General features: G+C 60.1%; 50 protein-coding genes and 2 pseudogenes (1 of these 52 only partly in view). 28 read left to right on the top strand and 24 right to left on the bottom strand.

What is annotated here, in order from left to right; genetic code table 11:
- The 5 genes from KW841_RS29945 to KW841_RS29860 all read left to right on the top strand — a co-directional run.
- Window positions 1-1,469: the 3' portion of an aminotransferase class I/II-fold pyridoxal phosphate-dependent enzyme gene (locus KW841_RS29945; protein WP_218480499.1), read on the top strand. Its footprint begins 535 nt before the window's first position; 1,469 of the gene's 2,004 nt are visible here — the last part of the coding sequence; its start codon lies off the left edge, out of view; its stop codon occupies window positions 1,467-1,469.
- Window positions 1,470-1,496: 27 nt separating this feature from the next.
- A complete protein-coding gene (locus KW841_RS27620) occupies window positions 1,497-2,279 on the top strand; it encodes a transporter substrate-binding domain-containing protein (RefSeq protein WP_218480498.1) in 783 nt (260 codons plus the stop codon).
- Window positions 2,280-2,449: 170 nt separating this feature from the next.
- Window positions 2,450-3,163, top strand: coding sequence for an ABC transporter permease (locus tag KW841_RS27615; RefSeq protein ID WP_007977785.1), 714 nt, complete (start codon window positions 2,450-2,452; stop codon window positions 3,161-3,163).
- An 18-nt stretch (window positions 3,164-3,181) separates the two neighbouring features.
- Window positions 3,182-3,880: an ABC transporter permease subunit gene (locus KW841_RS27610; RefSeq protein WP_218480497.1), complete on the top strand. Its 699-nt coding sequence runs from the start codon at window positions 3,182-3,184 to the stop codon at window positions 3,878-3,880.
- On the top strand, window positions 3,880-4,884 hold the full coding sequence (locus tag KW841_RS29860; RefSeq protein WP_104447603.1) for a DMT family transporter: 1,005 nt from the start codon (window positions 3,880-3,882) through the stop codon (window positions 4,882-4,884). Before KW841_RS27610 ends, KW841_RS29860 begins: the two co-directional genes overlap by 1 nt.
- On the opposite strand, the pseudogene KW841_RS27605 reads toward KW841_RS29860, so the two are convergent.
- Window positions 4,840-5,325 (bottom strand): annotated as a pseudogene (locus KW841_RS27605) (TetR family transcriptional regulator C-terminal domain-containing protein); the annotation flags it as partial. The gene KW841_RS29860 and the pseudogene KW841_RS27605 overlap by 45 nt on opposite strands.
- A gap of 171 nt (window positions 5,326-5,496) precedes the next feature.
- Here KW841_RS27605 and KW841_RS27600 point away from each other — a divergent pair.
- Complete coding sequence (locus tag KW841_RS27600; RefSeq protein WP_218480495.1) at window positions 5,497-6,513, top strand: succinylglutamate desuccinylase/aspartoacylase family protein; 1,017 nt, start codon at window positions 5,497-5,499, stop codon at window positions 6,511-6,513.
- A 111-nt stretch (window positions 6,514-6,624) separates the two neighbouring features.
- Here KW841_RS27600 and KW841_RS27595 read toward each other — a convergent pair whose 3' ends face one another.
- Window positions 6,625-6,978, bottom strand: a complete 354-nt coding sequence (locus KW841_RS27595; protein ID WP_218480494.1) for a DUF6124 family protein — start codon at window positions 6,976-6,978, stop codon at window positions 6,625-6,627.
- A gap of 612 nt (window positions 6,979-7,590) precedes the next feature.
- On the opposite strand from KW841_RS27595, the gene KW841_RS27590 reads away from it, so the two are divergent.
- Window positions 7,591-8,052, top strand: a complete 462-nt coding sequence (locus KW841_RS27590; protein WP_218480493.1) for a hypothetical protein — start codon at window positions 7,591-7,593, stop codon at window positions 8,050-8,052.
- Between the two features lie 252 nt (window positions 8,053-8,304).
- Here KW841_RS27590 and KW841_RS27585 read toward each other — a convergent pair whose 3' ends face one another.
- From KW841_RS27585 to KW841_RS27545, 9 genes are all read right to left on the bottom strand, one after another.
- Complete coding sequence (locus KW841_RS27585) at window positions 8,305-10,785, bottom strand: fimbria/pilus outer membrane usher protein (RefSeq protein WP_218480492.1); 2,481 nt, start codon at window positions 10,783-10,785, stop codon at window positions 8,305-8,307.
- Between the two features lie 84 nt (window positions 10,786-10,869).
- The gene (locus KW841_RS27580; protein WP_218480491.1) at window positions 10,870-11,619 is read right to left on the bottom strand and encodes a molecular chaperone; all 750 of its coding nucleotides are present in this window, start codon (window positions 11,617-11,619) and stop codon (window positions 10,870-10,872) included.
- Window positions 11,620-11,691: 72 nt separating this feature from the next.
- Complete coding sequence (locus tag KW841_RS27575) at window positions 11,692-12,282, bottom strand: fimbrial protein (protein ID WP_218480490.1); 591 nt, start codon at window positions 12,280-12,282, stop codon at window positions 11,692-11,694.
- 316 nt (window positions 12,283-12,598) lie between these two features.
- Window positions 12,599-13,153, bottom strand: coding sequence for a hypothetical protein (locus KW841_RS27570; protein WP_218480489.1), 555 nt, complete (start codon window positions 13,151-13,153; stop codon window positions 12,599-12,601).
- A gap of 304 nt (window positions 13,154-13,457) precedes the next feature.
- Entirely contained in the window at window positions 13,458-14,105 is a 648-nt protein-coding gene (locus KW841_RS27565; RefSeq protein WP_218480488.1) for a response regulator, read from the bottom strand.
- A 21-nt stretch (window positions 14,106-14,126) separates the two neighbouring features.
- Window positions 14,127-17,297 (bottom strand): hybrid sensor histidine kinase/response regulator, encoded by a 3,171-nt coding sequence (locus KW841_RS27560; protein ID WP_218480487.1) that lies wholly within the window; start codon window positions 17,295-17,297, stop codon window positions 14,127-14,129.
- A gap of 86 nt (window positions 17,298-17,383) precedes the next feature.
- Window positions 17,384-18,571, bottom strand: coding sequence for an EAL domain-containing response regulator (locus tag KW841_RS27555; protein WP_218480486.1), 1,188 nt, complete (start codon window positions 18,569-18,571; stop codon window positions 17,384-17,386).
- Window positions 18,558-21,371, bottom strand: coding sequence for a response regulator (locus KW841_RS27550; RefSeq protein ID WP_218480485.1), 2,814 nt, complete (start codon window positions 21,369-21,371; stop codon window positions 18,558-18,560). The genes KW841_RS27555 and KW841_RS27550 overlap by 14 nt, the downstream gene beginning before the upstream one ends.
- A 54-nt stretch (window positions 21,372-21,425) precedes the next feature.
- Window positions 21,426-22,397 (bottom strand): fimbrial protein, encoded by a 972-nt coding sequence (locus KW841_RS27545; protein ID WP_218480484.1) that lies wholly within the window; start codon window positions 22,395-22,397, stop codon window positions 21,426-21,428.
- A gap of 625 nt (window positions 22,398-23,022) precedes the next feature.
- Between KW841_RS27545 and KW841_RS27540 the strand changes: the two genes are divergently transcribed.
- The 4 genes from KW841_RS27540 (at window position 23,023) to KW841_RS27525 (ending at window position 26,273) form a co-directional block, all read left to right on the top strand.
- Complete coding sequence (locus KW841_RS27540) at window positions 23,023-23,484, top strand: hypothetical protein (RefSeq protein WP_218480483.1); 462 nt, start codon at window positions 23,023-23,025, stop codon at window positions 23,482-23,484.
- Between the two features lie 497 nt (window positions 23,485-23,981).
- Window positions 23,982-24,284, top strand: a complete 303-nt coding sequence (locus tag KW841_RS27535; RefSeq protein ID WP_256357977.1) for a hypothetical protein — start codon at window positions 23,982-23,984, stop codon at window positions 24,282-24,284.
- Between the two features lie 1,274 nt (window positions 24,285-25,558).
- Complete coding sequence (locus tag KW841_RS27530) at window positions 25,559-25,918, top strand: hypothetical protein (RefSeq protein WP_218480481.1); 360 nt, start codon at window positions 25,559-25,561, stop codon at window positions 25,916-25,918.
- Between the two features lie 115 nt (window positions 25,919-26,033).
- A complete protein-coding gene (locus KW841_RS27525) occupies window positions 26,034-26,273 on the top strand; it encodes a hypothetical protein (RefSeq protein WP_218480480.1) in 240 nt (79 codons plus the stop codon).
- A 319-nt stretch (window positions 26,274-26,592) separates the two neighbouring features.
- Here the strand turns inward: KW841_RS27525 and KW841_RS27520 are convergent, their stop codons facing one another.
- From KW841_RS27520 to KW841_RS27485, 8 genes are all read right to left on the bottom strand, one after another.
- A complete protein-coding gene (locus tag KW841_RS27520) occupies window positions 26,593-27,234 on the bottom strand; it encodes an ATP-binding protein (RefSeq protein ID WP_218480479.1) in 642 nt (213 codons plus the stop codon).
- Entirely contained in the window at window positions 27,216-28,403 is a 1,188-nt protein-coding gene (locus KW841_RS27515) for a DUF262 domain-containing protein (protein WP_218480478.1), read from the bottom strand. Before KW841_RS27515 ends, KW841_RS27520 begins: the two co-directional genes overlap by 19 nt.
- A gap of 301 nt (window positions 28,404-28,704) precedes the next feature.
- Entirely contained in the window at window positions 28,705-29,472 is a 768-nt protein-coding gene (phnE, locus tag KW841_RS27510) for a phosphonate ABC transporter, permease protein PhnE (protein ID WP_015095637.1), read from the bottom strand.
- Window positions 29,469-30,296 (bottom strand): ABC transporter permease, encoded by an 828-nt coding sequence (locus KW841_RS27505; protein ID WP_218480477.1) that lies wholly within the window; start codon window positions 30,294-30,296, stop codon window positions 29,469-29,471. The genes phnE and KW841_RS27505 overlap by 4 nt, the downstream gene beginning before the upstream one ends.
- Entirely contained in the window at window positions 30,290-31,087 is a 798-nt protein-coding gene (locus tag KW841_RS27500) for a phosphonate ABC transporter ATP-binding protein (protein WP_218480476.1), read from the bottom strand. The genes KW841_RS27505 and KW841_RS27500 overlap by 7 nt, the downstream gene beginning before the upstream one ends.
- The gene (locus KW841_RS27495) at window positions 31,084-31,935 is read right to left on the bottom strand and encodes a putative selenate ABC transporter substrate-binding protein (protein WP_218480475.1); all 852 of its coding nucleotides are present in this window, start codon (window positions 31,933-31,935) and stop codon (window positions 31,084-31,086) included. The genes KW841_RS27500 and KW841_RS27495 overlap by 4 nt, the downstream gene beginning before the upstream one ends.
- Before the next feature lie 281 nt (window positions 31,936-32,216).
- A complete protein-coding gene (locus tag KW841_RS27490) occupies window positions 32,217-33,395 on the bottom strand; it encodes a PLP-dependent aspartate aminotransferase family protein (RefSeq protein ID WP_218480474.1) in 1,179 nt (392 codons plus the stop codon).
- Window positions 33,392-34,768: a pyridoxal-phosphate dependent enzyme gene (locus KW841_RS27485; RefSeq protein WP_218480473.1), complete on the bottom strand. Its 1,377-nt coding sequence runs from the start codon at window positions 34,766-34,768 to the stop codon at window positions 33,392-33,394. Before KW841_RS27485 ends, KW841_RS27490 begins: the two co-directional genes overlap by 4 nt.
- Before the next feature lie 274 nt (window positions 34,769-35,042).
- On the opposite strand from KW841_RS27485, the gene KW841_RS27480 reads away from it, so the two are divergent.
- From KW841_RS27480 to argE, 4 genes are read left to right on the top strand one after another with little or no spacing between them, the layout of a single operon-like run.
- Window positions 35,043-36,404 carry an NAD(P)/FAD-dependent oxidoreductase gene (locus tag KW841_RS27480; RefSeq protein WP_218480472.1) on the top strand — a complete coding sequence of 454 codons (1,362 nt, stop codon included), beginning with the start codon at window positions 35,043-35,045 and terminating at the stop codon, window positions 36,402-36,404.
- A complete protein-coding gene (locus KW841_RS27475; protein WP_003201555.1) occupies window positions 36,404-36,814 on the top strand; it encodes a RidA family protein in 411 nt (136 codons plus the stop codon). The genes KW841_RS27480 and KW841_RS27475 overlap by 1 nt, the downstream gene beginning before the upstream one ends.
- 10 nt (window positions 36,815-36,824) lie before the next feature.
- On the top strand, window positions 36,825-37,499 hold the full coding sequence (locus KW841_RS27470; RefSeq protein WP_007976091.1) for a DUF1028 domain-containing protein: 675 nt from the start codon (window positions 36,825-36,827) through the stop codon (window positions 37,497-37,499).
- Window positions 37,492-38,652, top strand: a complete 1,161-nt coding sequence (argE, locus tag KW841_RS27465; RefSeq protein ID WP_218480471.1) for an acetylornithine deacetylase — start codon at window positions 37,492-37,494, stop codon at window positions 38,650-38,652. The genes KW841_RS27470 and argE overlap by 8 nt, the downstream gene beginning before the upstream one ends.
- Before the next feature lie 29 nt (window positions 38,653-38,681).
- Here argE and KW841_RS27460 read toward each other — a convergent pair whose 3' ends face one another.
- Entirely contained in the window at window positions 38,682-38,837 is a 156-nt protein-coding gene (locus KW841_RS27460; RefSeq protein ID WP_157222277.1) for a hypothetical protein, read from the bottom strand.
- Here KW841_RS27460 and KW841_RS27455 point away from each other — a divergent pair.
- Together KW841_RS27455 and KW841_RS27450 are read left to right on the top strand one after the other, a co-directional pair.
- Window positions 38,836-39,876 (top strand): ABC transporter substrate-binding protein, encoded by a 1,041-nt coding sequence (locus tag KW841_RS27455; RefSeq protein WP_218480470.1) that lies wholly within the window; start codon window positions 38,836-38,838, stop codon window positions 39,874-39,876. The two genes, KW841_RS27460 and KW841_RS27455, sit on opposite strands and share 2 nt — an antisense overlap.
- 578 nt (window positions 39,877-40,454) lie before the next feature.
- Window positions 40,455-41,522 carry a GGDEF domain-containing protein gene (locus KW841_RS27450; RefSeq protein WP_256357976.1) on the top strand — a complete coding sequence of 356 codons (1,068 nt, stop codon included), beginning with the start codon at window positions 40,455-40,457 and terminating at the stop codon, window positions 41,520-41,522.
- Here KW841_RS27450 and KW841_RS27445 read toward each other — a convergent pair.
- The 4 genes from KW841_RS27445 to KW841_RS27430 form a co-directional block, all read right to left on the bottom strand.
- Window positions 41,519-41,878, bottom strand: coding sequence for a cupin domain-containing protein (locus KW841_RS27445; RefSeq protein WP_126052890.1), 360 nt, complete (start codon window positions 41,876-41,878; stop codon window positions 41,519-41,521). The genes KW841_RS27450 and KW841_RS27445 overlap by 4 nt on opposite strands.
- A gap of 13 nt (window positions 41,879-41,891) precedes the next feature.
- On the bottom strand, window positions 41,892-43,289 hold the full coding sequence (locus tag KW841_RS27440; protein WP_218480468.1) for an FAD-binding oxidoreductase: 1,398 nt from the start codon (window positions 43,287-43,289) through the stop codon (window positions 41,892-41,894).
- 70 nt (window positions 43,290-43,359) lie between these two features.
- A complete protein-coding gene (locus KW841_RS27435; protein WP_218480467.1) occupies window positions 43,360-44,643 on the bottom strand; it encodes a glycosyltransferase in 1,284 nt (427 codons plus the stop codon).
- A gap of 99 nt (window positions 44,644-44,742) precedes the next feature.
- The gene (locus KW841_RS27430) at window positions 44,743-45,675 is read right to left on the bottom strand and encodes a GntR family transcriptional regulator (protein WP_218480466.1); all 933 of its coding nucleotides are present in this window, start codon (window positions 45,673-45,675) and stop codon (window positions 44,743-44,745) included.
- A gap of 309 nt (window positions 45,676-45,984) precedes the next feature.
- On the opposite strand from KW841_RS27430, the gene KW841_RS27425 reads away from it, so the two are divergent.
- The 11 genes and pseudogenes from KW841_RS27425 to KW841_RS27380 all read left to right on the top strand — a co-directional run bounded on the left by KW841_RS27425 (window position 45,985) and on the right by KW841_RS27380 (window position 56,860).
- The gene (locus KW841_RS27425; protein WP_007976110.1) at window positions 45,985-47,040 is read left to right on the top strand and encodes a spermidine/putrescine ABC transporter substrate-binding protein; all 1,056 of its coding nucleotides are present in this window, start codon (window positions 45,985-45,987) and stop codon (window positions 47,038-47,040) included.
- An 82-nt stretch (window positions 47,041-47,122) separates the two neighbouring features.
- The gene (locus tag KW841_RS27420; protein ID WP_015095622.1) at window positions 47,123-47,983 is read left to right on the top strand and encodes an ABC transporter permease; all 861 of its coding nucleotides are present in this window, start codon (window positions 47,123-47,125) and stop codon (window positions 47,981-47,983) included.
- A complete protein-coding gene (locus tag KW841_RS27415; protein ID WP_218480465.1) occupies window positions 47,980-48,786 on the top strand; it encodes an ABC transporter permease in 807 nt (268 codons plus the stop codon). The genes KW841_RS27420 and KW841_RS27415 overlap by 4 nt, the downstream gene beginning before the upstream one ends.
- A complete protein-coding gene (locus KW841_RS27410; RefSeq protein ID WP_218480464.1) occupies window positions 48,779-49,858 on the top strand; it encodes an ABC transporter ATP-binding protein in 1,080 nt (359 codons plus the stop codon). Before KW841_RS27415 ends, KW841_RS27410 begins: the two co-directional genes overlap by 8 nt.
- A 32-nt stretch (window positions 49,859-49,890) precedes the next feature.
- On the top strand, window positions 49,891-51,174 hold the full coding sequence (locus KW841_RS27405; RefSeq protein WP_218480463.1) for a glycosyltransferase: 1,284 nt from the start codon (window positions 49,891-49,893) through the stop codon (window positions 51,172-51,174).
- The gene (locus tag KW841_RS27400) at window positions 51,167-51,535 is read left to right on the top strand and encodes a cupin domain-containing protein (RefSeq protein WP_053161121.1); all 369 of its coding nucleotides are present in this window, start codon (window positions 51,167-51,169) and stop codon (window positions 51,533-51,535) included. The genes KW841_RS27405 and KW841_RS27400 overlap by 8 nt, the downstream gene beginning before the upstream one ends.
- 132 nt (window positions 51,536-51,667) lie before the next feature.
- On the top strand, window positions 51,668-52,012 hold the full coding sequence (locus KW841_RS27395) for a cupin domain-containing protein (RefSeq protein ID WP_218480462.1): 345 nt from the start codon (window positions 51,668-51,670) through the stop codon (window positions 52,010-52,012).
- A 5-nt stretch (window positions 52,013-52,017) separates the two neighbouring features.
- On the top strand, window positions 52,018-53,085 hold the full coding sequence (locus KW841_RS27390; protein WP_218480461.1) for an aminoglycoside phosphotransferase family protein: 1,068 nt from the start codon (window positions 52,018-52,020) through the stop codon (window positions 53,083-53,085).
- Window positions 53,072-54,580 (top strand): aldehyde dehydrogenase, encoded by a 1,509-nt coding sequence (locus KW841_RS27385; protein WP_218480460.1) that lies wholly within the window; start codon window positions 53,072-53,074, stop codon window positions 54,578-54,580. The genes KW841_RS27390 and KW841_RS27385 overlap by 14 nt, the downstream gene beginning before the upstream one ends.
- A gap of 27 nt (window positions 54,581-54,607) precedes the next feature.
- A pseudogene (locus KW841_RS29855) lies at window positions 54,608-55,087 on the top strand (NTP transferase domain-containing protein); the annotation flags it as partial.
- 294 nt (window positions 55,088-55,381) lie between these two features.
- A complete protein-coding gene (locus KW841_RS27380) occupies window positions 55,382-56,860 on the top strand; it encodes an aldehyde dehydrogenase family protein (RefSeq protein WP_256357979.1) in 1,479 nt (492 codons plus the stop codon).
- The last annotated feature ends 137 nt before the right edge of the window (window positions 56,861-56,997 follow it).

Here is a 56,997-nt window from a genome sequence, read left to right as displayed (position 1 = left end):
GCGTGGTGCTGGGTCGCGAAGAGCTGCAAGCCATCGCCGATCTCGCCATCGCCCATGACCTGTGGGTGGTGGTGGACGAGGTCTATGAGAGCCTCGCCTACGAGCGCGAACACCTGAGCCTGGCGGCGTTGCCGGGCATGGCCGAGCGCTGCGTGGTGATCGGCAGCCTGTCGAAATCCCATGCCATGACCGGTTGGCGCATCGGCTGGGTCGTGGCCAACGAAGCCCTGGTCAACCATGTCGAAACCCTGGTGCTGAGCATGCTGTACGGCTTGCCCGGTTTCGTCATGGAAGCGGCGCTCAAGGCCGTGCAGTCCCATGAAGAAGTCACCCACGGCATGCGCGAGATCTATCGTCGGCGCCGCGATCTGGTGGTGTCCGGCCTGGCCGATTGCCCGGGCATCAGCGTGCTCAACCCGGATGCCGGCATGTTCGTGCTGGTGGACGTGCGCGGCACCGGCCTGACCTCACTGGAATTCGCCTGGCGCCTGCTGCGTGAAGCCGGTGTCTCGGTACTGGATGCGGCGGCATTCGGTGAGCCGGCCCAGGGTTTTGTCCGGCTTTCGTTCACCCTCAGCGAAGAGCGACTGGCCCAGGCCTGTCAGCGCATTCGCGGCTTTGTCCAGGTACTCAACGGTGAAGCGCCGAGGCCGGTGATCGGCACAGTGACCAGCACTGCCACCGTCGAACCGGCCGCGGCCAGGACCATGATCGAGGTCGATCGCCTGCACAAACGCTTCGGCAATATCGAAGTGCTCAAGGGCGTCTCCCTGACCGCCCGCGAAGGCGAGGTGATCTCCCTGATCGGTGCCAGCGGCTCGGGCAAAAGTACCTTGCTGCGCTGCATCAACATGCTCGAAGTGCCGGATCAGGGGCGCATCCTGGTCGATGGCGAAAGCATTCACCTCAACCAGAATCGCCCCGGCGCACCGCTGGTGTCGGACGCCAAACAGCTGGTGCGCATCAGGTCGAGCCTGGGCATGGTGTTCCAGAACTTCAACCTCTGGCCCCATCGCACGGTGCTGGAAAACCTCATCGAAGCGCCGACCCAGGTCCTGCGTGAAAGCCGTGCGGAGGCCACCGAACGGGCCGAAGCCCTGCTTGAACGCGTCGGGCTTGCGGCCAAGCGCAACGAGTACCCGGCGTTTCTCTCCGGGGGACAGCAACAACGGGTGGCCATCGCCCGGGCCCTGGCCATGCGGCCCAAGGTCATGCTGTTCGATGAACCCACCTCGGCACTCGACCCGGAACTGGTCGGGGAAGTGCTGCGGGTGATCCGCTCCCTCGCCGAAGAAGGCCGGACCATGATCCTGGTGACTCATGAAATGGCTTTTGCACGCGATGTCTCTTCCAAAGTCGCCTTTTTGCATCAAGGGCTGATCGAGGAAACCGGTTCGCCGGACGAAGTGTTCGTACACCCACGCAGCGAGCGTTGCCGGCAATTCGTCAACGCTCATCAGACTCGCTAACTCATCATAAAAAGACGGGAAAACAACATGGGAAATCGACGTTTTGCAAACTGGTTGACCGGTGCAGCCTGCGTAATGCTGGCCGGCATGAGCGCGGCCCAGGCACAGCCCATCCGTTTCGCGGTGGCCGCCGAACCCTATCCGCCGTACACCGAAAAGCAGGCCAACGGTGAGTGGAAGGGCTTTGAAGTCGACCTGATCCACAAGCTGTGCAGCGAAATGAAAGCCGATTGCGAGATCAAGGAAGTGGCGTGGGACGGCATCATTCCGTCGCTGCTGGCGAAGAAGATCGACGTGATCTTTTCTTCGATGTCGGTGACCGAAGAGCGGGAAAAACAGATCGCCTTCAGCAAGGCCTACTACGATTCGGCGATTGCCGTCGTCGGCCCGAAAGAGACCTCGGTGAAGAAGTACCCGGATGACCTCAAGGGCAAGATCATCGGCGTGCAGAACTCGACCGTGAGCGCCAGCTACCTGAAGACCTACTACGAAAAAATCGCCGACGTTAAGTACTACGACACCCAGGACTCGGCCAACGCCGACCTGATTGCCGGCCGCATTGACCTGATGATGGCCGACGGCACCGCCATGGCTTCGTTCGTCAAGACCCCGGATGCCAAGGACCTGGCCTACCTCGGCACCGTGCCCTATGACCCGATCTTCGGCAAAGGCGTAGGCGCCGGCCTGCGCAAGGACGACACCGAACTCAAGGCCAAACTCGACAAGGCCATCCAGGAATTGCTGGCTAGCAAGGACTACGACGAGCTGTCCCAGAGCTACTTCGGCACCAGCGTGAAGCCGGCGTTCTGACGACGGGCTAAACGCAAGTCCTGAGGAAAAGCAGATCCCTGTGGGAGCGAGCTTGCTCGCGATAGCGGTGGTTCAGTCAGCATTGATATTGACTGGCATGGCCTCATCGCGAGCAAGCTCGCTCCCACAGAATCCGGCGGTGTGTTCATGACCGCATACTGGAGACTGATATGCCGGCAATGTTCGATCTGATCAATTTCACCGAACAGGGATGGGGCAGTGCGCTGTTGAAGGGGCTCTGGATGACCCTGCAGATTTCCGCCGGGGCCTTTGTGCTCGGGCTGGCCATCGGACTGGTGGTGGCGTGCCTCAAGCTCGGCGCGCCGAAGCCGATTGCAGCGTTGATGCGCGGCTACACCACCTTGTTCCGCGCGGTGCCGGAGTTGCTGCTGATTCTGTTGCTGTACTACGTCGGCTCCATGCTCCTCAACTCGCTGATGACCAAACTCGGCTACGGCGTGGTGAACGTCAGCGGCCCGCTGGCGGCCATCGTCGTGCTGGGACTGGTGCAGGGCGCCTACGCCTCGGAGATTTTCCGCGCGGCGATCCAGGCGATTCCCTTCGGCCAGATCGAAGCGGCCAAGGCGTTCGGCCTCAACGGTTTCGGTCTGTTCCGCCGGGTCACGCTGCCGATCATGGCGCCATACGCCATGGCCGGGATGGCCAACCTGTGGATCAACCTGATCAAGGACAGCGCGCTGATCAGCGTGGTCGGCACCAACGAGCTGTTGTACACCGCCAAGCAAGGCGCGGGTTCGACGCGCCACTATCTGTTGTTCTACCTCACGGCTGCCGCGCTGTACTACGCGGTGACCTTGGCGTCGAACTATCTTTCGGGACGGTTGGAGCGACGCATTCGTCGCTGGATGCCTCTTGTTGACTGAACCGGCAGAGAGAATGAAATGATTCCAGCGTGGATAGTTGAATACGGGGCGCTGTTGGGCCGGGGGCTGCAAACCACCCTCATCATTCTGTTGGTCTCCAGCGTGTTCGGTTACCTGCTGGCGGTGCTGGTGGCGCTGGCGCGGATCTCGAAAAACAAGGTGATCGCCAAGGTCAGCCTGTTCTACACCAGCGTCACGCGCGGCACGCCGTTGCTGATCCAGATCTACATCTACTACTACGGGCTGGGCAGCCTGTTTGCCCAGTTCCCGCTGATTCGCGGCAGCTTCCTCTGGCCGTACCTGCGCGATGGCTACTGGTACATCGTGTTCGCCCTGGTGGTGTCGGTGGGGGCCTATGTCGGCGAAGTGATTCGCGGTGGCCTGCTGGCGGTGCCCAAGGGTGAGATGGAAGCCGCGTCGGCCTTTGGCATGACCGCGCGCCAGTCGTTGCTGCGGGTGCGCTTGCCCCGGGCCCTGCGCCTGCTGTTGCCGACCCTGGCGGGGGAGACCGTGATGCTGCTCAAGTCCACGGCACTGGCCTCGACCATTGCCGTGATCGACCTGCTCGGCGCCGCCAACGTGGTCCGCGCGCAAACCCTGCAAGTGTACGAACCCCTGTTGCTGGTGGCCGGTGTCTACGTCTGCCTGACTTTCCTCATCGAGGCGCTGTTTGCCTTCGCCGAGCGGCGCGGAACGCCCGTGCGCAGGTCCGCCTGATGAGCTCGTCGAACGTCGACCGCTCGCTGCAGGGCATTGGCCTGTGCACCCTGGGCTATGCGTTCCTGTCGTTGCAGGATGCGGTCATCAAGTGGCTGGTGGCCGATTATTCGGTGGTCACCATTCTGTTCTGGCGCGCCGCCGTGGTGGTCGTGGCCGTGCTGCTGGCGGGGCGTTCGCGCGTTATCCAGCGCGCCTGGCATTCGCCGAGCCGGCGCCTGCTGGTGGTGCGCGGCTTGCTGTCGATAGTGGCCTGGGTGCTGTACTACACGGCGGCCCGGGACCTGACCCTGGCCGAGATGACCACCCTGTATTTTTCCGCGCCGATCATGGTCACGGTGCTGGCGGCGGTGATCCTCAAGGAGCGCGCCAGCGGCTGGCAGTGGTTCAGCCTGATCGTCGGTTTTGTCGGAGTAGTCATTGCCTGTCGCCCCGACCACATGACCGAGCCGTTGCCCATCGTCCTGACCCTGCTGGCGGCGATGTGCTGGGCGTTCACTTACATCCAGCTGCGTCAGGTGGATGACCAGACCTCCGTGCTGGAACAGATGCTGATCACCAACGTGGTGTTTGTGATTTGCATGGCGGTGGCCCTGCCGTGGACTTACACACCCTCGCCGACACCGGCCTGGCTGGGCATGCTCGGCGCCGGCCTGGTGGGCGGCATCGGCCAGTTCCTGTTGTTCGCCAGTTTCCGCCGCGCCACCGCGACCTTGCTCGCACCGTTCGAATACACCGGCTTGATCTGGGCGTTTGCCCTGTCGAGCCTGGTCTGGGGCACGTTGATGGACACCTCACTGATGATCGGCGCCGGGTTGATTGCCGTCAGCGGCACCCTGGCGATGATCTTCGGCCGGCACCCGTCACAGGACGTCGTCGGTGCTGAATGCTCCGTGACGCAGCCCCTTTATCCAGCAACGGCAGATATGCAGTCCGTTGGCGGCGCTGAAGGTCTCGGGGTTCAGGCACCACTCGAGCCAGAGACCGTCGAGCATCGCCGATAGGCCGATGGCGGCCAGGCGCGTGTCGTGAATCACGAAACTTTCGCTGGCCGCCAGGCCGTCGAGCAACTGGCTGAGCAGATCGATGTAGGCGCGGTAGGTTTTTTCATGGGACTGGCTGACGTGTTCGGAGTGACGGATCAGGCTCCAGAACACCACCCACACCCCGAGCAGTTTCGGGTCCATGACCCGGGGGGAAAACGAGCCGACGAGGAACGCATCCATCTTCTGTGCGGGGGTGCCGGCCTGTTCGATTTCCTGGAGCAGGGCCGTGGTTAGTTCGCTCGCGAGCCGCTGGTAGGTGTCGGCGATCAGTGCCTCGATGCTGCCGAAGTGATGATTGAGCAAACCCACGGACACCCCGGCTTCGGTGGCGATGCGCCGCACGGATATCCCGGCGTGACCGTCGCGGCCCAGGCAGCGCAGGGTAGCGGCCACCAGCATTTCGCGACGGTCTTCGGGTTCGGCGCGACGGTTTTTCGGGGCATCGGTTGTCACAAGGCTGTCCCTGGATGAGCTTTCACGCTGTCGAACTTAGTTGAACACCTGTTCAATCACCAGCCTCGACCGCCGCGATACAGCGTTTTTCAACGGTCATGACAGGAGGGAAAACCAATGCCGCAGGATATTTCGTTCAGTGTCAGCAACAACAACGGCGATGCCGTGCGTGTCGGTGCCTGGCGCTATACCGGCGACGGCAGCGGGCCGAACGTGCACCTGCAGGCCGGGGTGCATGCCGATGAAATCGCCGGGATGCTGGTCCTGCATGTGCTGATGCAACGGCTACAGATCGCCGAAACCCAGGGCCGGCTCAAGGGCCAGGTGACCGTGGTGCCACAGGCCAATCCCCTGGGCATCGGCCAGTTTCGCCAGGGCCGGATTCTCGGGCGTTACCACGACGCGACCGGGCACAACTTCAATCGCGCGTTCGACCAGTCGGCGGCCATGGCGCGACCTTCGACCTGCGTCCAGCAATGGCAAAAAAAACTGGTGCAACTGGCCGCCCCGGCCGACGTGATGCTCGACCTGCACACCGACGACGAAGCCCTGCCGTACCTCTACGTACACCGCAGTTTCTGGCCCCGCGGTCGCGAACTGGCGGCGGCGATGAAGATGGACGTGGCGATCATCTGGGATGACGGCGGCGACGGTTCCTTCGAAGAAACCATCATCGCCCCGTGGATACGCGACGGCGTCACAGCAGGGCGCATGGCCGCGACCCTGGAGCTGCGCGGGCAGGGCGACGTCAACGACCGATTCGCCGAGTCGGATGCCGAAGGGCTGTACCACTGGCTGTGCGCGTTCGGCGTCATCGATGAGTCCGTGGCGCCTGCAGACTGGCCCGTCGAAGCCGTGGAAATGGGCCACATGGAAACCATCATCGCCCCGCAACCCGGCGTGCTGATCTTCGAAAAAGAGCTGGGAGATTTTGTCGAAGAAGGGCAGCGCTTTGCCCGGATCCTCAGAACCCCGGGCGATCCGACTTCCGAAGTGGTGCTGCACGCCGAACAAGCGGGGCGCCTGGTCACGCGCTATCGCGACCGACTGATCGCCCAGGGCATGGGCGTAGCAAAATTCACCGGCAGCCGGGTGTCGCGTCACTGGAGCGGCGGGTTGCTCGACCCGAACTAGCCATCCCCCAACATCAAACACACAACCCCTGTGGGAGCCGGCTTGCCGGCGATGCGATGGTGAACGTGCCGCCGCCATCGCTGGCAAGCCAGCTCCCACAATTGAACGGGTCTATTCACGCGGATCAATCTGATCCAACACCCGATTCGCCGTAATCTCCGCCAGCATCACACTATTGGAAATCCCCAACAGGGCATTGCGCGACCCACCCTCCAGATGATCCACCAACTGATGCACCATCACATCGACCGAGGCCAGCGTCTCGACCAGATACACCATCAGCGTTTCGGTATCGGCCTCGGGGTCGACGGTAAACAGAGTGCCCGGCGTGCGCGGTGCGGCCTTGATGTCGGCGGTGGAGGGGACGTGGAAGGCGGATTCGGCGGCCTCGTTGGGCCTGCTTGAATCGGGTTCGCAGGGGGATGTCGGATCGGTGTCCGGCGGGTTGGGGGTGACCTTGAACATATGCTTGCTTCTCTGATTGGGTGCCAACCCTCTTGCTGCTAAACGAGAAGGAGGCAGCTGTGCGCAGGTTAGCAGACCGGGGAAGCTAGCAAAGCCGGCGCGCCCGAAGGCGCCCTGCGCACAGCCACCATCAAATGCAGGCATAGGAATACCTGACTGACAGGAGCATGTGCACCTTGCTTACAACCCCGGGCTGCTAAACCCGACCACTGATGGGCAGTGGCGCAGAAACGATAGAGACCAGGGGCAAGGCGCACAAGCCGGCGGATTCTGGCGTACCCGTAGGCAACGACGCAAGGTCTTGTAGCCCGCCGGAAATACCCTACAACCTTTTTAAACAAGCGCTCGTGGGCAATCTCGAGCGATCCCCACGCGAGCAAAAAACATCCCCAGCCAACTGAAGACCGGCTTTCGTGTATCGCTCTGTATCAGCGCACGAAATCCGACTACAACCCTACAAAACCCACTCATCACGGATACAGCCCGGATACACCACTGGGGCCAAATAGACCTGCCAAAGCGAGAAGCACAACGCAGCTCGCAACCAGGTTCATCAACCCTTGTGGTACGACCAAAAGTGGTCCCGCCACGTCATTGATCCGGAGTATCAACATGTCTCGTATCCAGTCGAACAAAACCCGTATTGGCCTGATCGCTGTAGCACTGGTCGGCGGTATCAACTTCGCATCCTCGGCGTTTTCCGCCGAAGCCTTGCCCCAGGGCTATCAACTGGCCTCCGCCGAAAAGACCAGCGAAGGCAAGTGTGGCGAAGGCAAATGCGGCGCCGGCGAAGCCAGCGCGCAAAAGACCCAAACTGAAGGCAAGTGCGGTGAAGGCAAGTGCGGTGATGCTTCGTTCGCCCGCACCGACGCCGACCATGACGGCCGCGTGTCGCTCAAGGAACTGCTGGCCGTGGCCCCCAAGGGCACAGAGGAATTCAAGGCGATGGACGCCAACGGCGACGGCTTCCTGTCCGAGGGTGAGGTGTACAAGTTTCGCACCAACCAATACACCTCCAACGGCAAGAAAGTGCCGACCGAGTTGTTCACCAAGTTGAGCCAGGCTAAAGAGTGATCAGCCGTTAACAAAAAACCCTTCCTGCGTTGACGCGCAGGAAGGTTTTTTTGTGTGGGCAGTAGTGGTTTGGTCGTCAGGTGCGGAATTGCATTGCACCTGTCCACAGAAAGACACCCAACGTATCCTGCTGAAAGACAACATTGAAAAGGGTGTTCGAATGAAAACTGATGGCAACAAATTCGAGAAGTGATGAACACGGTCATCGATAACTGTGAGCCGATCGAAACGGCAGGTTTCATTTCAAAAAGACTACGGGCGACACACCAGAGAGGCGCGTTCGTAGTTCAATGCATTGTCCCGCTCTGGTAATGCATAGGGCGCTGTGCATCTCTGACCTTGCCAACTGATTATGAGTGTTCCGGCGTCCTCTTCGACCAAGGCCAGCGCCTTGCCGCTCGGATCGGAGATCGCCAGTTGCTTGCCTGCGGCATCTTCAAGCGCAGCGCCAAACGGTATGGGCTTGTGTTGCGCATCGAACAAGGCGAACTGCACTCGGCGCCCGGTTTTGCTGTTATAGCGTGCGAGCACCACAGCCCCGCGGCGTGGAACCACTTGCTGGGTAGCGTTATCAATTTCGATTTCGCCGCCCAGGTCACGGGTGTCCAGATTGATCCAGTTCACGCGGTAAGGCTGGGCGTTGGGCACCACCGCGAAACCGTTACTGGCGGTTTTGGTCCCGGAGAAACTGCCGATTTTCACGCCTTCCACTCCTTCGACCTGCGCCAGTGCAAACGTCTCGCCCACGGTTTGTCCCAGGTTGACGCCACCGGCGTGGCCCACGATCGATCCAGCGAGGTTGAGGTTCTGCGAGTTGTACCCGCTTCCTTGGCTGTAGCCGGCGCTGATGTCCATCACCGAGGTGCGCGTACTGATATTCGCCGAACCGTTGCTCCCACCCGTGCTGCTGTTGCCGCCTTGCACCGAGTAATAGGTGTTGCTGTCTTGCGATAAATATCCATTGATGCCCACTTGGGTGCTGTCGCTGCTCTTCTGTGTGCTGGCGGAAACAAAGGCTCGCGGCGCGCGCGGATTCGAACCCAGCGGAAATGACAGCGACAGGTTGATCAGGGTGTCATTGTTCGCCGTTCCGTAGTTACCGACATCCTTGGTGTAGGTGGCGCCAAGGTTGTAGCTCACGTCACCCCAATAATTGCTGTAACCCGCCGACACGCTTTGCGAACCGCCGCGCCCCCAATAACGCTGGTCGCTGGCGTTGAGGTACAGGCTGCCGAATTGCTGGTTGCGGCCCAGGCTCTGGTTGATCGTCAGGTCGGTGCGGGTTTTCGAATTGCCCGTGCGTGTCTCGCCTTCGCTGCTCAGTTCCTCGACGTGTTCGCTGAGGGTGCGATAGCCCTCGGTCGAATAGCGGTAGGCGGCGAGGGTGAAGTTGGTGTCGGTGCCGGTGAAGGTTTTCGCATAAAGCGCGCGCACGCTGCTGCCTTTGACAGTCTGGCCGAAGGTGCGGCTGCTGGATTGGGTTACGTCTAATGAGACGGCGCCGATGGCGGTATTGCGCCCGGCGCCGAAGGACCAGGCTTGAAAGTTCTCGGTCGCCTGGGTCCCGACCACTGCCGAAAAATTGCTGCTCACGCCGTAGGCCACGGTGCTGCTGACAAATGCCGGCGACTGTTGGTCATCGTTATTACTGTTGTAGTGGCCTGCCGAGACGCTGTATTTGAGTTGACCCTCGCGAACCATGATCGGCAGGCTGGAAAACGCTTGTACGGTCACCCGGCGCTGGCCGTCGGCTTCGATGACCGTAATTTCCAGGTCACCGTTGGAGCCGCTGGGGTAGATATCGCTGATCTCGAAGGGGCCAGGCGGCACGTTGGTCGTGTACAGAATGTAGTTGTTCTGGCGGATTTCTACGGTGGCGCTCGATTGCGCGATACCGCGAATCACCGGTGCGTAGCCGCGCTCGCTGTCGGCGCGCATGCCATCGTCAGAGGCCAGTTTCAGGCCGCGATAACGCACGCTGTCGAACAGGTCGGCATCAGAAAAAATATCTCCGGCACTGAACTGGCCCTTCAGCGCGGTCACGTCATGTTGCAGATAGCTGCGGTTGCTTTGGAACGTGCTGGGTCGGCCGGTACTGCTGTTGAAGTTGGACTCGTTGCGCAAGCGCCATCCGCCGAGATTGATGCCGTTGCGCAGGCCGACGTTATTGGAGAGGCTGGTTTGATTCTCGGTGCTGTTGCGGTTACTGCTCAGCTGGTAATTGATGAAGGCCACGGGCACGCCTTCGTCCCACAGGGCCGGATCGACGTAGCCACGCCGGCCGCGTTCCATGGCGCTTTGCGGCACGCTGACCAGCAAGCGCAAACGCGGCACGTCATAACGCACGGTGGCATGCTCGACCAGCGATGGCAGGTCGAGGCAGGCATCCGCAGCATTAACGTCGAGTTTGCCGCTCGTTTGCAGCTTGCCGAGGTCGACACCGACCTGTTGCAGCATGTCCTGGGTCAGGCACGCTTCGATTTTGTTGGTGCCGGGTTGGCGACGGAAGTCGATATCGCGGCGGCCGACCAAGGTGTCGTTGCCATACAGATCGACCCGGTAAGTACCGGGCAGTACGCGGCTGTTGGCGAGCAGTGATTGCAAGTCCACCGAGGACGGTGCGCCTTGCAGAAACGAAGTGTTGAATTGTTCGTCGGCGTCAGCCAGACACGAGGAGCTGAAAACCAGAACCACCGAAAACGGCGCCAGTCCTTCGCGTTTAAGTAAAAACATGTAGGAACCCTATATCACCTCCGATACGAACTAACGGAGCGAAGAGAAATACAGTGAAAGTGCGGCAGTGAAGCGGCACGCAAGTTATGGCGACTCTTTGTCCAGCGTGGCGCGAGCGGTGGCAGAGTTTGAAAGTTGCGCGACGTAACGATCTTGTGCGCCGTAGTCATTGATGCTGGCAAATAACAGGCGTACTGAATCAGACGCATGAAGTTGTTTGAGGGCGAACTCTTTTTGTTCGCCCGGTGCGATCATCATTGAGTCGAACGGGTGTTCACGCAGTGCGCCGGACTGTACGGTGATATCGGCAATCGACACGTGATAATGGCCAGGGTTGTTCACGACCAGCAGGCGTTTTCCGGCACGCTCGGTCAGACGCCACGTGAGCTCGCCGGGAGCCAGATAGGCATTGTTGCTAAGGCCGGCCGGTCGAAAGAACACCTTGATGCGCTGCCGCACCGCCAATTGCAGGGAGTTTTCGGTCTTGGCCGACTGCGGGATTTCCTGCACGTTGAGCCACACCACCGATTCGCGGTCGTTCGGCATGCCCACACCTTCGTAGATGACACGCAGGATTTGCTGTTCATCGCCGCTGACGCGCACCAGTGGCGGCGTGACAGCGAAGGGTACGGTGGTGCCATCGCTTTTTTCGGTGTCGACCCATGACTGGATCAACACATCATCGCCGCTGTTGCGCACGGTGATACCGGCTTCTTTGTGCTTGCCGTCGAAGACCAGGCGGGTGCTGCTCAAGGAGATGCCGGCCACGGCCTGATTGATGGCGAACAGGCCCAACAGGCCGATGCAGAGAGACAGAGATTGACGTAAAAACATGAGGGTTTACCGCGCCAGGTGAAATGAAGTGCAGACCCGTGGGCCTGCACAGTGTTCGCTGGATCGCGTGCGTTATTCGTATTGCAGGGTGAACGGCAGGGTGGCATCACCACGACCGGCGACTGCCAGTTTTGGGTCGACGGTGGTTACATAGGCCGCCGAGAATTTCAGCGTGGTGTTGCTGTCTTGCAGGGTATTTTCGATACGCGCGGTGCTCGGCGAGCTCAGATCGATAACGGCGCCGTTGGCGTCGAGCAGGGCGATACCGATGCCTTTCGCAGCGCCATAACCCTCGATCAGTTTCAGCACTTTGGTGCCGGCTTCGATGCCTGAACCGCCGTTCTTGTTCGGTTCAAAGATCATCGCCACTTTGGTGCCCGCGTTGCAGTTGATCTTCATGTCGAAGTTCTCGACGCTCAGGGTGCCGTTGCCTTTCGGCGAGGTGGCTGTGCCCATGTCCTTGATCGACACTTCGCCCATGGCGACCGAAATGTTCTTGTCCTTGCTAGTGCCTTCCACCGAGCAGGCATCGTTGTTGATGGTGCCGGTGAAATTGATGGTGCCGCTGCCGGCCTTGGTGGGCACGACCGGATCGGCCGCCAGGACATTACCGGCCGCGGCAAAGATCGAAAGGGCGAGGAGCGTTCGAGTCAGTTTTTTCATGTTGCTTTTCCATTGATGGGGTTGAGGCAACAGATTAATAGGCAAGATTTGGGGGTAACATCAGACAATTCCTAAAAGCCGACTAGTTGCCAGTAAGTGTCATGATTTATTAGCTGGGCAAGTTGGTTTGGGGTGAGTATTTCTTAGGTTATAATTTCTTGATGGGTTTATGCTGCGTGGCGTTTGGATGAAGCAAAAAAAATCAAGCACCTGGGTGCTTGATCTTTACGAAAGCAGATATTTATTTGCCTTGTCACTATAATGTTTTACTTCGAGTTAGTGTGGCAATTATTCCAGATCAAGTCTCTAGGTTGCGTTATTGTATAAGCAGCTGAGTGCGTGTCGGTTCAAACCCATCGAGCGTGGAAGTTCCAACCATGATATTGATTGGAAGATCTTCATCCAGGCGATTAACCCGGAATAGCTTTATGTGAGAGACTTGCTGATAAATTAATGAGTTTCCATCTGTAGCAATGCTGATACTCCCATACATATTGTCCTCGGTGGGGGCTACAAAGTAGCTCCAGTACAGTTGGGTATCCGAGGCGAGCTCATAACGTGCCATATACCTGGCAAAGATTTCTTCCGGTGTTTCAGTTAGCAACACAGGAAGAGGAACCAGATACTCGGGTATTTCTTTGAAACCTTGGATAGTCATTTTATTGTAGTAAAATCTGAAATTCCCGAAATACCCACTTCCCTCGCTCATTTCGACATCAAGGCAACTGTCTTTTTCGGTGTAGAAACCGTCGTGATTCATCCTTGAGGTCATCGATTTTATATGTTCAGCCCGAAGCTTTAGCTCGGGGTTGCTAGCATTAATAAGCCGCAGGAGGTTTTCAAACTCTGTAAGATTCTTATCAACTTTCATTGTTGTGCCCGCCTTAATTGGAGTGTGCACGCTAAATCTACACGCGCCCCCAATGAATAAGACGATTCTTAAAGATGATTCGGGATAATCGATACTGCAACGCAGGGAAGCCCAACAAACGCTAGGGGAAAATCATCTTTTTTGTAATAAATGCGTCCCGGCACTCTCAAGGAGTGCCAGCCAAATATAGAAAGAACCTAGCTAAATCTATGGATCTAGCGAATTTTGCTAGATATCCATAGAGTCGCGCGAAAGTCGATCGCAGCTATGCGTACTTACATTCCTAGTCTGGTGAAGTCTCCTGTTACTTAAATAAATTGCGTTCCATGCAGTAAGCCAATAAGTCCTGATCGCTGCTGACATTAAGTTTGCGCATGGCTGATATTTTCTGAGTGCTAATGGTCTTTGCACTTCTGTTCAATCCCCGCGCAATTTCGTTGACGCCAAGTCCCGATACAAATAAACGCAATATCTCGTGTTCCTTGGCTGACAACCGGGTAAACCGCTCGTCCAGATCCGCACGGTCGTCAAGCACAGATGTTGGCGGTGGCCCGTTGCTGCGAACCGGCTTGCCCCGGGCAATGGCATTGAGCGCCGCTTCGATTTCGTTATGCAGCTGGTTTTTCTGGATGATGGCCAGAACCCCGAGCTCTCGCAGACGCGTCAGGATCAAGGGGTTCGAAATCATGGTGAGCACCAGCACGCGGACGATGGGAAAGTGCCGCGTCAGGTACTCCACCAGTTTCAGGCCGTCACCGTAGGGCGAGTCGCCGGGCATATTGAAATCAGTAATGACCAGGTCCACCTGCCTGGATTCGAGCAGATTGATCAGTTCGTTGGAGCAAACGGCTTCGCCCACCACGCGAAAGGTTTCGTCACGCTCAACCAGCTCACGTACCCCCAGCAGTACAATGGGATGGTCATCGGCAATGACAACATTGAGGGTTTCCATGGGTGATTATCCAGAGTGAAATTATTCAAGGTTATCCAGTAAATCATTCAACCGAGCCAGATTCTGGCGGACTTCCAGGTTCAGGGCGGTTGTCACGGCCATGCCGTTCAATCGACACTCCAGCTCGACAAACGCAGTGGCCATGGCATCGATCTGCACCGCACCCAACGCACCGGCCATGCTGTGCAGTTGCTGCGCCACTCTATTGGCATCGGCGCTGTCCAGCGCAGTCAATGTGGCGTGTATGTCCTGGCGCAGGGTCGTGACAAACAGTTCGCGCATTTTCGGCGACAGCTGTATTGGCATGGCGATGGCGGCAGGTATGGCAATCTTGCAATATTTCTCCAGGTGCGCGCGCAAGGTGGCGAGGTTCAGCGGCTTGACCATCCAGGCATTCATGCCGACGGCGGCGCAGCGTTCGCCCTCTTCGCGCAGGGCATTGGCGGTGACGCCGATAATCGGCAATGTTTCATCCTGTTGACGCAGTGCCTCGGCCAATTGGTAGCCGTTCATGACAGGCATGTTCACGTCGGTCAGCACCAGGTCGAAGCGCCCGGGCAACCACTGCGCCAGGGCCTGTTCGCCATTGGCCGCGACCACCACCGAGCAGCCCAGCACTTCCAATTGCTCCTTGATGATTGCCGAGTTGATCACGTTGTCTTCCGCCACCATGACCTGCAGATTCAAACGCCGGGTCTTTTCTGGCTGCAAAGGACGGCTGTCGGTACTGGCGCCGTGTTGTGCCAGGTAAATGGCCCAGGCAATGGCGCGTACATCGTGGGCGTCGACTTCCCGGTCGGTACCGCGCAACTGCGACGGGTTAGGGCCGTCCGGTGTGGCGATGATCCTTTGGCCGGGCCAGGCCGGCCTGTTGGCAGGGGGTGAAAGCTCCACCAGCAGCGCCGATGGCGCTGGCGTATCGACGGTTAGCGGGCGGCAGTCGAGGCCAAAACGGTTGAGCCAGGCGATGAGGTGTTGTGCCAGCTCCGTGACCTGCGCGTGCACATAGACGGCGGGGGGGCCGGGGCTGAATGCGGGGCAATCGGCCAGATCGCCGGGCGCTCGCTCCAGCGCGAGTTGCAGGGTGAAGCTGCTGCCCAGTCCGGGTTCGCTGACCACGTTCAACTGGCCCGCCATCAATTCGCACAGCCATTTGCAAATGGCCAGGCCCAGACCGGCACCGGCCTGTCCGGTGGCATCGTTGACCTGATAGAAGGGGGCGAACAGTTGCTGTTGTTGCTCCTGAGAAATCCCCACCCCCGAATCGCTGACCTGCCACTGCAGGTTGACGCGGCCGTCGATGCTTTCCAGCACCCGTACCCGTAGCACGACGTGGCCATTGTCGGTGAACTTGATCGCGTTGCTCAGCAGATTGTTGAGGATCTGGCGAATCCGTAACGGGTCACCCCGCAGCCGATCCGGCAGTGTCGCCTCGATGCAGGCATAGAGTTGCAGGCCCTTGGACCGGGCGAACGCGCTGTAGGTGCGCACGGTGTCTTCGGTCAGTTCCAGCGGGCAGAAATCCTGAAGCTCGAGGGTCATCTGCCCGGCTTCGATCTTCGAGACATCCAGCACATCGCTGATCAGTTGGAACAACGTGGCGGAGGAGCGCTGGATGGTGTGCAGGTAATCCTGCTGGCGCGGGGCGAGCGGGGTCAGGCCGAGCAGTTCCAGGGTGCCCAGCACGCCATACAGAGGGGTACGAATCTCATGGCTCATGGTGGCGAGGAACCGGCTCTTGGCTTGATTTGCCGAGTCGGCGGCCTGACGCGCATCTTCCAGCGCCGCCGCATCTTCGATATGCCGGGTCACGTCATGCAACGCACACAACCAGGCGTCCTGGCCCTGATAGCGGGTGGGCACGAAGGCGACATGCAGGTGGCGCCGGTCAATCTCAAGGTCCGCGTGGCCGGGTTCGGTCGGCGGCTGCTGGTTGAGCAGGCTTATGAGTTCGCGGGTGTCGTGCCATTGCTGGGCGCGCTGGTTTTCCAGAAGCACGCGGTGGTCGCTGCGACGGATCACGCACAGGCCAGTCGGCGCCGTGTCGATGACTGCGCGGCTGAACGCCTCGCTTTCGGCGATGCTGGCATGCGCGCTTTGGGCGGGCAGAATGACCCGGGTCCGGTACCAGCGATTGATGGCCCGACCGCAGCCGAGCATCGCCACCACCAGTGCGACCAGACACAGCAATGGCCACAGCGCGTAATCGAGGAAACTCTGGACACTGATGACGTAGATCGCTGTCCATTGTGACTCGCCGGGACTGGTCAGTTTGAACACCAGGCCGTCGCGGTTGAAATTGACGTCCTCGTGCAGCGTCTGCCCGGGTTTCAGGGCGCCGGTCAAGACTACGCCTGTGGGGGTAATCAAGGTGAAGTCGTCGTAGATCGACCACTGCATCAGCCGCTCGATGTTATTGACCTGGGACAGATTCAGCAGCGAGCCCAGCACCACCCGGGAGTCGGCCCCCTCGACGGTCAGTGCGCTCCTGGACAGGTTGATGTTCACGTAGGCCAACAGGGTCGGCGCGGCCCTGTCATCCTGACCGGATGAGTAGGGCTCCCAGTGCACCTGAAAATCGGGTTGTGACGAGGAGTTCTGATCGCGCTCGCTCACTCGGGTCATCGCCTCGACAAACGCGCCAATCTGCGTCTGTCCCGCGCCGCGCAAACGCCCGGCGGCCGGCACGGCCACATCAAAGTTGTCGGGCCCATTGATCAGGATGACCTGGGGCGACTGATAGTGCGACGCCGACCAGAACGCGCTGTAGTAGGCCGCCAGGTAGGTGCCCAGCGTGAAGACTTTGACGTATTGATCGGGGGCAATCCTCTGCGGATTGATCTTCAAGCTGTAAGGCAGCGAAAATGGCAGGCCGCGGCCCTCATAAGTGTTGGGGCCTTCTTCGGGCAGAGGTTTTTGCACGTAGGGCGGCAACATGGCCATGGGGAGCGGTTTGCCGTTGGTGCTTTCCCGGGAGATATCCTGCAGGAACATTTCCTGTTCGCGGACATTCTCCATCAGCCGGGCAAAATGAAACTGCAGGGTATCGCGCTGTTCTTCGATCATGCGCATCACCCCCACGTAGCTGATACCCAGCAACAGCAACACCAGAGCGCCGAGCACCAGCAAGCTCTTGTTCAGGCGTGATGAACTGCTGGCGAGTTTCTCCAGGAAGGCATTGGGCTGTGGCATTACAGCGCCTGGCCAGCGATGAAGTAAGAGCCTTTTGACACAGTGACCTCGATAGAAAATGACGCTCGTCAACACCCGCTTGCGGGTCAATAAACGTTTGCCGGTCCGTCATGGTTCAGCAGTTGCTGGAACTGATCCGAAGACACGGCGTGGGAGATCAGGAAACCCTGAACCTGAGTGCAGTCGATTTTACGCAACAGAGCAAGCTCTTGCGCAGTTTCTACGCCTTCAGCCACCACGGTCAGTCCCAACTGGCGGCCCAGGCTGACAATGCTGGTCAGCGCCTGGGCCAGTTCCTCATTGGCGTTGCAACCTTGCACCAGTGTGCGGTCGATCTTCAATTCGCTGAAAGGTGCCGACACCAGATTCATGTAGGAGCTGTAGCCCTTGCCGAAATCATCCTGGGACAGGTCGAACCCTTTGATCCGCAAGCGACAGGCACCGGCGTAGAAGTTGCTGATGTCATCGGGCACCGAGCATTCCATCAATTCGAAGCAGATCCTCGCAGGCAAGCCTTGATGGGCAAGCACGAAAGCGAGGATGCGGTCGGGTAGATCGTGGCTGTTGAGCAAATGCGTGGGCAGGTTGATCGAAACCGGAATGTCATACCCCTGCTGGCGCCATGCGATCTGGGCGGCAATCGCCTGCTCCAGCACGCGCCACAGCAGGCGCTCTTCGAGGCCAAAGGCGACCAGCGCCGGCAGGAATGCGCCGGGCAGCAGTGTGCCATGCTCGGGATGAACCCAGCGCACCAGCGCTTCAGCGGCTACGATTCGGCCATTGTTCAGGGCTTTCTTGGGTTGGAACCAGGCTTGCAGTTCACCGTTGTCGAGGGCGTGCAAAATACTTTGGCGATCGATGCCTTCGCGGGTCTTGGCCGGCTCCATCTGGCGCAGCGCCTGCAACTGATCGATCAGGCAGCGCAGGGCGGCCGTGTTCACCGGTTTTGAAATCAGCCCGATCACTTTCACTTGCAGGTTGCTCGCCACCAGGCTGGCGCCCATCAACATGCGGCGTGACGCAGTGCTCATGATGGCCAGCGCGGGGCGCGAACGTTGCGCAGCGAGGCCCTGGATGAACTGCACGCCATCCATGCCCGGCATCAGCAGGTCGGTGAGTGCCAGGTCGAAGTCGCGTTCTTTCAGACAGGCCAGTGCTTCTTCGCCGTCCCTGGCGCACACGACGTCGAAGTCGCCCAACTCGTTGAACAGGTTTTGTAAATACCGGTGCTGGAAGGGATGGTCTTCGACTATCAAAATGCTACAGGACTTCATGAGCAACTCCTTCGTAGGGAGCCAGGACAGCGAACAAGGCTCGCAGCGTAAAAGGTTTGACTAGGCAGTGATTCATGCCGGCGGCCAGGCACAGGGCGTCTTCACCGCGCATGGCGTTGGCGGTGGCGCCGATGATCGGGGTGGTGCAACCCTGACGTCGCAGGGTTTTGGCCAGGTCGTAGCCATTGAGTCTTGGCATGTTGACGTCGGTGAGGACGATGTCGAATGTGCCTTCGTGCCAGAGCGACAACGCTTCCTCGCCATCGCTGGCCAACGCCACCGTGCAGCCAAGCTCTTCGAGCTGATCGCGCAGGATAAGTTGATTGATGACGTTGTCCTCTGCCACCAGGATGTGCAGGCGCAACGTTCGCAGCGCATGGGGTTCTCGTTGTTTCGGGTGCTGGGCAATCTGGCCGCCCTGGGCTTGGCGAAGCGCCCGTTGGATGGCGGCCAGATCGTTCAGATTGACCTTCCAGCCATCACCGCTGAACTGCGGCTCGTGGGCGCCGTCGCCGCACGCCAGTACCCGCGGCCCTTGCCATGGCAGGCTCGGGCGTTGCCCGTAGGGCGCGGGATCCAGCTCAAGCAGCACAGCCGTCGCGCCAGGACCCATGCGGTCAGGTGCGCCGAGATACGGGCGAGCGCCCCAACGGCGTACCCAGCCGCTGATACTGTCTGCCAGTTCGCGTATGGGCGAGGTCACATACACGATGTCCGCTGCCAATGTCGGCAAGGCTGCAGGGGATGCGTTGCATGAGGGTTGCTCAAAGGACACGCTCAGGGAAAAACTGCTGCCCAGTCCGGGCTCGCTGACCACGCGCAGGGTGCCATTCATCAAATGCGTCAGACGCAGGCAAATGGGCAGGCCAAGGCCCGAGCCTACCACCACGTTGGTGTTGCCTTCGGTCTGGTAGAACGGTTCGAAAATGAATGCCTGATCGTCTTGGGCGATGCCTTTGCCGGTGTCCGAGACTTGCCATTGCAGGCGCACGCGTTCACCTTCGCGACATTGCAGCTTGACCCGCAGCACCACGCGCCCGGAATCAGTGAACTTGACCGCGTTGCTCAGCAGATTGTTGAGGATCTGCCGCACGCGGCTGACATCCCCCATCAGTCGATCCGGCAGTTGCGGGTCGAGGCAGGCGTACAGTTGCAAGCCTTTGCTCTGCGCCGCAGCCGCGTAACCCTGCACCACTTCCTGCGCCAGCGTCGTCGGGCAAAATTCGCTCAACTCCAGAGCCAGTTGTCCGGCCTCGATCTTCGACACATCCAGCACATCGCAAATCAACTGGAGCAAGGTAGCGGACGAGCCCTCGATGGCGCGCAGGTAGCTTTTCTGCTGGGTATCGAGCTGCGTACGGGCGAGCAATTCCAGAGTGCCGAGCACGCCGTAGAGCGGGGTGCGGATTTCGTGGCTCATGGTCGCGAGAAACAAGGTCTTGGCTTCGTTGGAGGCGTCGGCCGATTGGCGGGCCTGCTCCAGCGCCGCTTCGATTTGCCGGCGCGCACTGATGTCGCTGAACGCACACAGCAACACGTCTTCGCCGTTGTAGCGGGTGGGCGCGCAGCTCAGATAAAGATGACGACCATCGGCGGTCTCGAAGTAATCGGTCAGGCAAGGTTCGGTCGGGTCGAACGCATCACGAATCCAGCCGGCGCCCAGTTGCTCGCCACATTCGTCCAGCCATTGTCGGGCGAGGGTGTTTTCCAGCACCACCTGGCCGTCGGTGCGCCGCAGTACGCACAGTGCCACGGGGGCGGTCTGGATCACGTCGCGGCTGAACAACTCGCTTTCCACCAGTGCCTGGATGCGGTGGATCGCCGGGGTAATGAAGCGCTGTTCCAGACGCCGGGTCAGCAGACACACCAGACTGATACTCAGCAGGCAGAACACCAGCGCACCGAGCATTTGCGGCCACAATGCCGACAACACTGCGAGCAAGTCGATGGAGTAGGTGAGCTGCCAATCCGATGATTTCAACTGCTTGCGCAATACCAACTGTTCCGGCAGCCAACCGTCCCAGACAAAACCGAAAAAGTCCTGTTGCCGCAGGAGCGGCAGATGCTGCCCGGGCGGTGGTTTGCGGCTGTTGCTGAAGAGCGGCATGCCTTGCGAATTGAACATGGTGAACTCGCCGGCACTGTGGTCGCTCAAGGCACTGGACACTTCGCGGTCGTCCATTTCCAGGCCGAGCCAGCCGGAGTTGATGTCGCGCTCATCCAGGCGAATAAAAATGTACAACTGCGAATGCCCGTCTACGGCATGGGTCAGCCAGAGTTCTTGCAGGGCGCTGGTGTTCTGGTGCTTGAGTGTCTGCAGTTGATCCAGCATGGCCTGGGGGAAATCACCGGCCACCGGAGTCGCGTTGTACAGGCGCAAGACCTGGGCCTGGGGACCGCTGCTGACGTAGACAAGGTTGAGTTGCCTGGCTTTGAGGTAGTCACGCATGCGTTGGTTCAGCCAGATGCTCCATTGCTTGCCCGGCGTTTGACCGAGCAACAGGCGGGTCTCTTCGTCAGATGTCGGCATGCTTGTTTTGGCCTTGCGCGTGGCCGACAGGCTCAGGCTTTCCAGCAGTGCTTCGCGGGTGGTGAAAAAGGTATGGGCCTCGGCGATGGCGCTGCTCATGTAGCTGCGGCGCTGGGAGATTTCGTTGTTGAAGGAAAACAGCAGGAAGCTGTAGACGCCGCCCAGAATGCCCACCAGCAACACAAAGGCAAAAATGCGTAGCAGGCGACCTGCAGTATGGGGCGTGGAAAGAATCGGGCTGATCTGATGGAGGTAAGTCTTCAATCTCATCCCGGCACTGTAAGAGTGGTCAGGCGCCGGGAAAATCAGACGATCCTTAGTTTGTTACAGGTAGTTCACGATGAAGGTGACTTCGGTATTGGCGCTGCCAGCCTTGAGGTCACCTGTGGGCAGGCGGTAGTACGCCGCCGAAAACGGAATATTGAAGTCGGTGCCGGTGGTGGTAAAAGCGGTGAACGGGTAGGTGGTATCGAATGCGATGGGTTGTCCGGCGTCATTCATCAATTGCAGGCCGATGCCCGTGGCGGTAGAGGTGTTGTTGAGTGCGACGATGCCTTTTGTCGCGTCGATGACGGGAGTGGTGGCCTTGAGTGAGTAAGTCACCTTCTTGATGCCGGTTTGGCATTGGTTCAAAGCGATGTTGAAGCGCACCGTTCGGGGTTTTGCGCCGGCGTCGCTAAACTCGTGGAGTTGATAGTCGTCGCCCATCGCTACCGGGACGGAAGGGGTTTGGCAGGAGGCGGCATTCAACACCAGAGGGTTGGTCAGGTTAAATTTGTTAAGAATCAGCTCTCCTGATTGCAAGCTACCAAGTTCGCCGGCAGCAATCGTGACTCGCGAAGCCAATGGACCTGACTTGACGATTTCCAGTCGGACCGCGCCTGCGGCTACGCCGTAGCCTTTTGGGGTTATCGGAAACAGAGAAGGCTCATAGCGACTTAATGCATCCATCCAGATACGGAACGAAAGTCCGGTCTTGCCCAGGGGGAAGGTCGTTACGGTTTGGGTCGGGGTGCCTAGCGCTGGATTTACTGCCACACCATATTGCGCGGTCGTATTGCACGTCCATGCGTGCGAAAACGATTGCTGCGCAGTGTCCTGGTAGACCACTGTGCCATCGGGCGTGTCGGCGGGGATTGTCAGGCCACCATTGGCCAGGCTCGCGCCGAAGTTGAGCGTTTGGGTGGTGGGGGTGCTCGCGAATGTGCAACTTGCCGCCATCGCGTCCGACGCGCACGCCAGCAATGTCGTCGCGACAAAGATAAGCAGAGGGCGCTGCAGTGGTGATCGCTTCATGAAAAGGGCTATACGGGGTGGCCAAGGAGCGTTGCAGCCTAATCAACTGAAATGTCGATGAACATCAGGCGATTCTTAGAACACGTTGTTGCGGTGCGAACACCTGCAATCCGGCGCGCCCGAGGGCGCCCCACGTACAGCCACCATCAAGTACAGGCAATGAAATACCTGCATGACATATGCACGCACAGCCAAGTTATCGCGGGCTGCTAAACCCGACCACTGATGGGCAGTGGCGCGGAAACGATAGAGACCAGGGGCAGGGCGCACAAGCCGGCGGATTTTGGCGTACCCGTAGGCAACGACGCAAGGTCTTGTAGCCCGCCGGAAATACCCTACAACCTTTTTAAACAAGCGCTCGTGGGCGATGTCGAGCGATCCCCACGCAAGCAAAAAACATCCCTGATCAACGGAAAACCGCCTTTCGTGTATCGCTGTGTATCAGCGCACGAAATCCGACTACAACCCTACAAAACCCACTCATCACGGATACAGCCCGAATACACCACTGGGGCCAAATAGACCTGCCAAAGCGAGAAGCACAACGCAGCTCGCAACCAGGTTCATCAACCCTTGTGGTACGACCAAAAGTGGTCCCGCCACGCCATTGACCCGGAGTATCAACATGTCTCGTATCCAGTCGAACAAAACCCGTATTGGTCTGATCGCTGTAGCACTGGTCGGCGGTATCAACTTCGCGTCCTCCGCGTTTTCCGCCGAAGCCCTGCCTCAGGGCTATCAACTGGCCTCCGCCGAAAAGACCAGCGAAGGCAAATGTGGCGAAGGCAAGTGCGGCGCCAGCGAAGCCAGCGCCCAAAAGACCCAGGCCGAAGGCAAGTGCGGTGAAGGCAAGTGCGGCGATGCGTCTTTCGCCCGCACCGACGCCGACCACGACGGCCGCGTGTCGCTCAAGGAACTGCTGACCGTGGCCCCCAAGGGCACTGAGGAATTCAAGGCGATGGATGCCAATGGCGACGGCTTCCTGTCCGAGGGTGAGGTGTACAAGTTCCGCACCAACCAGTACACCTCCAACGGCAAGAAAGTGCCGACCGAGTTGTTTACCAAGTTGAGCCAGGCTAAAGACTGATCAGCCGCAAACAAAAAACCTTCCTGTGTTGACGCGCAGGAAGGTTTTTTTGTGTGGGTAGTAGTGGTTTGGTCGTCAGGCGGGAAATTGCACTGCACTTGATCACCCGTTTACATTTGGCCTGATCAGCTATTTGTATTCGTTCTGACGATCGATTGCGTTGGATTTCAGCAGCAGGCTTTGTAGCCCATGAACGGCAGAGAACGGCCAAGAGTGGTCATTCAGGGACGGCTGCATTATTCGACTGCGCTGGGTTTATCGATTGGCAGCGCTGATCTGATTCTGCCCCGTATTTTTCATTTCAGCGGTTCCATGCGCAGCCCCTGAAATCCATAAAAAGCCCTAAAAAATCTTTCTCAGCAGACCTAACAAGGCTTCCAGCGTGAAAAAGTCCTTTACAGACCCCAAAAACGATCCTATTTTAGGATTAATATGAATCCTTCTGAGGGCTTTGAGTGAATTCTAAATATCCTACGTCTGAGACGGTTGCCCTACGGTTGGCCGTGCTGCTGAAGAGGTCCGGCAAGACTCGCGCCAGAATCAGTGAAAAAACACTACGGATTCTGGCAGGCCGGAGCACTCTGCGTGAGTCGCTTATCGTGAGCGTACGCGATGCATTGGAGGATCTCGGTATTGTATCGGTTCGTCTTGATCGTGGTGGGTATGCTTTGGTGGCGTCTTCGGCCCTAGAGGGCGCGCCTTCAGCTCTGGCAAAGAATCTAATGCCTGAGTTCCGAAAGCTTGCAGACGACGACCTGTGGAACGAACTGGATTTGTCAGATGGAGAAATTGACGAATGACTTTTTCATCGGAAAGTGACGTCATCATCACTACACTCAACAAACTAAATCTCAAGGCGAATTCACATTAGCCTCAACGATTTGTTGAGTCTTCAGTCTTTATAAAGGCTTAATAGCCAAGCATTGATAATCATCAAAAATTACCGTGACTAGGACTAAATATTCATGATCGACAAAAATCATCAGGTATTTTTAAATGCTGCTTCCGAAGCAATCGACGCTCATAGCCTGGGCCGTTCATTTGGCTTCAACAAAACATCCTACAATTGCCCATATTGTAAGCGGGCAAAAATCATAGCTGAAATCTATGAACACTCAAATCAAAAATCCCTCAAAGAGGTGGATGTATCGTGCCCAGCTTGTAGCAAGAAGATTACACTTCAACTTTAACATTAAATTTATTCGAACTACAGCAATGTGGCCACCCCTTAAAAATTGTATTTTTTAATCTAAATCTAGTTAATTTCCTCGGTGAGAGTGAATGAATATTAGCGAGATTGCTGAACTTGTATGGCAATGTAGCCATTCGATTGAGTTTGGTGGCGATGACGCCTGGGACTCAAATCTCTTCACTTTATCGTGGGATATTACGCGTAAGGCAAATAGCCCCTGGAGATCTTATAGGTCAGGTTGGTACTGGTTCTTAGTCGATCTATCGATGGAAGAGCTGAAAGCACTGGAGCGCCCGAGCACCTTACCGCATAAAGGGTGTGACTTCGGACAGACCGCTCTGGCCAACTGGTCTACATTTGGCTCGGAGCTTCTGTGCAGGACGAGGGAAGATGGTCTTCTCGTTGTTTACAATGGGCATGAAAATAGTGTGTGCGACCGAGTCAGATCTCATTTCTCATTAAAGAATGATCGAACCGGCGCGCTAGGTCTTCGTCATTTTTTACTTCATGAGCGAAGATGGGAGTTGAAGGTGTTTTCAGCACCATGTTTGATAAATATCCCTACCACCCATCGATCTAAGGTGGAAACGCTTATGGCATCAAAATCGGGACGTTGTGCTGTTGAGTCGGCATGGCGTGTTTCGCATGGATGGCCAGCGCTATGCAAAGAGTGAAGACCATAAACTGGCAAATCTTGTCAAGTATTTTTGGCGATTAGCTTAAGGGCTGTTTGGGGCGACTGCGGTCCTTCGCGACGGGCAAAATCGTTCAAAAGAAGGCTGTCAGATTGCCTATAAAATCAGGGGCGGTTAAATTTTTATATTTTTCTTTCTCCGGCTTTTCCATTTCAAATTAAGTTTTAATTTCAAACAAGGTAAAACTATGAAAATTACTGGGGTAGATGCGGTGCGTGTGCTTCAAACACTCACTGATTACGTGGATATCCACAAAAAAGACAACAATAATAAGTTTTGGAGTTACAAGCTTAAATCAGCCAAACGCACAGAATTTGCGTTTGACCCAAAAACCAAGGAAGGCCTCTACGTTCGCGTTGACCGTGAGCCACCCAGTCTACCTGGAATCACCGATATTGAGAGGATTTTAGGTAAGGCGACATCTACTGCTTTGGACCGAGTGTTCTCTGGGGGAATCCATAAAGCAACTTACAAAGTCACGATTGAAACAGAGTCAGCCCTACGTGCGTTCATTGCCCACTATCTCTCGATTGAAATCACACAGTAGCGTAGACGTAGATGTGTCAAATTTAGGTGGAACCACCGACAGATGCGGCAGTACCAGACAAAAAACGTACAAAGAATAATATTCTAATCAGCACAAAACCATCAAGGATTGAGCAATGAAAACCATAGCCATACTATTCAACATCGCTTCATTACTGACTATTGGTTATCTTCTTGTTCAGAAAGGCTTACCCCGCCCTGATGAGTGGGGAATGATAATTGCGTTCGCCGGTGCAAATATCACGTCATTGGTATTTATTTTTACAGTAAAGGACAGTTCGTTTTTGGGGCTATGGCTCCAACGTAAGAAGCTTGAAGAGCAGCAAAAAATAGACCGTTTGAAGATGAATAAATAGTGACATTGGTAATGGGTTGGTTCGGAAGAAGTCAGTCGCTAGCTAATCCAGAGATTTTTCCTGAAATCTGGCAGGGGGGAGACAGTTGCTCAATAGAATTAGCCGATAGCCCATGGTCGACCGTCAACTATCTATAATGGGTCGATTTCTGCCTGTCGTGGCGGGCAACAATCGGCCAAAAGCTTCGCTCAAGAACGGTCAGTAGCGAACGTATTCTGGACTTTGAGGTCGAGCAAAACAGCAATGGGTAATCTCAACTTGAGAACTGGGAGCATACATAAAGTGGCAAGGGGCGACTCACCACTTTATGGGATGTGACTTAGTTTTGAATTTGAGTAGCCTGAGGAAAACGAGAAAACAGGTTGGAGAAATGTACTGGCAAAACCTCTGCAATATTGCTTCCATGACGCACAAAATATTGGCCGTTATAGAAGGAGGGTACGAGGCCAGATTCAATTTTTAGTATAATGACTGTCTTATCGAAATAAGTAACTGTCGTTATATTCCGCGCAATGTAATCTTTGTCGCGATCACTAATTGGCTGGGCTTGTATGAGTTGAGTTAGCTTCGTAAAATAGGTATCAACCCCTTGATGGTATGCATTCGCCTCGGCATCCACACCAGTAATCCAGTAATTGGAATAGCTCGCTCCTGGCACTCCATATCTTTTTTCGAAAGCATTTGCTGAACGCTTCGTGTCAGCAATACCTATGATGCAATAACCTGAAGCTCCCGGCATAGTATTCGCCATTGCCGTCAACGTCTTGATGATTTTTGAAAACAGAGACTTGTCAAATTTCGCATCGTTAGTTAGCGAATGCAGTCCCATTTTAAAATCATACAAGCTTTGCTCTGTAGATGACTGCATTAGAATGTTTTCTAAGCGGGTTATCCACTGCTGTCGTGTTGGGTCATTGGATTTGGATTTGGCGAAGAATCTTTTCAGCGGGCCTTCCAGCATTTCAATAGCGGATTGCTTTTCTTTTGCTGACCAGTTACCCCCCCGCCCTGACTCAATTTGATTAATTTATCTCCAGATTTATTCAGGGCTTTTACCAAGCCCGCCATATTACTAATCTCTTTCCCCTGCACAACAATTAATTCGAATAACGTTAGATAAACAATTTGAAAGTATCTAGAAATTTTGGCTTGTTGCTTTTCAAACAGCAAGGCATTGAAGGTTTTTCCTGAGGCGTCAAGTATTGAAATAAGTTTATCAAATACCAACTGAACATTTAAAGCAACCTGCTCTTCATTGATTTTCTGAATTGCCACCTCAACCTGTTGCGCTAAAGTCGAATCACTATCGTCGACTTCGAACCCATATAGCTGATTTAGGATATCCGAGCTGGATCTTAGGCTCTTGCCGATACTTGTCCACGCAACAATGTCAGCAATGATTTCCTCATCATTGGACTCCCTTAATGACTCCCGAGTTATAATATTGTTTTTAATCCAAAAAACATCATCAACATTGATTCCGTAAGATAAATTTTTACTTGTTATGCTGATGTTTTTCATTGCGCTTAGGTTAAGAATATCACTAGCACTCGAGTCCCCTCGAATGCTGCACGATATCTTCCTAACTACCGATGCGAATTTACTCGTCGCGCCGGCCTGTCGTAATTCTTGCTTTGAGAGATGTCGTCCATTAGCGTTGAGTCTTCTGAAAACCTCATCTACATGGCTAGCACCTTTTTCCTGAAAAACGGATAGAGGTATTTGGTAGCGCGCTATATTTGCGCATATCTCGCGCGCCATTGGGATTCCCTTTTGGGTTAACTTCCCATCGTCCATTTGAAGTTTGGTGTCAGCAATCGAATCTAAGTTAAAGTACTCATTATTAACGTCGAACTCCTGTTCAATAAACGACATAATTGCATTCAGTCGTTGCATTCCGTCAATAATTTCTAAGCGCCTAGTATCATTACTAACTATGTCGGCCAGCAATATCAATGGAACGGGATAGCCTTTTATCACTGAATCAATGAAGGCTCTTTTTTCGTCAAGTGTCCATACTAGCTTTCTCTGATAGCGTCGATTAACGAGAAAAGTATCAGAAAGATAATAGCCATATAGACTTTGAATGCTCTCCCCTTTAATCGAAAGCTCTACGTTTGCTTTTGACAATTTCACTATCCTTTGTGGTTATAGATTTTTTATATTGGCATTGTATTTTTAATTCACATTGTCATTATCACAATGACATAGTCCATATATTTTGTTAAGCCAAATTTCCAGGCTAGCCACACTAAGGTTGGCGAACACTTCAAATTACATTTCAAGGCTAGCGCTGGTAGCAGCCTTACGTGGCTGGCAGCTATTGGCCGTTTTCTGCCAGTCATGCCCATGAAGCGCGGTGATCAATCCCATGCAAACGCCTGCTCAGCTCAAATGCAATCAGCTGACCAAATCCATCCACCCCTCCCCATCACGCCTTAACCCACCGCTGCCGACTCCAACTACTCAACCCATCAACCGCAAACACCAACACCAACATCGCCAAAATCACCGTACTGGCCTGAGCCTCCTGAAACAGGCTGAGGCTCACATAGAGCATCTGCCCCAACCCCCCAGCCCCAACAAACCCCAGCACGCTGGCCATGCGAATATTGTTCTCCCAGCGGTACAAAATGTACGCCAGCAACTGCGGAAACAGGTTAGGCAGGGTGCCATAGCAGAAGGCCCAGACCACGTTGCCGCCCTGCAATCGAATGGCTTCGGCAGGTTGCGGCGGGGTGTTTTCCAGCGCTTCGGCGAACAGGCGGCCGAGTACGCCGGTGGTGTGCATGGCCAGTGCCAGGGTGCCGGCGTTCGGGCCGAGGCCGGCGGCCAGTACCATCAGTGCGGCCCACACCAGTTCGGGAATGGCGCGCAGGCCATTGAGTACAAGTCGCGATGCGCTCTGGAGCAGCCAGCCGAAGCGTCCGGCCGCCGGCAGCGCCAGCAGCAGGCCAAACACCGCTGCGAGCAGGGTGCCGAGGGCGGACATTGCCATGGTCTCCACGGCGCCACGGCCGATGGCTTGCAGGTGGCCGGCGCTCAGGTCCGGGCTGAGAAAGCGCAGCACGTAGGCGCCCATCTGCTTCAGGTTGCCGCTGCCCGTCAGTTCGCCGAGGTCGATGCCCAGGTAGCGGAACGAGGCGACGACCGCGGCGCCGATGCACAGGATCAGCAGCAGGTTGATCAGGCGATTCATGCGAACCTCCAGCGCAGCAGGCGGCTGATCTGATCGGCGAACAGCACCAGGATGAAGAAGGTCAGCAGCATGCTCGCCACTTCACCGCCGGCGAACATGCGCAGCGACAGGTCGATCTGCTGGCCCAGTCCGCCGGCGCCGACGAAGCCCATCACCACGGACGCGCGGATCGCGCATTCCCAGCGGTACACGGTGTACGACAGCAGCTCCGCCGCGACATTGGGCAGGATGCCGTAGCAGAACGCCGCCAACCGGCCACTGCCGGCTTGCAGCAGTGAGTGGGCGGGGCGCTGGTCGACCGACTCGAAGATTTCCGCGTAGACCTTGCCCAGCATGCCGCTGTAGGTGATGGCGATGGCCAGCACCCCGGCCGTCGGGCCAAGGCCGACGGCGCGCACGAACAGCAGGGCCCAGACGATTTCCGGCACGCTGCGCAGGAAGATCAGCAAGCCGCGCACCGGCCAGCGCAACAACCGGCCCAGGGCGCTCGGGCGACCACCGCGCGAGGCGGCCGACAGCGACAAGGCGCGGCTGGCGAGCAGGCTGGCCGGCACGGCCAGCAGCAAGGCGAGGGCCATGCCGGCGGTGGCGATGGCCAGGGTCTGCAAGGTGGCTTGCCACAGCAGCTGGAGGAACTCTTCGCCATGGGCCGGCGGCCAGAAGGCCGAAACGAAACGGCCCATTTCACTCTGGCTGTCGGCCTTGAGCAGCACACCCAGGTCCAGTTCGCTGAAGTGGATGCCGGGCCACAGCAGGGCCAGCGCCAACAGGCTGAGCAGCAGGCGGGGCAGGGTGGCCGGGTCTCGTGTATCGCGCGTCAGCATCGGGGAATCTGCAGGCTCAAGGGCGCCACCGGAGCGGGCGGGGATTGCAGTTGCTCGTTGGCGTAGAGCCGGTCGAGCAAGTCGTGGTCGACGTCGGCAGAGGGAAGATCGAAGAGGATCTGGCCGTCGCGCAAACCGATGATGCGCGAGAAGTTGCTCAGCGCCAGATCCACAGCATGCAGGCTGGCGACCAGGGTCACCTTGTGTTCCCGGGCGTGGCGGCAGAGGATCGACAGGGTGTGCCCGGCCAGCACCGGGTCCATCGCCGACACCGGCTCATCGGCCAGCAGCACGTCGGGGGCCTGGTACAGCACGCGGGCAATGCCCACGCGCTGCAGTTGGCCACCGGACAATTGCTGGCACTGGGCGAACAGCTTGTCGCCCAGGTCGAGTTTGACCAGGGCCGCGCGTGCGCCGGGCACATCCACCGGATGCAGCAGGCTCAGCAGGCTTTTGGCAAAACTCCACTGACCCAGTTTGCCGGCCAGCACCGCGGTGACCACGCGCTGGCGCGGTGGCAGTGGCGGCGCCTGATGCACCAGGCCGATGCGCGCGCGCAGGCGTTGGCGCTGTCGGGCGCCGAGCTGCCAGGCGTGCTCGCCGAGCACTTCGACCGTGCCGCTGCCGGGGCGCAGGGCGGTGGCCAGCAGGTTCAGCAGGCTCGACTTGCCGGCGCCGGACGGGCCGATGATCGCCACCTGTTCACCAGCGCCGATGTGCAGGTCGACCTCATGCAGCGCCCGCACGCCCGTGTCGTGGGTGAGGCTGACCCGGTTCAGATGCAAGGTCATTTCAGCAGGTCGGCAGCGCGCGCGGCTTCCTCGATGCCTTTGTAGTTCTCAGGCTTGGTCTCGATGAAGCGGCTGGCGGCCTGCAGGTCCAGGATCGCCTTTTGTTCCGGGTTGGCCGGGTCGAGCGCGAGGAAGGCGACCTTGATTTTCTCGGCCAGGGCCGGGTCGAGGGTGCCGCGCACGGTCCAGTTGTAGTCGAAGTAGGCCGGCGTGGTGGCGAAGACCTTGACCTTGTCGGTGTCGACCTTGCCGGCCTTGACCAGTTTTTCCCAGACGCTGGCGTTGAGTACGCCGGCGTCCACTTTGCCCGCCTGAACCCAGGCGACCGTGGCGTCGTGGGCGCCGGAGTAACCGACGCGGCTGAAATAGCTTTCCGGCTTGATGCCGTCCTGCAGCATGAAATAACGCGGCATCAGGCTGCCGGACGTCGACGAGACCGAGCCGAAGGCGAACGATTTGCCCTTGAGGTCGGCCAGGGATTTGACCGCTGGATCGGCGGTGATGAATTTGCTGGTGAACTGGGCATCCTGCTCACGCTGTACCAAGGGAATGGCATTGCCGGTTTTCAAACGCGCCTGCACGAAGGTGAAACCGCCCAGCCAGGCCATGTCGATACGGTCGGTGGCCAGCGCCTCGACCACCGCCGGGTAGTCGGACACCGGTACGAACTCGACCTTCATGCCCAGTTGCTTTTCCAGGTATTCGCCCAGTGGCTTGAACTTGCGCAGCAATTCGGTGGGGGCTTCGTCGGGAATGGCGCTGACCTTGAGGGTCTCGGCAGCCTGTGCCAGCAGGGTGGAAAGGGACAGGGTCAGGCCGACGGCCATAGCCAGGGTACGTTTGAGCATGGAAGTTCTCCGGTTCAATAGCGGAAAAATGTCGATGCGCCCCGCACAAGCTGATTGCTGCACGACGCTTCGTGAGGGTAGACGAAAACGGCGCGATTATAGGGACTCTTGGGTGAGAGACCAAAGGCAAAAGATCGCAGCCTTCGGCAGCTCCTACAGGGGGGGCGTTCCAATGAAAATGGTGCGATTGTGGGGAGGGTCAAAAGATCGCAGCTTGCGGCAGCTCCTACAGGGTACGCATTCCCATGTAGGAGCTGCCGCAGGCTGCGATCTTTTGACCTTTACATCCGCGCCAACGCCTGCGCCAGGTCCGCGCGCAAGTCTTCGACGTCCTCAACCCCCACCGACAACCGCACCAGCCCATCGCCAATCCCCAGCTCTGCGCGGGTATCGGGCGGGATGGTGGCGTGGGTCATGATCGCCGGGTGTTCGATCAGGCTTTCCACGCCGCCCAGGCTTTCGGCCAGGGCGAAGATCTGTACGTTCTCGAGGAAGCGTTTGGCGCCGGCCAGGTCGCTGTTGAGGTCGAGGGAGATCATCCCGCCGAATCCACGCATTTGCCGCTGGGCCAGTTCGTGCTGCGGGTGCGAGGGCAGGCCAGGGTAGTAGACCCCGGAGACTTGCGGCTGACGCTCCAGCCACTGCGCCAGTTCCAGTGCGTTGCTGCAATGCCGTTCCATGCGCAGGGCCAGGGTCTTCACCCCGCGCAGGGTGAGGAAGGCATCGAACGGCCCGGCGATGGCGCCGACGGCGTTTTGCAGGAAGCCCAGGCGCTCGGCCAGTTCGGCGTTCTGCCCGACCACGGCGATGCCGCCGATCACGTCGGAGTGGCCGTTGAGGTACTTGGTGGTCGAGTGCAGCACGATGTCGAAACCCAGTTCCAGCGGGCGCTGGATCCACGGGCTGGCGAAGGTGTTGTCGGCCACGCTGATGATGCCGCGCGCGCGGCAGGTGCGGGCGATGGCGGCGAGGTCGGTGAGGCGCAGCAGCGGATTGCTCGGGGTCTCGACCATGACCATGCGGGTGTCGTCCTGCAGGGACGCCTCGAACGCCGCCAGGTCGGTCAGGTCGACGAAGCTGAAGCGGTGCCCGGCGCTGCGCTGGCGCACCTTGTCGAACAGGCGGAAGGTGCCGCCGTACAGGTCGTTGCCGGAGACGACGTGCGATCCGGCATCGAGCAGTTCGAGCACCGTGGAAATGGTCGCCAGGCCCGAGGCGAAGGCAAAACCCCGGGTGCCGCCTTCGAGGTCGGCCACGCAGCGCTCCAGGGCCCAGCGTGTCGGGTTGTGCGAGCGCCCGTAGTCGAGGCCCTTGTGTACGCCGGGGCTCTGTTGCAGATAGGTGGAGTTGGCGTAGATCGGCGGCATCAAAGCCCCGGTCGATGGGTCCGGCGATTGCCCGGCATGGATCACCCGGGTGGCGAAGCCCTGAGGCGGGGCGTTTTTGTCCTGTTGACTCATGGCAGGGATCTCCGCAAATGGTTGAGCATGTCGGTTCGGGTAATCAGGCCGTGGAAACCCGAGGCATCCTGGATGATCGCCACCAGCCCACGGCCCAGCTCTGCCTCCAGTTCCGCCAGGGTGGCAGCGGGGGACAGGGTCTGCAGTTTGTCGGTCATGGCGCTGGCCACGGTTTTACGGAAGTGCGCAACGTCCTCGTGCACCCCCAGCAGGATGTCGGACTCGTCGATCACGCCGACCAGTTGTTGACCCTTCACCAGCACCGGCAATTGCGACACGTCCGCCAGGCGCATGCGCTGGAACGCGGTGAGCAGGGTGTCGTCGGGGCCGACGCTGATCACCCGGCCATCCTCGAAACGCCGCGCGATCAGGTCGCGCAGGTCGCCGTAGTGCTTGCGTTGCAGCAGGCCCTGATCGTTCATCCACTGGTCGTTGTAGACCTTCGACAGGTAACGCGTACCGGTGTCGCAGACAAAGCTCACCACGCGTTTCGGCTGGGTCTGTTCGCGGCAGTAACGCAGCGCCGCCGCCAGCAGGGTACCGGTCGACGAGCCGCCGAGTATGCCTTCGGCGCGCAGCAACTGGCGGGCATGGTCGAAGCTTTCTTCGTCGCTGATCGAATAGGCGTGGCGCACGCTGGACAGGTCGGCAATCGACGGGATGAAGTCTTCGCCGATGCCTTCCACCGCCCAGGAACCGGGGGTGGGGAGGGTGCCACTGCGGCTGTATTCGGCCATCACCGAACCGACCGGGTCGGCCAGGACCATTTCCAGCTCCGGCTGCACGCGTTTGAAGAAACGGGTCAGGCCGGTGAGGGTACCGGCCGATCCGACGCCGACGACGATGGCGTCCACATCATGCTGGGTTTGCGCCCAGATCTCCGGCGCGGTGCTGCATTCGTGGGCCAGCGGGTTGGCCGGGTTGTTGAACTGGTCGGCGAAAAACGCATCGGGAATTTCCGCCGCCAACCGCGCGGCGACGTCCTGGTAGTACTCGGGATGGCCCTTGCCGACATCGGAGCGGGTGATGTGCACCTCGGCGCCCATGGCCTTGAGGTGCAAGACCTTCTCGGTGGACATCTTGTCCGGCACCACCAGCACCACCCGGTAACCCTTGGCGCGGCCGACCAGGGCCAGGCCCAGGCCGGTGTTGCCGGCGGTGGCTTCGACGATGGTGCCGCCGGGGCGCAGGCGGCCGTCGCGTTCGGCGGTGTCGATCATGGCCAGACCGATGCGGTCCTTGATCGAACCGCCGGGGTTCTGTGATTCGAGTTTGAGAAACAGCGTGCAGGGACCGGTATCGAACCGGCTGACACGTACCAGCGGGGTATTGCCAATCAGTTCGAGTACGGCAGGACGGGAATAGTCGGGCATGTCATCACTCCTTGCGTGGATCCGCACTGGATGGACAGCAATCCGCGCCGGGTCTTCGCGCCGGTCGCGGGCAATGCATCGCTTGGACCATAGGCCGGGATCGGGTCATCCGCAACCTTGCACGGCCAGCCGGTCACCTCGACGCTTTTTCCTCGCCAGCAACCACAAAAAACATAATTTCGCTATTTCCCGGCTCCGAACAGAATGCGGCCAACACCCTGATACCGATAGCCGCAGCAGAAGAACAGCAGTGATCAGCATCGAGGCGGCAGCCATGACCGACCTGAATCAAACCACCTTTCAGAAGTGCACAGCCATGACAGTTGATAAAACCGAAATTGATACGCTTGTTGTTGGCGCCGGCCAGGCCGGCGTGGCCATGAGTGAACACCTGAGCAAACTCGGTGTGCCCCACCTCGTGCTGGAGCGCAACCGTATCGCCGAAGCCTGGCGCACCGGCCGCTGGGATTCGCTGGTGGCCAACGGTCCTGCCTGGCACGACCGCTTCCCGGGGCTGGAATTCGACGGCCTGGACCCGGATGCCTTCGCCGGCAAAGAGCAGGTGGCCGAGTACTTCGAAGCCTATGCCCGCAAGTTCAACGCGCCGATCCGCACCGGTGTTGAAGTCAAGAGCGTACAACGCAATGCCGATCGTCCGGGTTTCACCGTTGAAACCTCTGATGGTGTGATTGAGGCCCGCCACGTGGTGGTCGCCACCGGCCCGTTCCAGCGTCCGGCCATCCCGCCGATTGCCCCGCCAATGGCCGGCATCAGCCAGATTCACTCCGCCCAGTACTACAACCCGCAGCAACTGGCCGAAGGCGCGGTGCTGGTGGTGGGCGCCGGGTCGTCGGGCGTGCAGATCGCCGATGAGCTGCAACGTTCCGGCAAACAGGTCTACCTCTCGGTGGGCGCCCACGACCGTCCGCCGCGCGCCTATCGCAACCGCGATTTCTGCTGGTGGCTGGGGGTGCTGGGCGAGTGGGATGCCGAGGCCATGCAACCGGGCAAGGAACACGTGACCATCGCCGTGAGCGGTGCCCGTGGCGGCCACACCGTGGACTTCCGGCGCCTGGCGCATCAGGGCATGACCCTGGTCGGCCTGACTCAATCGTTCAATGGCGCTGTGGTCAGTTTTGAAAACAACCTCGCCGACAACATCCGCCGTGGCGATGAAAACTACCTCGCGCTGCTCGACAAGGCCGACGCCTATATCGAACGCAACGGCCTCGACCTGCCGCTGGAACCCGAAGCCCGGGCCATGCTGGCCGATCCGGATTGCGTGACCCAGCCGATCCTTGAACTGGACCTGGTCAAGGCCGGCGTGACCACGATCATCTGGGCCACCGGTTACTCCACCGACTACAGCTGGCTGAAGGTCGATGCCTTCAAGGAAAACGGCAAGCCGCAGCACCAGCGCGGCGTGTCGGCCGAGCCGGGGGTGTATTTCGTCGGGTTGCCGTGGCAGTCCCGTCGTGGCTCCGCGTTCATCTGGGGCGTTTGGCACGACGCCAAGCACATCGCCGATCACATCGTTAAACAGCACACCTATTTCAACTATCGGGATGCGACCCAGCGTCAAGCCGACGCCGCCCGCGCACCCGTTCAGAAAGCCAGCCTCATGGGAGTTCGTTAATGCCTACTCATACCCGCATCCGCATGTTCAACACCAAAGACACCTACCCGAACCAGACGCTGGACAACGATCTGTGCCAGGCCGTGCGCGCCGGCAACACCGTGTATGTGCGTGGTCAGGTCGGCACCGATTTCAACGGCCAACTGGTGGGCCTCGGTGATCCGCGCGCCCAGGCCGAACAGGCCATGCGCAACGTCAAGCAATTGCTTGAAGAGGCGGGCAGCGACCTGAGCCACATCGTCAAGACCACCACCTACCTGATCGACCCGCGCTATCGCGAGCCGGTGTACCAGGAAGTCGGCAAGTGGCTCAAGGGTGTGTTCCCGATTTCCACCGGGCTGGTGGTCAGCGCCCTCGGCCAGCCGCAGTGGCTGATGGAAATCGACGTGATTGCCGTTATCCCTGAATAAGGAATTCGCCATGACTTTTTCCATCGTGGGTCGCTGCGCCGAGACCGGCCAGCTGGGCATTGCCATCAGTTCTTCGAGCATCGCCGTCGGCGCGCGCTGCCCCTGGCTGCGTGCCGGGGTCGGCGCGGTGTCGAGCCAGAACATCACGCTGCCGGCCCTCGGCCCGCAGATCCTCGATGAACTGGCCAACGGCTCGGCGCCGCCCCAGGCGCTGGACCACTCGTTGACCCGCAACGGCTACAGCCAGTACCGCCAGGTGGCGGTGGTGGATGCCCACGGGCGCACGGCGGTGTTCAGCGGCAACCATGCGCTGGGCATCAACAACGCGGTGGCCGGTGACCAATGCGTGGCGGCCGGCAATCTGCTGGCCAACAGTGGGGTGATCGAGGCGATGGTCGCGGCCTTCGAAAACAGCGAAGGCTGCCTCGCCACCCGCCTGATGAACGCCTTGCAGGCCGGGCAGGACGCCGGCGGCGAAGCGGGCGCGGTGCACTCGGCGGCGTTGTCGGTGGTCGGTGACCTGACCTGGCCGATTGTCGACCTGCGGGTGGATTGGGCCGATGAAAACCCGATTGGCGAACTGGGCAAACTGTGGACGGCCTACGAGCCGCAATTGCAGGACTACCTGACCCGCGCGCTCAATCCGACCCTGGCCCCCGCGTATGGAGTGCCCGGCGATGAGTGAGTTGCGCAGCCGCGCCATGCTCGCGCGGTTGATCGGGTTCGCCACGGTCAGCCGCGATTCGAACCTCGAGCTGATCGAGTTCGTGCGTGACTACCTGCGCGAGCTGGGCGTGGATTGCGAACTGATCTACAACGCCGAGCGGACCAAGGCCAATCTGTTGGCCACGGTCGGCCCTAGCGTGGCCGGGGGCATCGTGCTGTCCGGTCACACCGACGTGGTGCCGGTGGACGGCCAGGCCTGGACGGTCGAGCCGTTCAATCTGAGCGAGGCGGGCGGCAAGCTTTACGGTCGCGGCACCGCGGACATGAAAGGCTATCTGGCCTCGGTGCTGGCCGCCGTGCCGGTGTTTCTCGCCAGCCCTTTGAAGCGCCCGGTGCACTTGGCGTTTTCCTATGACGAAGAGGTCGGCTGCCTTGGCGTGCGCGGTTTGCTGGAGGTGTTGCCCCAACGCATCCCGGCTCCGGCGTTGTGTTTGATCGGTGAGCCGACCGAGCTCAAGCCGGTGCTTGGTCACAAGGGCAAGCTGGCGATGCGTTGCCACGTGCGTGGTGCGGCCTGTCATTCGGCCTACGCGCCTTATGGGGTCAATGCCATCGAGCAGGCCGCGCGCCTGATCGGTCGGCTGGGCGACATCGGCGCCACCCTGGCCCGGCCGCCGTTGCACGACAAGCGCTTCGATCCGGCGTTCTCGACCGTGCAGGTCGGCGTGATCCAGGGCGGTACGGCGCTGAACATCGTGCCAGCGGACTGCCGTTTCGATTTCGAGATCCGCGCCTTGCCGGACTTCGCTCCGCAAGTGGTCGTCGATGAACTGCAGGACTACGCCGAGCACACATTGCTGCCGGCCATGCAGGCCGTGGACACCGATACCGCGATCCGCTTTGAAAAAATCTCGGCCTATCCGGGCCTGGCGACACCCGCCGACAGCGCCGCCGCCCGGCTGATTGCCGAGCTGTGCGGCAGCGATGATTTCGGCACCGTGGCCTTTGGCACCGAAGGCGGGCTGTTCAATCAGGCCGGGATTGCGACCGTGGTCTGCGGTCCCGGCAGCATGGACCAGGGGCACAAGCCCGATGAATTTGTCAGCGTCGACCAGATGGCGGCCTGTGACCGCCTGATGGATCGCCTGGCGGCTTATCTGAGTGAGCAATAACAACAATGGGTCAACAGGGCTGATTCCGCTCAATCACCTGTAGGAGCCGGCTTGCCGGCGATAGCGATTTGGCAGGCGACATCGGTTTTGACCGATCCGCCGCCATCGCCGGCAAGCCGGCTCCTACAGGTGACGAATCGGCATTGGTCAGTGTGCGAACCCATACTTTCGAGGAAGCGATCCATGTCCAGATCCTTGCGTTGCAGTGTTCCGTTTGCCCTGGCGTTGTTGAGTGCCAGTGTGTGGGCGGCCCCCCAGGACCTCACCGTGATTTCCTTCGGTGGTGCTACCAAACAGGCCCAGGATAAGGCCTATTTCCAGCCGTTCAACGCCAGCGGCGCGGGCAACATCATCGCCGGTGAGTACAACGGCGAGCTGTCGAAGATCAAGGCCATGGTCTCGGCCGGTCACACCAGCTGGGACGTGGTGGAAGTCGAAAGCCCCGAGTTGTTGCGCGGCTGCGAGGAGGGCTTGTTCGAGAAGCTCGATGTGGGGCGCTTCGGTGATTCGGTGAACTTCGTGCCCGGTGCGCTGACCGAATGCGGGGTGGCCACTTACGTCTGGTCGATGGTCATGGCCTATGACCAGAGCAAGCAGGCCAAGGCGCCGCAATCCTGGGCGGACTTCTGGAACGTCGCCGACTTCCCGGGCAAGCGCGGCCTGCGCAAGAGCGCCAAGTACACCCTGGAAATCGCCTTGCTGGCCGATGGCGTCAAGGCGGATGACATTTACAAGGTGTTGAACACGCCACAAGGCGTGACCCGGGCCTTTGCCAAGCTCGACCAGATCAAGCCGAACATCCAGTGGTGGGAGGCGGGCGCGCAACCGGCGCAATGGCTGGTGGCCGGCGACGTGGTGATGAGCGCCGCCTACAACGGCCGGATCGCCTCGGCGCAAAAGGAAGGCATGAAGCTGAGCATCGTCTGGCCGCAAAGCCTGTACGACCCGGAATACTGGGCGGTGGTCAAAGGCACACCGAACAAGGCACTGGCGGAAAACTTCATCGCGTTCGCCAGCCAGCCGCAGACGCAAAAAGTCTTCTCGGAAAACATCCCCTACGGACCGGTGCATCGCCAGACCTTGCCATTGCTGCCCAAGGACGTGCAGGAACAACTGCCAACCGCCGAAGCCAACCTGGCCGGCGCCCGGGCGGTGGACGCAGAGTTCTGGGTCGACCATGGCGAAGAGCTTGAGCAGCGCTTCAACGCCTGGGCTGCACGCTGATACAAATCGTGTAGCGACACAAAACCCTGTGGGAGCGGGCTTGCCCGCGATGGCGGTATGTCGGTCACATCGATGCTGGATGTGCCACCGCCATCGCGAGCAAGCTCGCTCCCACAAAAAACAGTGCGATACCTCAGGTTGTAGCTTTGCCGCCTTCGCGCAGTGGTGATGCTAGTCAGCTAAAACGCAGAACCCTGTGGGAGCGAGCCTGCTCGCGAAAGCGGTATGTCAGTCACATCGATACTGGATGGGCCGCCGCCTTCGCGAGCAAGCCCGCTCCCACAAAAAGCCTGGTGCAATACTTCAGGCTCAAGCGTTGCCGCCTTTGCGCAGTGGTGATGTGAGGCAGGTCAAGCACAGAACCCTGTGGGAGCGAGCTTGCTCGCGAAAGCGGTATGTCAGTCACATCGATACTGGATGTGCCGCCGCCTTCGCGAGCAGGCTCGCTCCCACAAAAACCACTGCGATACCTCGGCCGGGTTGAAATACGGCTGTAATTCGGGATAGCCGTTTGTCGGGCGTATGGTTATGCTCAGCGAGCCTGCCGATCGCCAATGATAAACAACCACAGTGAAGCCATGAGCCAATCCGACACGCGTGCGACTGTTCTAGCGCTGTATCCAGAAGACTCCCGTGAGGCAGCGGCGTTGCTCAAGCAGGCAGTGCCGCTGATGGTTCGTCACAACATTCCGCCCAACCCGGTGCACTACGCGCTCTGGTACACCTACAGCAAGGGCCAGGAGCCGGAACTCAATCGGCACCTGGACCGGGTGGTCAACGATTTCGACTCTTTCCCGCCGGAGTCGGCGGCCAAGCTGTTTCGCGAATACATCATCCGCGACGAACTGGCGGACGCCCGTTCCGGGCAGCAGGACGCGATCAACCTGGTCGACGACATGGAACGCGATGTCTCGCGCAGCGTGAAGGGTAACCAGAACTTCCAGGCCAGCCTTGGCCAGTACCTGCAAATGCTCGAAGAGCCGGCCAGCGAGCGCTTGCCGAGCATCCTGATCCAGCTGCAGCAGAGCACCCGGCTGATGCAGGGGCAGCAGGAACACTTCCTTGCCCAGTTGCAGTCGGCGCAACACGAGATCAAAAGCCTGCGCGACAAGCTGGAGCGCGCCCAACTGGCCGCGACCCTCGATGGCCTCACCGAATTGCTCAACCGCAGCACCTTCAACCGCAAGCTTGAACAGGCGATGAATGAATCGGCGTCCGGTGTGGCGCTGGTGATGCTGGATATCGACCACTTCAAGCAATTCAACGATCAGTACGGCCATCCGTTGGGGGACCGTGTTCTCCAGCATGTTGCCCGGGTGTTGCGTGAATCGCTGTCGGGCGAAGCGTTCGCGGCGCGTTACGGCGGTGAGGAGTTCTGCGTGGTGCTCAAGGACTGCCCGGATCTGGCGGCTGCGGCTGCGTTTGCCGAGCGCCTGCGTCTGAAAATCCAGTCGCTGCGGGTCAAGGCCCGGGGCACCGACACCGTGCTGGACACCATCACCGCGTCGTTCGGCGTGGCCCATGCACAACCCGGCGATACGCCGGAAAGCCTACTGACCCGCGCCGACGACGCGCTGTACCAGGCCAAGCGCAACGGGCGCAACCAGGTACGTCAGCAGCCGGACGTACCGGTCGCGGCCGGTTAACCGAGGATGAAGTAGACCTTGCGCACCGGGGTGAGGTTTTCCCAGGTGCCCTGGAATCCGCTGGCGACCACGAAGGAATCGCCGGGGCCGAACGTGCGCGCGACACCTTCGGCATCGGTCAGGCGCACCGTGCCCTCGAGAATGTGGCACAGCTCATCGTAATCGCACTGGCAACGCTCCCGGTGCGGTCCCGCCTCCCAGATGCCGGCCACGGCGTTTTTCCCGGGCTGCACAAAGTGCCGCCAACTCTTGCTGCGATAAGGCGCGTCGACCACGGCCGGGTCGTCGATTTCGGTTTCACGGGGGGCAAGCTCACTGGCGAAGTCGATGACGTGCCGGGGCAGGGCTGTGGACATGGTGGTCTCCGGGTCAGGAATCGAAACCGATGCCAAAGGCATCGAAGGTCTTGAGCAGCAGGTCGCGGTGACCGTCGCGGTCCTCCCGCGCCAGTGAGCGCTGGGCCAGTTTCACGCCGACATAACGCAACGGCTCGGGCGGAAAGCGGAACGGCGCCTTGGAGGTCATCAGCAACTCCGTTCGTTCGGTGCGTTCCCCGGCCAGCAGGTCGAGCATGTTCAGCGCGGCAAAACGGCTGGCGGACACGCCTTGCCCGGTGAAGCCCAGGGCATAAGCAACGCGGCCCTGATGTTCGCAACCGGTGAACATCGTGGTGCGTGCCGAGGTGTCGATGATGCCGCCCCAGGCATGGCTGAAACGCACATTGCCCAGGGCCGGAAAGGTCTGTTGAAACTGTTCGGCCAGGCGCTGGAAGCTTTGCGGGCGTTGGGTCAGGGCTTCGTCGCGGCGCCCGCCGAAATGGTAGATGGCATCAAAACCGGCCCAGAGAATGCGGTTGTCGGCGGTCTTGCGCAGGTAGTGGAATTGATTGCCGGAATCGGCGATGCCATAACGCTCGGTCCAGCCGATGGCTGCCAGTTGTTCATCGCGCAGTGGCTCCGTGACCAGCGAGTAGTCATAGACCGGGATCACGCTCGACGCCAGATGGCCGAGCAGCGGCGGGGCGATGTTGGTGGCGAGGGCGATCTGCCCGGCGATGATTTCGCCATCGGCCGTGCGCAGACGCAGACTGTCATTGCGGGCCTCCAGTTGCAGCACCGGGCTGTTTTCGAACAGCTGGATCCCTTGTTCAAGGCAGACACGGCGTAGCTCGGCGGCCATTTTTGCCGGGTTGAGCAGCGCGTAGTTGGGCTCGAACAGGCCTGCCACGTAGGCCAGGGAGTGGAGTTTCTGTGCCAGTTGAGGGCCTTCCAGCCACTGGCAGTCAATGCCGAACCGCGCGTAGTTGCGTTGCATGGCGCGCAGTCCGTCGACTTGCCAGGGCTGGCTGGCGACGTTGAGTTTGCCCTGGCGTTCGAACTCGACCTGCATGCCGAAGTGATCCAGATCGGCGGCCAGTTCATCGAGGTTCTGCCGGCCCAGGCGGATCAGTTGCTGCGCTTCATCCGGCCAACGCTTGAGGGCGTTGGACACGCCATGGGAAATGCTCGGTGCACAAAAACCGCCATTGCGCCCGCTGGCCTCACCACCACAACGACGGGCCTCGATGATCGCAATGCTCAGTTTGGGGTGGCGCTGGCGTGCCAGTAGCGCCGTCCACAATCCGGTGAATCCGCCACCTACCACTGCCAGGTCGCATTGCACGGTTGCGCTGACGGAAGGTGCGGCGGGCGGTGGGGTGACGGTGTCCTGCCAGAAGGGATGGGGCAGGACGTGGTCGAGCGCATCGAGACGCGGTGGGGCATTCATGCTGAAACTCCGGCGGTGTGTCGGGCAGCGACGTTTGCGTTCGGTTGCCCGACGGTTTTTGTTGTTATGGCTAGAGGTCTGGAAGCGCGAGGATCGCGCGCGCGGCAATGTCGGTGCCGCGGGTCGCCTGCATGCGCTCGCTGAACGAGGCGAGGCGTTGCTTCATCGGTTGGTCGGCCAGCAGTTGTTCGAGGGCGCCGGGCAGGGCGGCCAAGGGATCGGCGAAGCGCGGCAGGTAGCGGCCGACGCCGACTTCCTCGGCGCGGGCGGCATTGTCGTGACCGTCCCAGCAATACGGAATGATCAGCGACGGCAAGCCGAAGTACAGCGCCTCGCAGAAGCTGTTGTTGCCGCCGTGATGGATGAACACATCGCATTCCTTGAGCACGGCGGGCTGGGCAAACCAGCTGTCGAGGTACACGTTGTCCGGCACGGTGGTGTACATGTCGCGGTAGGCGCCGACGTTGACCAGGAAGCGGTACGGCAAGGTTTCGATCGTGCTGATCAGGCGCTTCATCATCCCGGTGTCGGCGGCGCCGAGGCTGCCGAAGCTGAGGTAGATCAGCGGTGCGTCGTTGTGCCGGGGAAAGTCCGGGACGATGTACGGCGCTTCGCGGCGTACGCAGCCGTCGAGGTAGACGTAGCGCTGCGGATCGAGCGGCTGCCGGCGTTCATAACGCACCGGCGTCGGCGACAGCAGCAGGTTGAGCCAGGGTGAATCGGTGAGGAACTGCCCCGCCGGACAGGGTGCCGTATGGTTGCCCAGGAGAAACTGCGAAAAGCGTTCATGGGCCGGTGCGACCGCTTTGAGGTAGTGCTCGGAGTAACGCTCGCAGGCTTCTGTGTCACTGGCCAGGCAGCCGGACAGGTACGGTGGAACGGCGGCGTCCGGCAGTTCGGTCTCGGCGCAGGACACCACCCGCACCCACGGGCAGCCGGCGTTGGCGATGGCCGGGAACATCACCACGTTGTCGAGCACGATCACGTCGGGCTTGAGGCGGCCAAGTAGCTGCTGCAAGGGTTTTTCCGCTTCGATGGCGGTGTCGATGATGGCTTCCCAGGCGGGCGCCACGTAGCTGTCGATCTGCGCCAGCGGGGTCTGGTCGAAATAGGGAATGCTGCGCTCGATGAAGCGTTCCCAGTAGTGCTGGTGTTCCGCCGCCGACAAGGGGCTCACTTGCGGAATCGGGTATTCGTCGAAGCCGTACTCGGCGAACAGCCCCTGGAAATGCTCGTGGCAGATGAACACCGGTTTGGCGCCCAGCTCGCGCAACGACTGAGCGATACCAATGCAGTTCAAGGCCGCGCCGAAACTGGCTTCCGGAAACAGGGCGATCAGTTTTTGTTTTTGCATGGCGAGGGCTGTCCATGGCGGGTCAGACCCGCCGCTCCTGAAGGTGTTTTTGATGCTGTCTTATTTTCAAAAAAAAATCATCATGTTTTTGCGTGGCGCTTAACGACGCCCGAACAGATGGCTTTGCGGAATGCCCCGGTTGGCGGTTTGCGGGCGTTGCGCGGCGCTCAGGCGCAGGTGCAGGCGCAGCAGGTCGGCGGCGATCTCCATCTGCCCGCGTTCGATCTGCGCGATGATTTGCAGGTGTTCGCGCAGGGCCTCTTGCAGGCGGTGCACGCTGACCGATGGCAGCAGGTTCGGCAAGCGGCGCAAGCCCTGATGCTGGAGCAGGGCGTCGCTGATGAAGCGGTTGCCACAGCTCTGGGCCAGCAGTTCGTGGAAGCTGATGTCCAGTTCGCGAAACTGCTGCAGATCGAAGTCTTCCACGGGGCGGGCGAGCAGGCTTTGCATGGCGCTGCGCAACAGTGCAAGGCGTTGCGGGTCGGCGTTGAAGCTCGGGCTGAGCAAGGCCTCTGGCTCCAGGATCAGGCGGAACTTCAGGCTTTCTTCGAGGGCGGCCAGGCTGTTCAGCGACGGACGAAACAGCCAGGACTGGCCCGGGCCGCGCTCGATGGCCTGGCTTTCGCTCAATTGCTGCAAAGCCTTTTGCGCCGCCGGCCGGCCGATGTCGTAGCGGCGCATCAGCTCACTGATGCTGATGCTGTCGCCCAGGCGCCCGGCCATGCGGTCACGCAGCACCGAGGCGGCCAGTTCTTCTTCCTCGGCCTGGGGCAGGGCGGCGTTGAAGGCCTGGCCCACCGGCGATGCCAGCAAGCGGTAGCCCTTGCCGGCTTCGTGGCTCAGCAGGTTTTCTTCCAGCAGCACTTTCAGCGCGCCGCGAATCAGCGTGCGCGACACCTGGAACGTGCGGGCCAGGGCCTGTTCGGCCACCGGGTCGCCGGCCACCAGGCCGCTTTCCTGGGTGTGCTCCAGAATTCGCCGGGCGAGTTCCAGGTGATTGGTACGGGGTTTTTTCTCGGCTGTTGTGCTCAAGCGTCTTATCTCGGTTCGGTCGCTGGCGAATCAGGTGCTCATCTTATGCCATGCGCCGCTCAATGGTCCTGTGGTAACGCGCATTCCTCTGTAGGAGCTGCCGAAGGCTGCGATCTTTTGATCTTGTTTTTAAAGATCAAGATCAAAAGATCGCAGCCTTCGGCAGCTCCTACAGGGTGAGGAATCGGAAAAAGGCGTTGACATCTTTTGATACTGGTCCTAATTTCTAAAAAAAAACACCAGCAATCGTTTCTCGTTTTGCCGTACTGCCTTCGAACACAACAATAAACAATCGTCGGGTGAGTATTTATGAGCAAGCTGAATGATCTTCTGTGCGCGGGATTGGCCGTTTCCCTGGCGATCGCCTCACAGGCTGCAAGTGCGAAAGACATGGTGATTTCCATCTGGGACGGCTACATGGCCCCGGATGCGCTGGAGAAGTTCAAGGCTGCCAGCGGTGTGGACGTCGACAAGGCGCTGCACGCCACCAACGAAGAAATCATGGGCAAGCTGATGGCCTCCGGTGGTGAAGGCTATGACGTGGTGTTCGTCTCCTCGCCCTTCGCCGAAGTCCTGCACAAGCAGGGGCTGCTGGCGGACATTGATCCGGTCAAAGTCCCCAACCTGAAAAACCTCTACCCCGAAGCCACTCACCTGGAATATGACCAGGGCAACCAGTTCTCCGTGCCTTACACCTGGGGCACCACGGGCATCTGCTATCGCTCCGACAAGGTGACGCCGGCGCCGCAGAGCTGGAACGAGCTGCTCAATCCGAGCGATGCCCTCAAGGGCAAAGTGACGATGCTGGCCACCGACCGCTGGATGCTCGGCGCCGGTTTCCTCGCCAAGGGCTGGTCGGTCAACGACAGTGACCCGGCACAGATCGCCGCGGTTCGCGACCAGTTGATCGCCACCAAGAAACGCATTCTGTCCTTCGACGACACCACCTTCTATTCCAAGCTCGCTTCCGGTGAATCGCTGATGGCTCACGCCTGGGACGGCTGGTGCAACTACGGCACCCAGGCCAACGCGGCGATCAAGTTCGTGGTGCCCAAGGAAGGTTCCGACCTGTGGGTGGACACCATGGTGGTGCTCAAGAGTTCGAAGCACCAGGACCAGGCCTTCAAGTTCATCAACTTCATGCTGGCCAAGGAAAACCACGCCTGGGTCGCTGAAAACATCCTCTACAAAGTTCCCAACCAGGCGGCCATGGCCGGGCTGTCCGCGGACCTGCTCAAGCAATACCCCAACCTGACCATCGCCCCCGCCGAGCTGCTGAAAATGGAGCAATTGCGCGACCTGGGCGGCACCACGCAAAAGGCCTACACCCGCGCCGTCACCGAAATCATGGCCGCGCAGAACTAACGCCACGTCGATCCGAGGCATGCCCGGCATGCCTCGCCACGCTCGCAAGCCGCCTCTGTCCTGAGGCGGGAGGATAGGGTTAATGAGTGCTTTGCATGCTGACAGGCGTCTGTCGGCCTGGCTTCTTGCGCCCGGCTTTGGCTGGCTGCTGATGTTCCTGGTGATTCCGTGCCTGCTGGTGCTGGTCTACAGCTTCGTCGAACGCGGTGCCTACGGTGGCATCGACTGGTTGTTCACCTGGGAAAACTATCAGCGCGCGTTCGATCCGCTGTACCTGGGCATCCTGCTCAAGTCGGCGAAAATCGCCGGGCTGGCCACGGTGTTCGCGGTGTTGATCGGCTACCCGGCGGCCTATGCGATTGCCCGCGCACCACGGCGGCGCCAGGCGGTGTACCTGTTCCTGGTGATGCTGCCGTTCTGGAGCAACTACCTGATCCGCACCTACGCCTGGATCGTCCTGCTCAACCGCGAAGGCCTGATCAACCGCCTGCTGCAAGTGTTCGGCTACAGCGGCGAACCCATCAGCCTGCTGTACACCGAGTCGTCCGTGGTGTTGGGGCTGGTCTACAACTACATCCCCTTTGTGATCCTGGCGATCTTCTCGTCGCTGTCGCGGATCAACAATGAACTCTGGGACGCCTCGAAAGACCTCGGCGCCTCGGGCTGGATGACCTTTCGCCGGATCATCCTGCCGCTGAGCGTGCCGGGTATCGCCGCCGGTGCGGTGTTTGTCTTCGTGCTGAGCATCGGCAACTTCATCACCGCCGACCTGCTGGGCGGCAAGCAGGTGCAGATGGTCGGCAACCTGATCTATGCGCAATTCCTCACGGCGCGGGACTGGCCGTTCGGCGCCGCACTGAGCTTCTTCCTGATCGCGATCATGCTGATCCTGTTGTTCATCCAGGCCCTGGTGGCCCGTCGTGCAGAAGGGGCGCGCTCATGAGTCAGCCACGTTCTGTCAGCACCACCGTGCTGGGTTCGCACCTGGGGCTGGTGTACGCCTTCCTTTATATACCGATCCTGGTGTTGATCCTGCTGTCGTTCAACAAGTCCGGGTTGCCCACCGCCTGGGGCGGCGTGTCGCTGAAGTGGTACGCGGCACTGGCGCACAACACGGCGATCCTGTCGGCGGCGCTCAACACCCTGATCGTCGCCTTGTCGGCGACCTTCATTGCCTGCGTGCTCGGCACGTTCCTCGCGCTGGGCATCGAGTTGCGCCGCAAGGGCAGTGACAAGGGCCAGGTGGTCGACACCTTGCTGATGGCGCCGATGATCATTCCCGACATCGTGCTGGCGATTGCGCTGCTGAGCTTCTTCAACCTGCTCAAGGTTGGCCTGGGTCTGCACTCGATCATCATCAGCCACGCGGTGTTCAACATCGCCTTCGTCTGCGCGGTGGTGCGCACGCGGCTCAAGCACTTCGACTACTCGATACTCGAGGCCTCGATCGACCTCGGTGCCAGCTGGTTCACCACCTTCCGCCGGGTGCTGCTGCCGGTGATTTTCCCCGGCGTGCTGGCGGGTGGATTGCTCTCGTTCACCCTGTCGGTGGACGAATTCATCATCGCCTTTTTCAACTCCGGCTCCGGCCAGGCTTCGACCACGTTGCCCATGCAGATCTACGCCATGATCCGCTTCGGCGTCACCCCGGAAATCAACGCTCTGGCGACGCTGGTGATGCTGGTCAGCATCACCGCGCTGCTGGCTTCGCAGCGTCTCAACAAGGCTCCTCGCACCCATGAATAATTCTTCCGCGGTACTGATCCTGGATAAGGTCAGCAAGTCTTATGGCAACGGTCTGGCGGTCAACGAGGTGTCGCTGAGCATCCGCGAGAACGAGTTCTTCGCGCTGCTCGGGCCGTCCGGCTGCGGCAAGACCACGCTGCTGCGCATGCTCGCCGGTTTCGAGACCCCCAGCGGTGGCTGCATCTACCTGGACGGCAATGACATCTCGCCGCTGCCGGCCAACAAGCGTCCGCTGAACCTGATGTTCCAGTCCTATGCGCTGTTCCCCAACATGACCGTGCGCAAGAACATCGCCTACGGCCTGGAAATGGAGCGCCTGCCCGAAAGCGAAATCCGCCGCCGGGTCGATGAGGTGCTGAGCACTGCGCAACTGGGTGAGCTGGCCGAGCGCAAGCCCGATCAGCTGTCCGGCGGCCAGCGTCAGCGCGTGGCACTGGCCCGGGCGCTGGTCAAGCGTCCACGGGTGTTGCTGCTCGACGAGCCCTTGGGCGCCCTCGACAAGAAGCTGCGGGAAAAGATGCAACTGGAACTCAAGCGCCTGCAACACGAAAGCGGCATCACCTTCATCATCGTCACCCACGATCAGGAAGAAGCGCTGGTGATGTCCGACCGCATGGCGGTGCTCGACGGCGGCAAGGTGTGCCAGTGCGGCAGTCCGGCGGAGCTGTACGAGAACCCCAACAGCCGGTTTGTCGCCAACTTCATCGGCGTCAGCAACCTGCTCGAAGGCGTGCGCTCGGGCCAGCACTCGGTGCGCGTGAATGGCCAGGAGTTGAGCGTGGAAACCGACGCGCCGCTGGTGTCCGGCCAGTCCGTCGCCGTGGTGGTGCGCCCCGAGCGCCTGCAAGTGCTGACGGAGCAGGGCAGCGATTGCCCGAATCAGGTCAGCGGAAAAATCGTCGAAGTCGCCTACCACGGCCTCGACACCAACCTGCATGTGCAGACAGCCCTCAGCGACAAACCGCTGATCGTGCGCGTGCCGTCCTCACAGTTCGAATTCGCCCATTTTGCAATCGACACGACCATCCGGCTGGGCTGGCAAGCCCGGCATGCCCGCGTATTGACACGCTGAACAATAAAAAGACCAGGCAGGAGCAGCACTCGATGAAACAGAAAGTGATCGCATTCTTCCCCGAAGCCGCCTACGGCCCGGCGCTGAACTCAGTGGGTATCGCCCAGGCCTGTGAAGCCCTGGGCCATAAGGCGGTGTTCCTCACCGACCCGGGCATGAGCGGTGTCTACGCCGGGTATGGTTTCGAGGAGCACATGGTCAACATGTCGGCACCGATGCCGGCCGAAGAGATGGCCCGCTACTGGGTCGACTTCATCAACGGCCACATCCCGAACTTCCGCAAGTCGCCGCTGGAGCAGATCGACAACTACGTCAAGGAGTGCTGGGCGGCCATCGTCGAAACCGCCAAGTGGGCGCAAAAGGACCTGCCGGCAGTGCTGGACAAGGTCCAGCCCGACCTGATCTGCGTCGACAACGTGATCCTGTTCCCGGCGATCAAGCAATACGGCAAGCCGTGGGTGCGGATCATTTCCTGCTCGGAAAACGAGATCGAAGACCCGGATATCCCGCCGCATCTGTCGGGCATGAGCATCGACGACAAGGCCGGTCACGCGCAATTCCGCCACCGTTTCGAGCAAGTGGTCGGGCCGATCCACGAGGACTTCAACCAGTTCCTCCAGGCCCACGGTGAAGCGCCTTATCCGCTGGGCACCTTCTTTGAAGCGTCGCCCTTCATGAACCTGCTGCTGTACCCGGACGCGGTCAAGTTCGACCGCCGCCATCCGCTGCCGGCCGAGCGTTTCCATTACCTGCAAGGCTGCGTGCGTCACGACACGCCGTACGAGATTCCACAGTTCCGCGCCCACAATGACAAGCCGCTGCTGTACGCCAGCTTCGGCAGCCTAGGTTCCGGCGATGTCGAGTTGCTCAAGCGCCTGATCGAGGCGGTGGGCAAGCTGCCTTACCGGGCGTTGTTCAACGTCGGCGAGCACCTCGACGAATACACCGACCTGCCGGACAACGTGCAGATTTCCAACTGGTTCCCGCAGCCATCGGTGATCGCCCAGGTCGACGCGGTGATCCACCACGGCGGCAACAACAGCTTCACCGAGTGCCTGTTCTTCGGCAAACCGGCGATCGTCATGTCCTACGTCTGGGACGGCCACGACAACGCCATGCGCGCCGAAGAAAGCGGCCACGGTTTCAAGCTCGACCGCTACGAATGGAGCGAAGAACAGCTCGCAGAAAAACTCCACGCCTGCCTCAACGACGAGGCGATGCGCCATCGCCTGCAGCGCACCAGCGCGCAGATGCAATCCCGCAAAGGGCCGCAAGACGCGGCCGCGATTCTCGACAAGGTGCTCAACGATGCCTGATTCATCCACCACGGCGGGTATCACGCCGTACCTCGAAGCCGTCAGCAGTCGCACCGACCTGGTGGACTGGGGTGTGCAGAGCGACGCCGTCGAAGGCGTCTCGCATTCCAGCGGGCGCTTGCTGTTCAAGGGCCCGAACAACAGCCCGGAAACCGGGTTGTGGGTCTGCACCCCCGGGCGCTGGCGGCTGTCGATTCCCCGGGACGAGTTGTGCCATTTCATCGCCGGGCACGCCACATACCGTAACGACAACGGCGAAGTGATCGAAGTGCGGCCCAACACCCTGGTGCTGTTCCCGGCCGGCTGGACCGGTGAATGCGACGTCCGGGAAACCCTGCGCAACGTGTACATGCTGGCTTGAGCCTGCCCTTTGTAGGAGCGAGCTTGCTCGCGATGGGCGTTAACGATGACGAGGGGGGCCTGAATGAATGCGGCGCCCTTACGTTTTTCGCGAGCAAGCTCGCTCCTACACACACAACCTGGAGAACTACACATGACTACCCCGTTTCTGTACAACCCGCTGGAAATTACCGACGTCAAGGATTGGGGCGTGATCCCGACCATGCTTGAAGGTGAATCCCATGTCTCCGGCGTGGTGCTGCACAAAGGCCCCGAAGGCCAGTCCGAATGCGGCATCTGGATCTGCACCCCGGGCAAGTGGTTTTGCCATGTCACCAGCGACGAGTTCTGCCACTTCCTCGAAGGCCGCTGCACGTACGTCCACGAGTCCGGCGAAGTGATCGAGATCAAGCCTGACACTGCCGCCTTCTTCGGCAAGGACTGGAAGGGTGTGTGCACCGTCCACGAGACCATCAAAAAGGTCTACATGATCCGGTGACTGCCATGACAGATGCACTGGCGTCATTGCCAACCCGTGAAGACCAGCGCGCCGCCTTCCTGGCACGCGCCGGTTTCGCCGGCGCCACGCTGGTGGCCTTGCCGGCGGATGCTTCGACCCGGCGTTATTTCCGCCTGGACGGCGCCGGCCTGTTGTTGATGGATTCGCCGCCTCAGAGCGAACCCATTGGCCCGTTTGTACGGATTGCCCGGCAGTTGCAAGGGTTGGGCCTGTCCGCGCCGGCCTTGCTGGAAGTCGATGAAGTGGCGGGGCTGGCGCTGATCGAGGATTTCGGTCACGACACCTACACCCGGCTGCTGCTGGCCGGGCATTCGGAGTCGGCGTTGTATCACCTGGCGGTCGATACGCTGGTGGCCTTGCATCGCGCAGCGCCAGCGGCGGAACTGGCGCCTTACGACGCGCAGCGACTGGCGGACGAGTGCGCGCTGTTCATCGACTGGTACGTGCCGCTGTTGATCGGCAAAGAGGCGGCACAGGACCTGCGCGATGAGTATCTGGCGCTGTTCGCCGCGGCTTGTGGTGACGTTGCCCAGCGCCGCGAAGCCCTGGTGCTGCGCGACTTTCACGTCGACAACCTGATGCTGCTGCAAGGCCGCGAAGGTGTCGCCGCCTGCGGCTTGCTGGATTTCCAGGACGCCCTGGCCGGAGCGGCGGCCTATGACCTGATGTCGCTGCTCGAAGACGCCCGGCGCGATGTGCCCGAGGCGTTGCGTGAGGCACTGATCAGCCATTACCTGTTGCAGCGCCCGGAGCTGGATGCGCCGGGTTTTCTCGAAGACTACCGGCGCCTGGCCGCCCAGCGTCACGCCAAGGTGCTGGGAATTTTCGTGCGCCTGGCCGGCCGTGACGGCAAGCACGCTTACCTGGCGCACCTGCCGCGCACCCTGGGTCTGTTTGTCCGTGCGCTGGGCGCCGAGGCCTTTGCGCCCCTGCGCCAATGGCTCGACCGGCACGTGCCGGGCTGGCGAGAAGAACTGCCCGCCACGACCCTGGCGACACTGCGTGAAACCCCTTATCGATTGGTTCAAGGATCATCCCATGGCCACCTTTAACAGCGATTCTGCCTTGCGTTTCATCAACCCCGAGTTCCTGCCGCTGAGCGATGGCCGCGTGCGCCAGGTGCTCGATCCGGCGACCCTGCAACCGGTCGGGCAAGTCGGCGTGTGTGGCGAAGCCGATGTGCAAGCCGCCATCGATGCCGCCACCGCCGCGCAAAAGCAATGGCGCCTGGTCGACGCGAAAAGCCGCGCCGCGCGCCTGCATCAACTGGCCAATGCCATCGAACAGAACCTGGCGTGCAACCGTGAAGTCGCGCGCCTGATGACCCTGGAGATGGGCAAGCCATTCCCCGAGGCCATGGGCGAACTGGCCAACTGCGCACCTATCTTTCGCTACTACGCGGAAATGGCCCGGGACGATGCCGGCAAGGTCGCCGGCACCACGCAGATCGGTTCCTTCCAGCATGTGCGCTACGAGCCCTATGGCGTCAGCGTGCACATCATGCCGTTCAACTTTCCGATCCTGCTGATGTGCTGGACGGTCGCCGCGTCGCTGGCGGCGGGCAATGCCTGCATCATCAAACCGGCGGAAGCGACGACCCTGTGCACCCTCAAGTTCATGGAGCATTTCAGCGCGTTGTTGCCGGGACTGGTGTCCTGTGTGCCGGGCGATGCGATGACCGCGCAGCTGCTGGTGCAGTCGGCGCAGACCCACGCGGTGGCGTTCACCGGCAGTGTGGCGGCGGGCAAGGCGGTGGCCGTGGCCTGTGCCGAGCGGATGAAGCCTTGCGTCATCGAGGCCGGTGGTAGCGATCCATTAATCATCTCCAGGCATGCGCCGCTGGATGTCGCGGCGGCGGGTGCAGTGACGGCTGCATTCCATCTCAGCGGGCAGATCTGCACCTCGGCCGAGCGCTTGTATGTTGTGGACGAGGTGCATGACGAATTTGTCGCGAAATTCGCCGAGCGCACCCGCGCCCTGCGTATCGGTCATGGCCTGGAGCGCTCGGAGATCGGGCCGATGGTCAGTGAAGCGGCCCGCAACAAAGTCATGCGCCTGGTCGATGACGCCGTGGCCAAGGGCGCGAAAGTGGTGTGTGGCGGGCGGATTCCGCCCCGGCACACGGTCGGCTGGTTCTATGAGCCGACCATCCTCACCGGCGTGACCGCTGACATGGCGATTCTTCAGGAGGAGTGCTTTGGCCCGGTGGCGGCGATCTGCCGGGTCAGCGATTTCGATGAGGCGGTGCGGCTGGCCAACGACTCGCCGTTCGGCCTCGGGGCCTCGCTGTTTTCCACGGACCTGGCCGAGGCCATGGAGGCCGCCGAGCGGCTCGAGGCGGGGATGGTCTGGGTCAACAACCCGCTGATCGACAACGATGCGCTGCCGTTCGGTGGCTGGAAGATGTCGGGCCTTGGGCGCGAGCTCGGACGTCAGGGGCTGGAAGCGTTCCGCCGCTCGAAAATGGTCATCATCGATCACCAGCCGAAGATTCAGGACTGGTGGTATCCGTACGCCGACGATGTGTTCTATCGCGATCCGGCCTGAAGCCCGGACGCACACAGGAGGATCGTGATGAGCGACAACATGGGCGGGTCGACGCTGGCGGTGATTCTCGCGGCCGGGCAGGGCAAGCGGATGCAGTCGCCGCTGCCCAAGGTCTTGCACCCGGTGGGCAACCGGCCGCTGCTCGGCCATGTGCTGGCAGCGGTGGAGGCGGCGGGTATCGAGCAACGGGCGGTGGTGGTGGGCGCGGGCGGCGAGCAGGTGGCTGAGTACCTGCAGCAGGTCGCACCGACGGCACAGGTATTTACCCAGCACGAACAACGGGGCACGGCCCACGCGGTACTCGCCGCGCGGCCGGCCTTGCAGGCGCAGCAGCAGGGCTATGTGTTGGTGCTGTTTGGCGACTCCCCCCTGATCACCCCGCAGACCTTGAATCGCTTGCGCAGGGCATTGATGGACGGCGCGGCGGTGGCGGTGGCGGGTTTTCACACCCAGCGGCCGGGACCCTACGGGCGGCTGCTGGTGGAGCAGGGGCGTTTGCGGGCGATCCGCGAAGCCAGGGATGCGAGCCCGCAGGAGCTGGACATCAACTTCTGCAATGGCGGCGTCATGGGCCTGCGGGCAGATACCTGCCTGTGGTTGCTGGAGCGTATCGGCAACCGCAACGCCCAGGGCGAGTACTACCTCACCGATGCGGTGGCGCTGGCCAACGAGGCGGGGCTGATGGTGACTGCCGTGGAGGTGGAGGAAACCGATGTGCTCGGGGTCAATGACCGCGAGCAATTGCAGGTCGCCGAACAGCTGTACCAGCAGCGTCGGCAGCGCAGGTTCAAGGAGTGTCCCATGGGTGACTATCAACGGTTGTACATCGGCGGTGAGTGGGTTGTCCCGGTTCAGCGCGGTGTTTTCGACACGCTCGATCCGAGTGACGAGTCGGTGCTGGCGCGGGTCGCTTCTGCCACGTTCGAAGACGTCGACCGGGCGGTGGCGGCCGCGCGTTCGGCGTTTGATGAGGGGGACTGGCCACGCTGGTCCGGGGCGCAACGGGCCGAGGTCCTGCGCCGTATCGCCGAGGGCATTCGCCACCGTCAGGACGAACTGGCCGCCATCGAAGTACGCGACAACGGCAAGCCATTGCCGGAAGCGTTATGGGACATCGCCGACACCGCCGGTTGCTTCGATTTCTATGCGGGGTTGGCCGAGCAGTCGGATCAACAGGGTGAACAGTCGATCGATGTGCCGGATGCGCGCTTCACGTCATCGGTGATCAAGGAGCCGGTCGGTGTGGTCGCAGCGATCATCCCGTGGAATTTCCCGATGCTGATGGCCTCGTGGAAAGTGGCCCCGGCGCTGGCGGCAGGTTGCACCGTCGTGCTCAAGCCATCGGAACTGACCCCGTTGACCGCCCTCGAACTGGCCGGCATCGCCGACAAGGCAGGGTTGCCGGCCGGGGTACTGAACGTGATCACGGGCCTGGGACGCGAGGCGGGCGCGCCGTTGGCCAAACACCCGTATGTCGACAAGGTCGCCTTCACCGGCAGCGTACCGACCGGGCGCAAGATCATGCAGGCGGCTGCCAACGACATCAAAAACATCAGCCTGGAACTGGGCGGCAAATCACCCTTCGTGATCTTCGCCGACAGCGACATCGAAGCCGCCGTGGAATGGATTCTGTTCGGGATCTTCTGGAACCAGGGCCAGGTCTGTTCAGCCACTTCGCGGGTGCTGGTGGAGCGCGGGTTGTACCCGGCGTTGCTCGAGCGCCTGATTGCTGCGACCGAGCAGATTCAGATCGGCCAGGGTTTCGAGGAGGGGGTGAAACTCGGGCCGTTGGTCAGCCAGGGGCAACTGGACAAGGTGCTGGCGGCCATCGCAGCCGGTCAGCAAGAGGGCGCGCGGCTAGTGTCGGGCGGTGGGCGGCCGGGCAATCTGGAAAAGGGTTACTACCTGACACCGGCGATTTTCGCCGATGTCCCCGATGACAGCTCGGTATGGCGTGAGGAAATCTTCGGCCCGGTGGTGTGCCTGCGCGCCTTCGACACGGAAGCCGAAGCGATCCGATTGGCCAATGACTCGCCGTTCGGCCTGGCGGCAGCGGTGATGTCCCGGGATATCCCGCGTTGCGAACGGGTCGCCCGTGGATTTCGCGCCGGCATTGTCTGGGTCAACTGCTCGCAGCCGACCTTCGTCGAAGCGCCGTGGGGCGGCTACAAGCAGAGCGGCATCGGTCGCGAACTGGGTGAGTGGGGCTACAACAACTACCTGGAAACCAAGCAGATCACCCGCTACAACGGCGAACCCTGGGGGTGGTACCTGAAGTGAAGTGAACGCCGGTTGGCAGGTGCCCCGCGGCGCTCTCGGGTCCATCGCCAGCAAGCTGGCTCCTACAGTTTTAGCGTGGGCACGGTCCCCTGTGGGAGCTGGCTTGCCAGCGATGGTCGTCAACGATAACGCGGGTT

It is taken from the genome of Pseudomonas sp. PDM28, from assembly GCF_019219115.1.
GTDB classification, from domain to species: domain Bacteria; phylum Pseudomonadota; class Gammaproteobacteria; order Pseudomonadales; family Pseudomonadaceae; genus Aquipseudomonas; species Aquipseudomonas laurylsulfatiphila.
Note: the sequence above shows the minus strand (reverse complement) of the source record. Positions and strands in the feature narration are given on the sequence as shown.

What these genes read in the sequence shown, in the direction of transcription:
- KW841_RS27610 (WP_218480497.1), top strand. Translation starts at nt 3,182, where the DNA reads ATGATTCCAGCGTGGATAGTTGAATACGGGGCGCTGTTGGGCCGGGGG.
- KW841_RS27425 (WP_007976110.1), top strand. Translation starts at nt 45,985, where the DNA reads ATGAGCAAGCTGAATGATCTTCTGTGCGCGGGATTGGCCGTTTCCCTG.
- KW841_RS27615 (WP_007977785.1), top strand. Translation starts at nt 2,450, where the DNA reads ATGCCGGCAATGTTCGATCTGATCAATTTCACCGAACAGGGATGGGGC.
- KW841_RS27580 (WP_218480491.1), bottom strand. Translation starts at nt 11,619, where the DNA reads ATGTTTTTACGTCAATCTCTGTCTCTCTGCATCGGCCTGTTGGGCCTG.
- KW841_RS27470 (WP_007976091.1), top strand. Translation starts at nt 36,825, where the DNA reads ATGACTTTTTCCATCGTGGGTCGCTGCGCCGAGACCGGCCAGCTGGGC.
- KW841_RS27385 (WP_218480460.1), top strand. Translation starts at nt 53,072, where the DNA reads ATGGCCACCTTTAACAGCGATTCTGCCTTGCGTTTCATCAACCCCGAG.
- KW841_RS27440 (WP_218480468.1), bottom strand. Translation starts at nt 43,289, where the DNA reads ATGAATGCCCCACCGCGTCTCGATGCGCTCGACCACGTCCTGCCCCAT.
- KW841_RS27380 (WP_256357979.1), top strand. Translation starts at nt 55,382, where the DNA reads ATGGGTGACTATCAACGGTTGTACATCGGCGGTGAGTGGGTTGTCCCG.
- KW841_RS27455 (WP_218480470.1), top strand. Translation starts at nt 38,836, where the DNA reads ATGTCCAGATCCTTGCGTTGCAGTGTTCCGTTTGCCCTGGCGTTGTTG.
- KW841_RS27620 (WP_218480498.1), top strand. Translation starts at nt 1,497, where the DNA reads ATGGGAAATCGACGTTTTGCAAACTGGTTGACCGGTGCAGCCTGCGTA.
- KW841_RS27400 (WP_053161121.1), top strand. Translation starts at nt 51,167, where the DNA reads ATGCCTGATTCATCCACCACGGCGGGTATCACGCCGTACCTCGAAGCC.
- KW841_RS27475 (WP_003201555.1), top strand. Translation starts at nt 36,404, where the DNA reads ATGCCTACTCATACCCGCATCCGCATGTTCAACACCAAAGACACCTAC.
- KW841_RS27405 (WP_218480463.1), top strand. Translation starts at nt 49,891, where the DNA reads ATGAAACAGAAAGTGATCGCATTCTTCCCCGAAGCCGCCTACGGCCCG.
- KW841_RS27460 (WP_157222277.1), bottom strand. Translation starts at nt 38,837, where the DNA reads ATGGATCGCTTCCTCGAAAGTATGGGTTCGCACACTGACCAATGCCGA.
- KW841_RS27600 (WP_218480495.1), top strand. Translation starts at nt 5,497, where the DNA reads ATGCCGCAGGATATTTCGTTCAGTGTCAGCAACAACAACGGCGATGCC.
- phnE (WP_015095637.1), bottom strand. Translation starts at nt 29,472, where the DNA reads ATGAATCGCCTGATCAACCTGCTGCTGATCCTGTGCATCGGCGCCGCG.
- KW841_RS27485 (WP_218480473.1), bottom strand. Translation starts at nt 34,768, where the DNA reads ATGCCCGACTATTCCCGTCCTGCCGTACTCGAACTGATTGGCAATACC.
- KW841_RS27565 (WP_218480488.1), bottom strand. Translation starts at nt 14,105, where the DNA reads ATGGAAACCCTCAATGTTGTCATTGCCGATGACCATCCCATTGTACTG.
- KW841_RS27410 (WP_218480464.1), top strand. Translation starts at nt 48,779, where the DNA reads ATGAATAATTCTTCCGCGGTACTGATCCTGGATAAGGTCAGCAAGTCT.
- KW841_RS27550 (WP_218480485.1), bottom strand. Translation starts at nt 21,371, where the DNA reads ATGAGATTGAAGACTTACCTCCATCAGATCAGCCCGATTCTTTCCACG.
- KW841_RS27450 (WP_256357976.1), top strand. Translation starts at nt 40,455, where the DNA reads ATGAGCCAATCCGACACGCGTGCGACTGTTCTAGCGCTGTATCCAGAA.
- KW841_RS27435 (WP_218480467.1), bottom strand. Translation starts at nt 44,643, where the DNA reads ATGCAAAAACAAAAACTGATCGCCCTGTTTCCGGAAGCCAGTTTCGGC.
- KW841_RS27530 (WP_218480481.1), top strand. Translation starts at nt 25,559, where the DNA reads ATGAAAATTACTGGGGTAGATGCGGTGCGTGTGCTTCAAACACTCACT.
- KW841_RS27560 (WP_218480487.1), bottom strand. Translation starts at nt 17,297, where the DNA reads ATGCCACAGCCCAATGCCTTCCTGGAGAAACTCGCCAGCAGTTCATCA.
- KW841_RS27575 (WP_218480490.1), bottom strand. Translation starts at nt 12,282, where the DNA reads ATGAAAAAACTGACTCGAACGCTCCTCGCCCTTTCGATCTTTGCCGCG.
- KW841_RS27525 (WP_218480480.1), top strand. Translation starts at nt 26,034, where the DNA reads ATGAAAACCATAGCCATACTATTCAACATCGCTTCATTACTGACTATT.
- argE (WP_218480471.1), top strand. Translation starts at nt 37,492, where the DNA reads ATGAGTGAGTTGCGCAGCCGCGCCATGCTCGCGCGGTTGATCGGGTTC.
- KW841_RS27420 (WP_015095622.1), top strand. Translation starts at nt 47,123, where the DNA reads ATGAGTGCTTTGCATGCTGACAGGCGTCTGTCGGCCTGGCTTCTTGCG.
- KW841_RS27505 (WP_218480477.1), bottom strand. Translation starts at nt 30,296, where the DNA reads ATGCTGACGCGCGATACACGAGACCCGGCCACCCTGCCCCGCCTGCTG.
- KW841_RS27490 (WP_218480474.1), bottom strand. Translation starts at nt 33,395, where the DNA reads ATGAGTCAACAGGACAAAAACGCCCCGCCTCAGGGCTTCGCCACCCGG.
- KW841_RS29860 (WP_104447603.1), top strand. Translation starts at nt 3,880, where the DNA reads ATGAGCTCGTCGAACGTCGACCGCTCGCTGCAGGGCATTGGCCTGTGC.
- KW841_RS27495 (WP_218480475.1), bottom strand. Translation starts at nt 31,935, where the DNA reads ATGCTCAAACGTACCCTGGCTATGGCCGTCGGCCTGACCCTGTCCCTT.
- KW841_RS27595 (WP_218480494.1), bottom strand. Translation starts at nt 6,978, where the DNA reads ATGTTCAAGGTCACCCCCAACCCGCCGGACACCGATCCGACATCCCCC.
- KW841_RS27585 (WP_218480492.1), bottom strand. Translation starts at nt 10,785, where the DNA reads ATGTTTTTACTTAAACGCGAAGGACTGGCGCCGTTTTCGGTGGTTCTG.
- KW841_RS27590 (WP_218480493.1), top strand. Translation starts at nt 7,591, where the DNA reads ATGTCTCGTATCCAGTCGAACAAAACCCGTATTGGCCTGATCGCTGTA.
- KW841_RS27545 (WP_218480484.1), bottom strand. Translation starts at nt 22,397, where the DNA reads ATGAAGCGATCACCACTGCAGCGCCCTCTGCTTATCTTTGTCGCGACG.
- KW841_RS27390 (WP_218480461.1), top strand. Translation starts at nt 52,018, where the DNA reads ATGACAGATGCACTGGCGTCATTGCCAACCCGTGAAGACCAGCGCGCC.
- KW841_RS27555 (WP_218480486.1), bottom strand. Translation starts at nt 18,571, where the DNA reads ATGAAGTCCTGTAGCATTTTGATAGTCGAAGACCATCCCTTCCAGCAC.
- KW841_RS27540 (WP_218480483.1), top strand. Translation starts at nt 23,023, where the DNA reads ATGTCTCGTATCCAGTCGAACAAAACCCGTATTGGTCTGATCGCTGTA.
- KW841_RS27480 (WP_218480472.1), top strand. Translation starts at nt 35,043, where the DNA reads ATGACCGACCTGAATCAAACCACCTTTCAGAAGTGCACAGCCATGACA.
- KW841_RS27520 (WP_218480479.1), bottom strand. Translation starts at nt 27,234, where the DNA reads ATGCTGGAAGGCCCGCTGAAAAGATTCTTCGCCAAATCCAAATCCAAT.
- KW841_RS27500 (WP_218480476.1), bottom strand. Translation starts at nt 31,087, where the DNA reads ATGACCTTGCATCTGAACCGGGTCAGCCTCACCCACGACACGGGCGTG.
- KW841_RS27445 (WP_126052890.1), bottom strand. Translation starts at nt 41,878, where the DNA reads ATGTCCACAGCCCTGCCCCGGCACGTCATCGACTTCGCCAGTGAGCTT.
- KW841_RS27395 (WP_218480462.1), top strand. Translation starts at nt 51,668, where the DNA reads ATGACTACCCCGTTTCTGTACAACCCGCTGGAAATTACCGACGTCAAG.
- KW841_RS27570 (WP_218480489.1), bottom strand. Translation starts at nt 13,153, where the DNA reads ATGAAAGTTGATAAGAATCTTACAGAGTTTGAAAACCTCCTGCGGCTT.
- KW841_RS27415 (WP_218480465.1), top strand. Translation starts at nt 47,980, where the DNA reads ATGAGTCAGCCACGTTCTGTCAGCACCACCGTGCTGGGTTCGCACCTG.